We start from the raw sequence: 56486 nt of genomic DNA on the forward strand, positions 1-56486 counted from the left end.
CAAACTTTGCCTTGGCCATCGGGCCTCTCCTCAATTCTGTTTAGGTGTCCGGCCCGCCGGACGGGTTACGCGTTCAGGCTGGATAGCCCGTTAAACGCGCCTCATAGCCATCTGCGGCGCGGGTTTCAAGCTCGCAATTGCCAGTTCACTGCGGTCAGGTTTCCCGTCTTGCCCCGCCTGCAAAGCACGGATAAGCCGAAATCGACAAAATTCACGCAAGGACAATGACATGATCGATGACCTGACCCTGCACGCGGACCGTCTTGCTCGGACGCCTTTGAAGAAACTCGCCGATGCTCGCGCAACCTCAAGCAGGTTGAACGCCTGCGGCTGGTCTATCGATTTATCTCGCCAGTTTCTTGACGCCGAATCGACTGCCGCTCTTCAGCAATTTGGAGATTCATCAGGCTTGCAAGACGCGGCCGACAAAATGTTCGCCGGCGACATCGTCAATCCGTCGGAAAACCGCCCCGCTCTCCACTGGGCCCTCCGTGCGCAATCCTCTTTGTCGGGAGAGGCAGAATCTGTCCGCCAAAGCGTACTTCCCGCTCTGGCGTTCGCCAGGGATGTTGCGTCCGGAGCGGTCACCAGCTCCACCGGCGAGCGCTTCAACGCCGTCCTTCATATCGGCATTGGCGGATCTGATTTCGGACCACGCCTGATTGCGGACGCTTTCCAGGATCACGCATCGGATGAGATAGATCTGAGATTTTGCGCGAATGTCGACCCGTTCGATCTTGATCGTGCGATCGCCGGGCTCAACCCGGAGCGCACCCTCGTCATTGGCGTCTCAAAATCCTTCGGCACAGAGGAGACACTCTACAACCTCGCGCGCGCACGCAAATGGCTGGAAGCGACAATCGGCGACAAATCGCAACAACACCTTGCCTTGGTGACAGCAAATCCCGACCGGGCGAAGAATTGGCTTGATGGACGTGAAGCACATGTTTTCGACATGCCCCTGTCCGTCGGCGGCCGCTTCTCGCTCTGGTCCGCCGCCTCCCTCGCCTGCATGATCTATCTCGGCGCAGACGTATTCGAAGATATCCTGACGGGTGCCGCAGACATGGACGAACACGTCAGAACGACGTCAATGGCCCAGAATGCGGCGATGCAGCTCGCGCTTCTCGATTACTGGAACGCGACAATTCGCAAAGAGAAGATGCGCGTATTACTCGCCTATGCAAACCGGTTGCGCATGCTGCCGACGTATTTGCAGCAGCTCGAAATGGAATCGAACGGCAAATCGGTAGGACCGCACGGCGATGCTGTCTCAGGCGCAACGGCCCCAGCGCTCTGGGGCGGCGAAGGATCGGTCGGCCAGCATTCCTATCATCAGTGGCTCCATCAGGGCTCACAGGACGTCCCATGCGAGTTTATCCTCGCGCCCGATCGCAATCGCGATGCGGAAGGCGTTAAAGCGCTGACGGCTCACGCGCTGGCCCAAGCGGAAGTACTCGCGAATGGCCGAACGCTCGAAGAAGTGAAACAGGAAGAACCTGATCTGACCGACGAAGTCGCCCGACAGAAAGTCCATGCGGGCGGACGCGCCTCGACTTTCTTTGCACATAGCCAGTTCGAGCCCCAGGCATTTGGTTCCCTTGTCGCCCTTTACGAACATCGGACCTATTTCGCGGGTCACCTATGGGGCTTGAACCCTTTCGACCAATGGGGAGTTGAGCGTGGCAAGACCATGGCCTCTCGGCTGAAGCCTGCGGTCGCCGGTGAAGCGACGGCCGCGGACACAGTCACCAATTCGCTTATCGCAATGATCACGGGGAACTGACGCAATCCGGATTCTCCGTGAAACCTGTGTCGGTGAAACGCGACAAGTGTTGCTGGATAACGCGGACCGGCCAGTTGCGCTGAACCTTGAGCGCTGGTCAGACCAAGGTCAAAGATTGACGTTCGGCTTGCAAACAAACGGCAGAATACGTGCCCTCCGACCGGACCAGGGAGGCGCCTTCATCGAAACCGATACGGGCCCAGAGGCCTTCATGCGTCTCCCGAATGCACACCGCCTCACCGAAGGACAGGCCGTGCGTGTTACAATTGCCTCCGAAGCACGGGGAGACAAGCTGCCGCGAGCCGAACTGCTCAACGACAAAACACCAGCAAAGGGTCAATTGGTCTGGTCGAACGGAGCTACTAAAGACGTAGCTCCGGGAGATCCCATCGTCGCCGCGGCCTTCGATGAGGCACTCTCGAGCGCACTGACATTGCCGAGAGGCGGACGATTGCGCATAGAGCGCACTCACGCGCTGACTTCAGTCGATATCGACACAGCCGGTCGCCAGGGAACCGGAAGCGCCGCGAGCCGCGCACTTCAGATCAATCTCGAGGCATGCCGCGAATTGGCGCGACAGTTGAAACTTCGAAAACTCGGTGGACTTGTCGTGTTGGACTGTGTGGCCCCCCTAAATGCTGGCTCGCGTCAGAAGATAAAGGACGCGATGAAGTCAGAGCTGAGAGCAGCCGATTTAACTTCAAGTACCATACTGGCCCCGTCCCAACTCGGCTTGATGGAAATGTCTCTCCCTTGGCGCGAAACACCTATTTGCGACCGCCTTCAAAACAACAATGGCGACGCCTCAGACGAAACCTTGTGCCTTGAGGGCCTTAGAATACTTGAACAAGCGGCGACACAGAATCGCCTGGACAGGTACACCCTTGAGCTGCCTGAACGCGCTTATGATTGGCTGGAAAAAGTGGGTCGCCCCTTGAAAGACCTACTGGCCGATAAATACGGTCAAAGACTGACCATTCAGGGTTTCACTAAAAGCAAACCGAGTGTCTACAAAAGTCCATGAGCAAGCCGATCTCGCCTAAAGTTTCCAAGCCAAAATGCGCGCAGTGTCGCCGCAAACCGGTAGCAGCAGACTATCGACCGTTCTGTTCGAAGCGTTGTGCCGACATTGATCTGAACAAATGGCTCTCGGATGGATACGCTATTCCCGGGGCGCCCGCTGACATGGCGGATGACACGCCCGGACAAGAGATGTCAGAAGAAGACTGAAAACAGCATGGACAAGACCAAAAGCCTTCGTTAGATACCGCGCTTCCCCAGTGACCTGCCCGGGTAGCTCAGGGGTAGAGCAGCGGATTGAAAATCCGCGTGTCGGTGGTTCGATTCCGCCCCCGGGCACCATTTCCAGTGAAATCGCGTCTCCTTAAGCTGCCTGTTCTCCTGAATTGCTCCTCTGGGCAGATGCCTCCAGAACCCCGGGCTCATCCCAGGCACCTTCGGGTCGGATAATGAGGTACGGGTCCTCAAGCATCTGAAGTGCCTTAGGATGGCGTGGGATGAATATCTCGATCTCCCGATACTCATAATCGGAGAACCAGAATGGAGCTCGGCCATCTATCAAACGACACCTGAACGTCCGCGACCAGACTGGCCATAAGCGCGCTTGAATCTGGCCGATCATTCGTTCGTATCCCTTGCGGGCGACCAGCTCAAACGCCGTCGCGAGCAGTACACGCAGACCTGGTCGGCCGCGTTGGCAGGGCAACAATACGATGCGCTCAAGCTTTGCGAAGTCAGCAAACCATCTGATCCGCAAAGTTCCGACCGGCCGCCCCTTCGCCTTTAACAGGAAATGCGTGGCGCATAGATCGTTGCCGTCAAATTCTTCTTCATAAGGGCAGTCTTGCTCGGATAGGAAGACTGCGGCCCGAATGGCGCTAACCTGATGATATTCATCAAGCGTTCTGACCATCTCCGCCGTGTAAGACAGGTAGGCTTCCGGCGGCACGGGGCGCAGCAATACTTGCTCTCCGATCCGATTGCGCGCCCCAGTCACGAAGCCTGGTCCATCAGCGTTTGGAATGGCGGCTGCACGTATAAATCCGGAAGCCCGCCTTCAAATTTCTGAAAGCCCAGACTTTCCATCGACCGGCGACCGTCTGCCGTCGCGCCGCGCGCATATGCGGGAAATGCCCCGAACATTTCAACGCGCAGGACCGCGGAAACGGTCATGATCTTCTTTCGTGCCTCGTACGTCTTGCCCGCATAAACACCGACGTAAAACGCCGAAACACACCGTCCCATGTTGGCCAAGTGCGCCTTCAGGGGTTTCGCAGGATTGTATGAACCGTCTCGCACAGCGCTTTCTCCTGCCTCTGTCAGGGGCAGTGTGAGAAAAACTCCGTCGACAGGATCACCAGTGACCCAAGCCGTCATTCCCGTCCAATTGTTCATATCCGCGATAGAATCAACGGAGGCCAGCTTCCCGTCGATTAGTTCTTCAGCCATCGCTACGGCCTGGTCGAGCTCGCTGCGTGTGGCCAATCTGAACCCGAAGTCGCCTGCTCGTCTCTCGAAGGCCAAAGGATCCACATCCGCAACCACCATTTTTCTAGTCTGCGTTGCATTCATGAAATTTCTCCATTAGATGGTTAATTTCCATGACACAGTTTCAGGCGGGCGACTTCGGCACAGAATGAAACGGGGGCTTTCACACACGATAGGCGGTGAAGCGCCGTTCGATCAGTTCGATTGGGACAGGCTGCGTGTGTTCAGGGCTGTGGCCAAAACGGGCAGCATGAGCGCCGCTGCAATCGTGTTGGGCGGCTCATTGCCGACCATCAGCCGACGGGTGACCGATCTTGAAGCTGCGCTCCAGGCGGAACTGTTCCAACGGAACCATACCGGCGTAGACCTCACCGATGCCGGCCGAACATTGTTACGTCACGCGGATCTAATGGCTGACACAATTCATGCTGCCCAAATAGAGGTCGGCTCTGTGGCAAACGACGTCGGACGTGCAATCCACCTCGTCTGCAATGAACCACTGGCTCAATACTGGATTGTGCCGCGACTTGCAGAGTTTCAACTACTCAATCCCGAACTCACAATAGATGTTTCAATCAGCAACTCATCGTTAGAATCGCAGGACTCGGCCTGGGACATTTCGATCCAGACGTATCGCCCCAGAAACCCGGACCAGATTTCACGCCGGATAGGCCGCTCCCACTTTGCGGCATTCGTTTCGTCCGACTGGAAATTATCGAACGGGACTCCCGCATCGGTTTCCGACTTAACCCAAGCGCACGCGCTCGTGCATGCGTCCTACGCCTCCCAACTGGAACAATCCCGTACACTGTTCCCGGGTCTGGATATGATGCGCCGTATGAACAGCATGGAAGCGATGATCTCGTTCTGTAGCGCTGGAGTATCCCCCGCCATTCTTCCAACGCATATCATACATCGGTATCCTGACGTCATTGCCTGCCCCATCCCCGGTCTTCCCGCCCTGGATATTTGGCTCACACAGTCTCCGCGTTTGCGAAGAGTGAAAAGCGCCGATGGGTTTCTTGATTGGCTTGTGGGGCTGTTCTCACCAACAGAAAGTGATTGGTTCCGGCAATTGAATGTCACATTGAATTTAGGCTAGGCAACGAGGCCTTGCTGTCTCGCCGCCCGTTCACGAAGCACCATTGGCGTTCCAAACAATTGCCGGTTAACGCCGATACGTTTGAACCAATAGTGTAGCCCGACTAAATCCGTGAACCCCATACCACCATGCACCTCAGTTGACGTGCGCGCGATAAATGTCGCCACGTCAGACATGTGCGCCTTCGCGAGATATGCCATGGTGATCGCCTCGTCGTCGTTCTCGTCAATTGCGTGCGCGGCATGCCAAAGCAAGGCACGACATGGTTCGAGCTTCGCCGCCATTTCGGCGCACAGATGCTTGACGGCCTGAAACGATCCGATCACACGGCCGAACTGTTCACGCTCAGATGCATACACCACGGCCTTGTCCAGCATCGCTTGAGCAGCGCCGAGCGTGTCCGAAGCGATCAATACAGATGCAACCGCAAACACTTGTTCGACGTCAGCAGTCTTTGCGTCCGGATCGGCGCCCGCGACAGCCACCTCAAAGAATTCACGTGTCCGGTCAATAGTTTTAACAACGCTTGTCTCGTCAGGCGCGCCACAATGAATCGCATCATCCGAATAGAACAGAAGATGCGTTGCATCGCGTACATTAATAGCCATGAGCGATTTCCCGGTTACCGACGTGCCACTAACCTGTATACCGGAGGAGTCCCGGCGGGAAACAACATCGTTCAAAACCAAACCAAATTTGGCAGCACCGGACGCTATATTACCAGCAAGTTCCGAACCGCTCGCGCCAAAAGCATAAGCCGCTACCGTGTTTGCCAGAAATCTAGACGGCACAAGTCCGTACCCGAAACACTCTTGAACAAGAATGGCGTCAAGAACCCCGAGTCCTGAACCGCCCTCTGGTTCAGGAACCAGCAATCCATCCAAACCCAACGCGGCGATCTTTTCGTCCAGAACATTCTGAGCGCCGCTCTCTTGGTCCGCAATTGCGCGAATTGTATCCAGGGAGGCCTCATCAGCAACAAAACGCCGGATAGTTTCCTGAAGCATCACCTGATCTTCTGAGAGTCCAAACTCCATAGCTTTATCCTCTCACCAATTTTGGTTCACGCGGCATTCCAAGACCGCGCTCAGAAATAATATTCTTCTGTATCTGGGCTGTGCCCCCACCGATGATCAGTCCGAGGTCGTACATGTATCTCCATTGCCAGCTTCCGCCTGCACGAAGATGCTCACCCTCCTCATAGAGCACGCCAAGTTCCCCCAACGCATCGATCGCCAGCCCCGCGATCTGATGATTGAGTTCACAACCTTGCAGCTTAACAATCAGCCCCGCAATTCCTGCGGACTCTCTTTTTAGGCGACTGGTCATGATACGTAGCCCATTGGCTTGCATGGCGTAGACTTCAGCCTGCAACGCCATCAATCGATCCCTCAGTACTGGATTGTCGATCAAGCGCTCTCCGTTGAAGATTTCCGACTTCATCAGTTCGACCAGTTCAACAAAGCGAGCTTTCGTCGCGTTGGGGTCCCCCAACATGCCCCGTTCATGGGTCAGCGTAGCATTGGCGACCTGCCAGCCCTTATTGACCTCGAACACCACTCCGCTTTTCGGCACGCGCACATCTGTGAAGAAAACCTCGTTGAAATTGGCAGCACCCGTCATGTCTACGAGCGGACGAACTTCGATACCCGGAATATCCATCGGGAAAAGAATGTAGGTTATGCCGTGATGTTTTTTCGCTTCAGGATCGGTTCGCACCAAACAGAAAATCATGTCGGCCTGTCGTGCGGTAGACGTCCATATCTTTTGGCCGTTGATGACAAAGTCATCGCCATCTTCCACCGCACTTGTTCGCAGCGCAGCCAGATCCGATCCTGCTCCGGGTTCGGAATATCCCTGACACCAGATCAGTTCTCCCTTCAGCGTTCGCTCTATATAGGCTGCTTTCTGCTCCGGCGTACCGAGTTCCAGCAAGGTAGGAACCAACATGGATATTCCTTGTCCGGCAAGCGGTCTTGGCAAACCGGATCGCGCAAACTCTTCAGCAATGATGCGTGACTTCAGAATATCCGGTTCAGCGCCGTACCCCCCATACTCAGTTGGTATTGTCCTCGCCGTGAGCCCTTCCTTTATCAGGAAGGCCTGCCAGGCGAGTCGTTTCGGATGCTTCAGTCCCTTGTCGTTCGGTCCGGGCGCAAGGTGGGCATTGGTTTTGAGCGTTTCCGCGACATGGTCACGAAATTCGGCATATTCGGGGCTAAGTGTCAGGTCCATGAAACAAGTCTCGAACGACTTCCCCAAGGTCCGGCAACACCAAAATTGAACTGAGTCTTGCACACCGTAGCGTAAAGCTGGCTAGCTGAGTTTCATCAAAGGAGGACACTCAATGCCCGTCGAATACAAGAAACAAGGCAATGTCGCGATCATCACGATGAACCGCCCGGAAGCGCGCAACGCAATCAATGGCGAAATGGCCAGCACAATGGAAGCCGCCATTGACCAGATGGAAGCGGATCCGGAGGTTTGGGTGGGCATTCTCACCGCTGTCGGCAAGGCATTCTGTGCAGGCGCAGACCTGAAGGAGATTTCTGCAGGTAATGGCGCAGCGCTCTCCACGAAGAAGGGTGGTTTCGCTGGCATCGCGCGTCGTGAACGCACAAAGCCGCTAATTGCAGCAATCACCGGTTCAGCGCTCGCTGGCGGTACCGAAATCGCCTTGTCCTGCGACATGATTGTATGCGCCGACGATACAAACTTCGGCCTTCCCGAAGTGAAACGGTCGCTCGTTGCAGGTGCCGGTGGTCTGTTTCGGCTGCCCCGCGCAATCGGAAGGGCTGTTGCACTCGAAGCGATCTTGACGGGTGATCCACTTCCGTCTCAACGCGCATATGAGCTTGGTATGGTCAACAAGGTCGTGCCAGAAGCTGACGTGATGAAAGAAGCAGAGGCACTGGCTGCCAGGATCACAGCGAACGCGCCTCTTGCGGTGTCTGCAAGCCGCGCCGTTGCTATGGACGCTACCAGCAAGAGCGATGATGAACTCTGGAAGGACAGCGGCAAGGCGTTTGCCAGCATCGTTGGCACAGAAGACTTCAAGGAAGGCCCCAAGGCCTTTATCGAAAAGCGTGCACCCGTCTGGAAGGGGCGTTAGTCAAGTATTCTCCGCATTGTTGAGCCACCGGACTGCGCCACGCCCCGCTGCGCGTCCGGTGGCAAGACATGCCGTGAGCAAATAGCCCCCGGTTGGCGCGTCCCAGTCCAGCATCTCGCCGGCGAAAAACCGTCCGGGACGATGTTTCAGCATGAAGTGGTCATCCAGCGCCTCAAAGGATATTCCGCCATCCGTCGATATGGCTTCATCCAGAGGAAAAAGGCCGATGACCGGCACGGGCAAGTGCTTAATCAGACGGGCAAGTTGATCTGGAGCTTCAGCCGCTTCCAGCCCACCGAATTCGAAAAGCAATGCCCGCTTCACTCCGGCCAGGTTCAGCGTCTTGCGAAGATGGTTGGACAGGGACTGTTTGCCTCGCGGCCTTGAAAGGCGGTGTCGAACGTCTTCAGCAGAAACATCTGGCAGAAGATCAAGATGGATCGTGGCTTCGCATGCGCGCTCTAGCGCATCGCGAACGCTGAGAGACAGGGTGAACACAGCCCCGCTTTCCATACCACGCGAGGTAATCACGAACTCCTCCCGGCTTGATTGGTCTTCGAAGCGCACGGCTACATTCTTGACGGGCGCGCCCGCAAATTCGGCTTGCATCCTGTCCGACCAATTGATCCTCAGGCCGCAATTCGACGGGCGGAAGGGCGATACAGGAACGCCCAGTGTTTCAAATGCCGGAAGCCACGAACCGTCTGACCCCAGCCGTTTCCAACTTGCTCCACCCAGCGAGAAAATCTGGGCACGACACGGGATACTCCTTTGCCCGTCCGGCGTGAGGAAGATAAGTTCGCCGGACTCTTCCCACCCGATCCAATGATGACGGGTATGCAGTTCCACACCTTTGCTTTCCAGACGTGCCAGCCACGCCCTGAGCAGGGGTGACGCTTTCATCTGTTCTGGAAAAACGCGCCCGGTCGGACCGGTCAGCGGCTGAACACCCAGCTGTGCCATCCAGTCCTGAATTCTGGATGGGCCAAAGTCCGTGACGGCCTGCAAGAGGCGCTGGGGTGCGTTCGGATAGACTGCCGCAAGGTCTGCATCGCTGGCGACATGGGTGATGTTCAGTCCACTCTTGCCGGCCATCAGGAATTTCCTGGCCGGGCTGGGCATGGCCTCGAACACAGCAACGCGGCGCCCCGCATCCGCGATCATTTCCGCCGCCATGAGTCCGGCAGGTCCCGCGCCAATCACAGCCGCATCGAGCGGGGCGTCAATCGTCACGATCGACCCGGGCCTTGCCGCGCCCCAGGGCCAGCGCCTTGATCGCGCCACGGAACGTCTGCACCTCCTGGCGTGTCCAGTCGGCCCGGATCAGCGCGGCGCGCAGATTGTCCTTCATCAGCGGCGTCTTTTCGGGCGGGAAGAAGTACCCCGCGCGCGCCAGTTCGTCCTCGAAATGCTCAAACATGCGGTAGAGTTCATCGCGTGGAGCCGGTTCGCCCAGTTTCGCCTTGTCTTGAGAAATCACCCGGTCCGCATCCTCGCGACGCTTGCCCCATTCAGCGCAGAAAACGCAAACGGCCTGGGCGAGGTTCAGGCTCTTGAAGTCCGGGTCCACCGGATAGGTCATAAGAAAGTCCGACACAGCCACCGCATCATTCGGGAGGCCGGACTTCTCCGCCCCGAACATGATGGCGGACTGGCCGGCGCCGAGACGCTCGAACGCGGCGTCAGCGGCGTCGGCAGCGTCGCCCACGCGCTTTTCGATTCCCCTCAGACGCGCCGTGGCGGCGGCCAACCACATGATGCCCTCCAGCGCATCCGGGAGGTTCTCGAAAACCTGCACTGTGACACCGGCCTCGAACGCGCCAGCGGACATCGTGTCGGCCGCTGGGTTCGGCCAGCCGTCCCGCGGCGTGACGAGGCGCAAATCTGTAAGACCGAAATTGCGCATGACGCGCGCGGCGGCACCGATATTCTCGCCAAGCTGCGGCGAATGAAGAATAATTGCAGGATTTGACATGCAGCCTCCAGTGCCCATTCAGCCCTGGAACGTCAACAAGCATCGCTGCCCTTACCGGGCCATCTATTCGCAAGTTAGTCGAACGAGGCGAATTTGATTTGGGAGTGTTGTATAGGATGGCTCCATGAACTTCTGAGTTTTGCCGTCAATCGTGATCAGCTCGGCCCCACCCCACTCGTGGCCTTGGCTTTTGGCATGGATGTACAGAATCGAAGCTCGATCAAATTCCGAATGGGACCCAAGCTTAACACCTTTGCGCTCGCCGGGATCCAGCGCAATCACGAAGGGAGACGCCCGTTGAAAGTTTGGAGTCTGCAATGCGTATTCGATCTCCACCGCCTCCTGACACCCATTTTCGACATGAAACCTTATCATCCCGGCATTAATTGCAGCCTCGACCGTTCCCACTTCTGGAACATCAGGCGACTTCGACAGATCCGAAGACGGTGGAAGTGAAGCGGATTGTCCGGATGCCCCATCTTGCGCGGCACCGGGAATTCGTTCGAACGTGTCGGGGTTCATGAAATCAGGTACGCCGCCTGATTTTGCCTGCCGCGCCGGATCGGAATCGCGTGGCGAAGAAACGAACGGAACGAAGCCACCCCCTACCTTGGGCAGAGGGGCGCCTGGAACATACTCATTTTGATACAGCATGCTGCCAAGGCGTGCGGAGTCGCAATCTGGAACCTTATAGACACAGTAGGCGATCAGACCGATCCCGCCGACTTTTTTCATGGCATCCGTGCGGTTTTCCCATTTCGACATGATGCGACCAGCAGGCACCCATTTGGAAAAGCCGTCATCTTCCTGCACCTTTACCCGGTTGCCCGCTCGATCAATATCGATGATCAGCACCGGCGAGTTTGTGACCATGCCTTCCAGATATACTTTCTCGTATAGACTCAGATCATCAATCGGATAGCCAGACGCCGATAAACCAATCCCAAGCCACAGACTTAGTCCTGCAAACAGAAATCTTGAAATCACCATCCCGGCGTCCCCCATCCGTCGGTCGATCAAACACTTTTTGGCTGAATGACAGCTGAACCGCCGAAGTGCCAAACCGCTCTTTTGACGCGGGCCAAACACCTGCTATAGCCGAGCCCAAACCGTTTGAATGGCAAAGGAAGCATGCACATGGCGAAAATCAAGGTCAAAAACCCGATCGTCGAGATGGACGGGGATGAGATGACCCGGATCATCTGGCAGATGATCAAGGACAAACTGATTCACCCTTATCTCGATGTCGACCTGAAATATTACGACCTGTCGATCCAGAAGCGCGACGAAACGGATGACCAGATCACCGTCGATGCGGCCAATGCAACGAAGCAGTACGGCGTCGCTGTCAAATGTGCGACGATCACGCCGGACGAAGCTCGCGTTGAGGAATTCGATCTGAAGAAGATGTGGCGCTCGCCAAACGGCACGATCCGCAACATTCTGGGCGGCGTCGTCTTCCGCGAGCCGATCGTGATTTCCAACGTGCCGCGCCTCGTACCCGGCTGGACGCAGCCGGTGGTCGTTGGCCGTCACGCCTTCGGCGACCAGTACAAGGCGACAGACTTCCTTGTGCCGGGCAAGGGCAAGCTGACCATGAAATGGGAAGCATCCGACGGCTCCGACTCCAAGGAATTTGAGGTCTTCGACTTCCCATCCTCCGGTATTGCCATGGGCATGTACAATCTGGACGAGTCGATCCGCGACTTTGCCCGCGCCAGCATGAACTATGGACTGCAGCGCAAATGGCCGGTTTACCTATCGACAAAGAACACAATCCTGAAAGCCTATGATGGCCGCTTCAAGGACATCTTCCAGGAAGTGTTCGACAATGAGTTCGCTGACAAGTTCGCCGAATTCGGCGGCACCTATGAGCACCGCCTCATCGACGACATGGTTGCGGCAGCCATGAAGTGGTCCGGCGGATATGTCTGGGCTTGTAAGAACTATGACGGCGACGTGCAGTCCGACACGGTCGCTCAGGGCTATGGTTCGCTTGGTCTGATGACGTCCGTTCTGATGACGCCGGATGGCAACACGGTGGAAGCTGAAGCTGCACACGGCACGGTGACGCGTCACTACCGTAACCACCAGAAGGGCGAAGCGACGTCGACCAACTCCATTGCCTCCATGTTCGCCTGGACGCGTGGTCTCGACCACCGTGGCCGCATGGACGACACGCCGGATGTACGTGCGTTCGCTCAGAAGCTGGAAGAGACCATCATCAAGACGGTTGAGAACGGCCAGATGACCAAGGACCTCGCCCTGCTCGTCGGCCCGGACCAGGAATGGCTGACGACCGAAGGCTTCATCGAAGCGGTGGACAAGAACTTCCAGGAAGCCATGTCCAAATCCTGATCCCTGCAGGACCAGATTAAAGTTGAGCCCCGCAGGAAACTGCGGGGCTTTTTCGTTGTCAGAAAAGGTGTTTCAGCACGAACCATGCACCGAAGACAACACCCAACAATGGTATGAGCGCGATCAACCAGACAGGCCGCGCCTTGACGTTTCCCAGGCCGTCTTTCTTGTCGTCCATCAAGCCTCTCCAAGAAGCTGGCGCACATGATCCTCAAGGTCCAATTGCCGCAAACGCTTGAGCCGTTCTGTCAACAAGATGCGCCAGAGCCGCTGATAGGCAACTTCCAGGTCATCATTCACAATCACATAGTCATATCGCCGCCAGTGCATGATTTCGCGCTTGGCGTCTTCCATTCGGCGCGCAACGATCTCAGGCGTCGAACCGGGACGCGCGGCCAGCCTTTGCTCCAGCGCACTGATACTCGGCGGTAGAATGAAAACCGATACGACGTCGTTCGGCATCTGGTCGTGCAATGCGTCAGCGCCCTGCCAGTCCACATCAAACAAGACGTCTTCGCCTGCTTCCAGTTTGGCGACGGTATCTGCCTTTGGCGTCCCGTAATACTTGTCGAAGACGTGAGCCCATTCAAGGAATTCGCGGCGCTCAATCATGTCGTGGAACTGATCTACGGACCGGAAGTGATAGTCCTTCCCATCCACCTCTCCTGGCCGTGGCGGTCTGGTCGTCGCGGAGACAGACAGGTTCACATCTTCAAATTCGTCAATCAGCTTCCTTGCCAGCGTGGTCTTCCCCGCACCTGACGGGCTCGACAGAACCAGCATCAGCCCTCGGCGTTTGCCGCTATCTTTTGGATGTCCACTATTCGACATTGGCTGCCTGCTCCTTGAACTGGTCAATTGTTCCTTTGAGGCTGAGTCCAGCATTCGTCAAATCGAGGCTGATCGATTTCGAGCACAGCGTATTCGCCTCACGGTTCAGTTCCTGTGCGAGAAAGTCGAGTTTCCGACCAACCGGTGAACCGGCACTCATCAACTCCCGGGCTGACTGGAAATGGGCCTGCAATCTGTCCAGTTCTTCGCGAACGTCAGCTTTCGCCGCCGTAAGCGCAAGTTCGGCAGCCAACCTGTCGGGGTCGATCTTTTGTTCGGCACCCAGTTCTTCCAATTGCTTAGAGAGTCGAGCCTTCAGAAGCGCCGGCTGTTCAGCTGCAAGCGAGATCGCAGAATCCGTGACAGCAGACATTTCCTCGACCAGTTCACCCAGCATCGACGCCAAAGACACACCTTCGGCATGCCGCGCGACTTCCAGTTCCTTGATCACCTGCTCTGCCGATTTGAGCAGCAAAGACATGGCCCCTTCATCCGCGGCCACATCTCGCAAGCTCGTAGATCCGGTTTCCACCACACCCTTCATCGTCATAAGCGTCGCAATCGCTTCACTCGACAGCGCTCCGCCATGAGCGCGCTCTGCGGCGTCTTTCAGCGACGACAGCAGTGCCTCATCGATAACGGCACCGCCTGCCTGATCACTCAATTCAATTCGCAAGGACACCTGTAAGGATCCGCGATTGAACGCCTTGCTTGCGATAGCTTTGACAGCTCTATCCAGGCCGTCAAATCCTGGAGGCGTGTTTACCCGGACATCCAGTCCACGCCCGTTCACGCTTTTGGCTTCCCAGGCCCAGCCCCCCCAATCGGCTTCGCCCGCCACTCGGGCAAAGCCGGTCATTCCCGACAATACGCTCATTCCCCAGCGCGCTCCCTCTGAATCTCTTCCCGCTCATATTTTCGATACGCCGCGACGTTTCGATTGTGTTCGGCGAGCGTCTTGGCAAACAAATGCCCACCCTTGCCATCTGCCACAAAGAATATGTGGCCCGTCTCATCCGGATTGAGGACCGCAGCAATTGCCTCACGTCCCGGATTGCAGATTGGCGTCTTTGGCAGTCCATCTATTTGGTAGGTGTTCCAGTCTGTCTTGCGGTCAATTTCTGAGCGATAGAGCGTGCGCCGCTGGCCACGCTTGTTGTAGAGCGGCTCGCCTTTTGAGATGCCATAAATGATTGTTGGATCACTCTCCAACCGCATCCCGCGCTTGAGCCTCGTAACAAACAGGCCCGCAATCTTTGCGCGCTCTCCAAAAACGCCAGTTTCTTTCTCGACAATGGATGCAAGAATTACTGCGTCCTCCGGGCTCGCAACCGGTAGATCCTCGGCCCTGCCGGCCCAAAGCTCTTCCAGTACTGCAGATTGTGCCTTCTGCACGCGTTCAACCAGCTGCATTCGCGTCGTGCCGCGCTGGAAAAGATAGGTGTCTGGCAGCAATGAGCCCTCAGGCACCTCTGTCTCAGGCATCGCGCCGGTCAAAATGGGATCTGCCTCAATGATCTTGAGCAATTGCGCAGTCGTTCGACCTTCCGGCAATGTGATTTTGTGCAACACAGATTTGCCTTCGATCAGCACGTCCATGACTGAGGCGATGCTTGCCTGAGGCTCAAGTATGAATTCGCCGGTCTTGATGGCGAGTTCGGTACCGTCCAGTCGCGCTTTAAGCCTGATCAGCCGATCATCGCTGACTATGCCTTCCTGTTCCAATCGTACCGCGACGCTAGAAAGGGTTTCGCCTGGCTCAACGACAAAGACATGTTCTTGTGTCGACGGCCCGGCTTTCGTGATTTCATTCTGAAACCAGAGCCAGCCACCCCCCAGGGCGGCACCGCCCACAAACAGGAGCAACACCAGCAACGAAAGCAGTGCTTTGACAAATTTCATGAACGCCTCGCGAATCCTGACTGTGCCAGCCTATATGCCAACCCCAGCCCGGAGAAACGGGCTTACTGAACTTCCTTGAGAACCAGCGAAGCGTTCGTCCCACCAAATCCGAAACTATTGGACATGGCGGCGCGTACGCGTCCCTTCTTCGCCTTATGCGGGATAAGGTCGAGTACTGTTTCGAAGCTCGGATTGTCGAGGTTCAAGGTGGGCGGCATGACCTGATCGCGAATAGCAAGCGCGCAGAACGCCGTCTCGATCGCGCCAGCAGCGCCCAGCAAATGCCCAACCGCGGATTTCGTGGAAGACATGGACATGTTCTTGGCGTGATCGCCAAAGGCGCGTTCGACTGCGCCCGCCTCTCCCTCGTCGCCCTTGGGCGTCGACGTACCGTGTGCATTCACATAATCGATTTCAGTCGGGTCGATCCCGGAATTCTTCAGCGCCATCTTCATGGCCCGATATCCGCCTTCCGCACCTTCGGCCGGGGCCGTGATGTGATAGGCGTCGCCGGTCAGGCCGTAGCCGGAGACTTCAGCGTAAATCTTCGCACCGCGCGCTTTGGCGTGCTCGTACTCTTCGAGCACCACTACGGCAGCGCCTTCGCCCATGACAAAGCCATCGCGATCCTTGTCATAAGGCCGCGAAGCCTTTTCAGGCGTATCATTAAAATTCGTGGACATGGCTTTTGCCGCGCAGAAGCCAGCAATTCCAATTCGCCCGATCACCGCCTCGGAACCACCTGCGACCATGACATCGGCGTCGCCGAACTTGATCAGTCTCGCAGAGTCACCAATGGCGTGAGCGCCTGTCGCGCAAGCCGTCACCACAGAATGGTTCGGCCCTTTGAATTTGTGCCGGATAGATACTTGGCCGGAAGCCAGATTGATCAGGGCAGAGGGGATGAAGAACGGGCTCACCTTGCGCGGCCCGTTCTCGTGAAGCGTGATTGCTGTGCTGTAGATCGACTCAAGGCCACCAATACCGGATCCGATCAAAACGCCCGTGCGCTCCTGACCTTCATCATCCTCAGGTTTCCAAGCCGCATCTTCAACAGCCTCATCAGCTGCAGCAATAGCGTAAAGAATAAACTCGTCGATCCGGCGTATCTCCTTCGGAGACAGGTATTTATCCGGATCAAACGCGTTGGGGTCCCCCTCGCCGCCACCGCGACCTGTTACCCACGGAACCTGAAACGCAATCTTGCACGGCATGTCTTCTGGATCGAACGTATCAATACGCCCTGCTCCAGACTTGCCATCAATCAGGCGTTCCCAAGTTGCCTCGCGACCATTGGCCAACGGCGAGACAATCCCGATTCCGGTAATAACAACGCGGCGGTCTGACATAGAGTACCCGAAACTTAGATGTGAGCCTTGATGTGCGTTACCGCATCACCAACCGTGCGGATGGATTCCTGCACGTCATCCGGAATTTCGATGTTGAACTCTTCCTCGAAGGCCATGACCAGTTCGACCAGGTCCAGCGAGTCAGCGCCCAGATCATCGATGAAGCTTGCGCTTTCGACGACTTTGTCACCATCCACGTCGAGATTATCGACAACAATTTTTTTAACGCGTTCTAGAACGTCAGACATGAGTACCTCTCTGAAAATGCCTGAGGACTGGCCCAGATTCGAACCATTGTGTTGCGCCTAGCATACACTTGGGACGAGCGCCAAGTCCTATGAGTGGAGCTTGCTGTTGTGAAATCAGATCATTGCCATGCCACCATTCACATGGATCGTCTGTCCCGTGACGTAGGCGGCTTGATCTGACGCGAGATAAACGGCGGCGGCAGCGATGTCAGAGCCCTGCCCCAACCGACCTGCTGGAATTTGGCCCAGGAGCGCCTCTTTCTGCTTTTCCGGCAACACATCCGTCATAGGGGATTCGATAAATCCCGGTGCGATTGTGTTGGCAGTAATGCCGCGACTGGCAACTTCCTGCGCGAGCGATTTGGTAAATCCGATCATCCCGGCCTTGGACGCGCAATAATTGGATTGCCCCGGGTTTCCGGTCACACCTACAATTGACGTGATCCCGATAATCCGACCATGACGGCGCTTCATCATGCCTCGCACACAACTCTTGGTGAGCCGGAAATAGCTGCCCAGATTGACCGAAAGGACATCGTTCCAGTCATCATCTTTCATCTGCATCAGCAGCTTGTCGCGCGTTATGCCGGCGTTGGCGACCAGTATGTCGAGCGGCCCGATCGCTTCTTCCGTCTTCCCAACCAGCCCATCAACAGAATCAGCGTCTGAAAGATTACATGGAACAATGGCCGTCTCGCCCTTCAGCGTACCGGCGACCTCTTCCAGCACATTCTCGCGTGTGCCGGACAGCGCCACCTTCGCGCCTGCCTCTGACAATGCCTGAGCGATGGCCCGGCCGATGCCGCCTGATGCGCCGGTTACAAGGGCCGTACGCCCGGTCAGATCAAACATTCTACCTTATCCCTTCATTGCTTCTGCAAAGGCTTCCAGATCCTCTGGGGTGCCGAGCGTGAAACCATTCAGCGCCTTTTCAATGCGGCGCTGCATGACCGTCAGAACCTTGCCATTGCCTGCTTCGCCGGTTGCTTCAACTCCCTGAGCCACCATGAATTGCACACTTTCGGTCCAGCGCACACGTCCTGTGACCTGCGATATCAGGTTTTTACGAATAATTTCAGGGTCGTTCACTGCACTGGCAGACACATTTGCTACAAGCTCAGTCGCAGGGCTGGAAATCGCAACATCTGCAAGGGCTTCCGCCATTGCATCAGCGGCGGGTTGCATCAGCGAGCAATGGAACGGTGCTGAAACGTTCAGCAGCATCGCTTTTTTGACGCCATTGTCTTTCGCATGAGCGCAGGCCGCCTCCACCGCGTCCTTCCTGCCAGAAATGACCAACTGTCCGGGTGCATTGTCATTGGCGATGTCACACGCCCCCCCGGTTTCGCGTCCGGCTGCGCAAGCTGCTTCAGCCTGCTCGATGTCAACCCCGAGCAGCGCTGCCATTGCGCCTTCGCCCGGTTGAACTGCCGCCTGCATCGCGTTGCCACGAATGCGCAACAGTTTAGCCGTGTCAGACAAGCCAATCGAACCTGCCGCAGCCAACGCGGAATATTCACCGAGCGAGTGACCGGCAACATAGGCCGCATCTTTCGCCGACAGACCAAATTCACTCTCCAGCGCACGCGCCGCTGCAATACTATGGGCCATCAAGGCAGGTTGCGTATTCGCTGTCAGCGTCAACTCTTCAATATCTCCTGCCCACATCAGCTTTGACAGGTCCTGGCCAAGGGCTTCGTCTACCTCGGTAAACACGTCCCGCGCGGACTGAAACGCATCCGCCAGTGCCTTACCCATTCCGATTTCCTGGCTCCCTTGCCCAGGAAAGATCAGCGCAAACTTTTTCATGTCAGTATTCTCCAGATTGCGCCCGTGGTTAAAGGTGACCGCGAATGTAAGCAAGCGCTTGAAAAACAGGCGCAAATGCGCTTTACACCCGCCTTCACTCGCAGGCATGCGGCCCTTGGTAAACTGGAATGAGCCAGATGAAGGGGGGCCATCGCCAGGCAGTTTCCCGCTGTCCGGCGCCGCATGGCTCTACTATGGGACTGAAAATATGGCATTTTATGAGCATGTCGTGATCACACGGCCTGACATTTCGCCTGCTCAAGTCGAGACATTCGTCGAAGAACTGAGCGGCTTCCTCAAGGAAAAAGGCGCAAAAGTTGGCAAGACCGAGTACTGGGGTCTGCGCAACCTTGCCTATCCGATCAAGAAACAACGCAAGGGCCACTACTCCCTTCTGAACATCGACGGCCCTGCCGACGCGGTTCACGAGCTGGAGCGCCGCCTGCGCATCTCTGACGACGTCATGCGTTACATGACCATTCGCGTCGAAGAACTGAGCGAAGAGCCATCCCCGGTTCTTTCTCGCAAAGACCGCCGTCGCGACTAGGGAAGGACACTCGAAATGGCTCAGAAACTGAACATCACGAATATCCCTGCCCGCCGCCCGTTCGGTCGTCGCCGCAAGGTCGACCCGTTCACCGGTCAGAACGCGCAGGTCATCGACTACAAGGACGTGAAACTGCTGCAGCGCTACATCTCTGAAAAAGGGAAAATCGTGCCTAGCCGCATCACGGCCGTAAACCTCAAGAACCAGCGCAAGCTTGCTCAGGCGATTAAACGCGCCCGCATGCTGGCCCTGCTTCCGTTCGAAGTGAAGTAAGGAGACACCGACATGCAAGTGATCCTACTTGAACGTATCGAACGCCTCGGCACGATCGGCGACGAAGTCAACGTAAAGAACGGCTTCGCCCGTAACTTCCTGATCCCGCAAGGCAAGGCCCTGCTGGCCAATGATCGTAATCGCGCCCGCTTCGAAGCGGAACGTGAAGCCATTGAGACCCGCAACGCTGAAGCTCGCGCGAAAGCCGAGTCCGAAGGCAGCACGCTCGATGGCATGATCTTCACCCTGATCCGTCAGGCTGGCGACACGGGACAGCTCTACGGTTCGGTTACCGCACGCGACGTGGCCGATGCTGCTGAAGCTGCCGGCCACAAGATCCCGCGTTCTGGCGTTCGCCTGAACCGTCCGATCAAGGCTATCGGCATCTATGACGTTGCGATCCGCCTGCACGCGGAAGTGACCATCACAGTTCAGGCAAACGTTGCCCGCTCGACCGAAGAGGCTGAGCGTCAGGCTGCTGGCGAAGACATTGTTGCTTCCCTGCAGGCCGCCAACATGGAACTCGCTCAAGAGCAGGCAGGCGAACTCGCTGAAGCTGCTGCAGAGCGCGCAGAAGCTGGCGGCGAAGACGAAGAATAATCTTCAGCTTTCGCACAAAATTGAAGGCCGCAGCTTTTCACAGCTGCGGCCTTTTTTGTGGACGACGTGTGAATTGCGCAGTCAGCAGCGCAACAAGTCCGTGAATTCACCTCCCGGCTGAGGTAAAAGACTCGGATGCCACTTGATGACGCCCCCGCCGCCTCGATCACTCCACCACACAATTTGTCGGCTGAGGCAGCTGTGCTGGGCGCGATTCTGTTTGACAACAACGCGTATCAACGTGTTGCCGATATCCTCCGGCCGTCTGACTTCTATGCGCCTGCCCATCAGGAACTGTTCGACGTTTCAGCCACAATGATCCAGCAGGGCCGGATCGCTGACGGCGTCACTCTTCGAGAGCATTTCGAAAAGGCCGAAAAGCTCACAGAGATTGGTGGGGCCCTTTATCTCGAGCAATTGCTGGATTCCGCCGCATTCGGCCCTGAAGTTGGCGACTATGCGCGCATGATTCGCGACCTTGCGATGCGACGTACACTGGTCGGCATCGGCAGCGAACTCCAAGGCCGCGCGCTGAACCCGACGCCTGAAGAAAGCGGTGAGCGACAAATCGAACTCGCCGAACGTCAATTGTTCGATCTGGCAGAGCGTGGATCTTCGGGACGAGGCTTTAGTTCGTTTTCCGAAGCACTGACCGAGTCGCTGAAAAACGCCGAAGCCGCTTTCAAGCGCGAAGGAAAGATCGCGGGTATTCCAACCGTATTGCGCGATCTCGACGAAAAGCTTGGTGGATTGCATCGCTCAGACCTGATCATTCTGGCTGGTCGTCCGTCGATGGGAAAAACATCGCTGGCGACAAACATCGCCTACAACGCGGCGGCAGCCTATCGCGCTGAGGTGCAGGACGATGGCTCCAAGAAAACTGTCGACGGCGCTATTGTCGGGTTCTTCTCGCTGGAGATGTCGAACGAACAATTGGCGACACGGATCATCGCCGAACGCACCGGCATCACGACGCACCGCATTCGCCAAGGTGACTTGGACAAGAGCGACTTTGAGCGACTTCGCGAGGCAACGGAAGAACTGCAGAATTTGCCGCTTTACATCGACGACACGGGCGGCATCTCAATCAGCCAGTTGGCTGCGCGCGCGCGTCGCCTGCAACGGTCTGTCGGCCTGGACATGATTGTGATCGACTATTTGCAGCTGATCACCGTCACGAGCGGAAACTCAAACGCAAACCGCGTGCAGGAAATTACCCAGATCACAACATCCTTGAAGGCCCTCGCCAAGGATTTGAACGTTCCAATCATTGCGCTGTCACAGCTGTCTCGCGCCGTTGAGCAACGGGATGACAAACGTCCACAACTCTCAGACCTTCGGGAATCAGGCTCGATCGAGCAAGACGCCGACGTGGTTCTGTTCGTCTATCGGGAAGAGTATTATCTCTCCCGTACTGAGCCAGGCGCAGACCCGAATGATCCGGCGTCCAACGAAAAATGGAGCCAATGGCGCCAGCGGATGGACCAGGTTTACGGCAAAGCTGAAGTCATTATCGGCAAGCAGCGCCACGGCCCCATCGGCCGGGTCGAACTCGCCTTCGACTCGAATGTCACACGCTTTGGCGATCTGTCTCACGATCAGCAGGGATATGGCGCAGACTTCGAATAGTCTCAGAGCTCGGCGAGCCAACTCAGCAAACGTTCACTGACCTCCACTGGCCGCTCTTGCTGCGTCCAGTGTCCGCATCCATCGAGCAACTCCGCCCCTCTGAGATCGGCGAGGGCTTTCTTCATCGCGGCGATCATGTCTCCGGGAAACATCTTCAAGACAAGATCCTCAGTTCCGCCGATGTACAAGGAGGGCTGGGCGATGATCGGAGAAGAGGGATGAGCCGACAGATATGCATGGTCTCGGTGCCAATTGCGATATCGGTTAAGAGGCCCCCGGAATCCTGACTTGCGGAACTGGGCATCATAGTAGGCCACGTCTTCCTCCGATAACCACGGAAGCGGCATGTCCGGCTCCGGAAGGCGGTGAAGCAACGTGTCGCCGTGCTTCTTGTCGATGGGCCACGTCCCTGCTGGCGCGTCGCCCGAAATCGCATAATAGAATTTACGGATCGTCTCCGCCGGGTCCGCTTCGAGTTCGGCCTCAGGTGGCCCTTCGTCTTGGAAGTATATCTGATAAAAAAACAGTCCACGATCCGTGAACAAGGCACGTGCTGCGTCTATGAATACCACGTCGCCTGGCGGAATGTAGGGCACAGACAGACCCGCAACTGCCCTGAACTTTCCGGCGTGGAGGCGTGCGGTATTCCACGCGATCGGCGCGCCCCAATCGTGCCCTACCACAACAGCGGGATCATTCGGGGACAAAGCATCCACAAGACCTGCAATGTCGCCAGTCAGGCTCTCCATGTCGTAGGCTTCTACGGCATGGGGGCGGTCGGACTCTCCATAACCCCGAACATCGGGCGCTGCCACACGGTAGCCCGCTATCGACAGCGCCTCGATCTGGTGACGCCAAGAATACCAGCTTTCAGGAAAGCCGTGAACGAGAATGACGAGCGGCCCATCACCAGCGAGCGCAACGCGGAGCCGGACACCGTTGGTGTCTATCAGTCTCAGTTCTGGTGTCATCGCGACTCAATCCTTGTCGCCGATCCATTTGAATTCGGGCTCATTCCACCAAGGATAAAAATTCGGCATACCGTCGGACACCTTCACAGGATAGACCGGCTTTCGCTTCTCCAAGAAGCTCATCACACCCTCCTTTGCGTCTTCCGTCTTCCCTCGAGAGTAGATGGCAGCGGAGTCAACGATGTGAGCCTCCATCGGATGGCTGGCGCCGAGCATGCGCCACATCATCTGGCGTGTGAGAGACGTTGAGACAGCCGCAGTATTGTCGGCAATCTCACGTGCCATTGCGCGTGCGACATCCATCAATTCTGTCTGCGGATGAACTGAACGAACCAATCCGCCCTCCATCGCTTCCTGAGCGGGAAAGACGCGTCCAGAATAGCACCATTCAAGGGCCTGCGAAATTCCCACAAGACGCGGTAAGAACCAGCTGGACGCAGCCTCCGGGTTAATGCCCCGACGATTGAATACGAAGCCGAACCGGGCATTGTCGGCCGCGATCCGAATGTCCATCGGCAATTGCATCGTAACCCCGATGCCCACAGCCGCGCCATTGATGGCACCAATCACCGGTTTCAGGCTGTCGAAGATACGCAACGTCACACGCCCGCCGCCATCACGCTGGATGTCTACATCTTCGGTGCGGCCGGCCTCTCCATCTGCAGCCCGCTTGTCGTAATCAAATGTCTTGGCTCCTTCGGAAAGGTCCGCGCCAGCACAAAACGCTCGGTCTCCCGAACCCGTCACGATCACGGCGCGAACACTGTCATCCGCATCGGTGATGTCGAACGCCTCGATCAATTCGTACATCATTTTGCCCGTGAAAGCGTTCATCTTGTCGGGCCGGTTCAGGGTGAGCGTCGCGATTCCATCCTCGATGTCTAGAATGATCTGCTCAAATTGCTTCGGCTGCGCCATGGCTGGACTCCCTTTGCTGTTTTTCCGCGCCAAGCTGCCCGCGCCTCAGCATTCGTCAAGACTTACCCGGCGGCACACAGGGTTGCGCTTGACGGGACGCAAGGCTCAGCCGGATAGTCTCATCCATTCAGTTAAAGGGATTCCGAGATGAAACTCTCCAATTTGCTGGCCGGCACAGCCTGCGCGATTATAGTCCAGACAGCCTCGGCTGAGCAGATTTACCTGACCGCAGAGTATTTCGTGGATCCAGTTGCTGCCGAAACAATCGAGAATCCTGCTTTTCTGATTGAGGACGGCAAGGTCGTCGAACGAGGAAGCGCGAACGAATTGCGCAAACCCCGTGGCGCTGAGATAATCGATCTTGGCAATGCAACCCTGGTACCAGGGTTCATCGACATGCATACGCATCTGACATCGGATCCGGAGGACCCTGCCTACTATTCGCTGAGCTTTTCCGACGAACGTGATGCGATCACAGGCGTCAAGAATGCACGCAAAACCTTGTTGGCGGGCTTCACGACAGTCAGAAATGTTGGCGCCTCAAGCTATAGCGATGTTGCATTACGGGATGCGATCAATGAAGGCGACGTGCCGGGGCCACGAATGTTTGTGTCAGGGCCGCCCGTCGGCATTCTTGGCGGACATTGCTCAGACAACAATCTGCTGCCGTCAGAATACAATCTGGTCGGAGAGAACGTCGCGACCGGCCCTTGGGAGATGCGAGAAAAGGTTCGCCGAAATATCAAATACGGGGTGGATCTTATCAAGACGTGTTCCACCGGTGGCGTGTTTTCCAAAGGCACAAGTCTGGGCGCTGCCCAGGGCACCCTCGAGGAACTCGCCGCCGTCGCCGATGAAGCTCATGCACGTGGTTTAAAGGTCGCTTCCCATGCGCACGGCACGATTGGGATCAAAAACGCCATTCTGGCAGGTATCGATACTATCGAGCATGCCAGCATCCTCGACGAGAAAACGATTAAGCTCGCGAAGGACAACGGCACCTTCTTGTCCATGGATATCTACAATACAGAATACACGCTATCTGAGGGGGAAAAGAATGGCGTGCTTGAAGAATCCTTGGCCAAGGAACGCGCGATCTCGAAGATCCAGCGTGATAGCTTCACGGCGGCAGTGAAATCCGGGGTCAAGGTCGTATTCGGCTCTGACTCAGGCATTTATCCTCATGGCGACAATGGGCGACAATTCTCACGCATGGTGATGCTTGGCATGACGCCCATGCAAGCCTTGCAGGCAGGCACAAACCTGGCAGCGGAAGCGCTCGGACAGGAGGGAAAACTGGGCTGTGGTGATGTCGGGTGTTTTGCGAACTTTGTCGCCGTGAAAGCGGACCCGATGGAAGACATCTCCCTATTCGAGTCAGTCGACTTCGTCATGAAAGACGGAAAAGTCTACAAGCGCGACGGCAAACCAATTGCCGATGCATACTGACGCAGGCCCTTTCGCAACGCGACCAAGCCTGATTAGAAGAAGACGATCGCGGTTCGCAACGCTCGGCGTAAACCTAATATTTTACTCAACGGTCTGCTGATCGATGGAATTCAATCCCCTGCCCGCCGTCACCACCTTTGCGGCCCCTGTTTTTGTCGCTTCAGTCGCCTTGGAGTGGTGGGCGGTCAAATCAGGTCGCGCTCAGGGGCGATACGATACCAAAGATGCTGTGGCTTCGCTCGCTATGGGCCTCGGCAATGTCATCATCAATACGCTGACCGGTTCTGTCGCGATCTGGATGATGCTCGTGGCTTGGCCATTTCGTATCCTGACCTTGCCTTTCACGCTCTGGTCCGCCTTGGCAGGGTTCGTGCTCTACGACTTCATCTATTATTGGAAGCATCGCTTCGCGCACCGGGCGCGCTGGTGGTGGATGGAACATGTCACCCATCATTCCTCGACCAACTACAATTTGACGACGGCCCTGAGGCAGCCTTGGTTTGGCCCGTTCACTGGATTGATATGGATCGGTCTGCCAATGGTCGTCATAGGCTTCCACCCTTACGTCATTTTCTTTGTGGGCGGTCTGAACCTGCTTTACCAGTTCTGGATTCATACTGAGGCCATCGACAAAATGCCTCGGTGGTTCGAGGCGGTGTTCAACACACCGAGCCATCATAGAGTGCATCACGCCACCAATCCCCGCTATCTCGACACCAACTTTGCCGGCGTCTTCATTATCTGGGACAAGGCGTTTGGTACTTTCGTACCCGAGCTGGAAGATGAGAAGCCAATTTACGGAATCGTGAAGCCGCTCAACGATCACAACCCAATTGTCATCGCGTTCCATGAGTTTTTCGGTCTTTTGAAAGATTGCGCGTCTGATGGATGGCGGCCGCACCATTGGATCGGCCGACTGATCAATGCGCCTGGCTGGTCACCTGATGGCAACCACAATCGCTCAACCGAGCTTAAATTCGCATATCTGGAAGACAATCCAGACAAACGAGACTCGCCTGGCTTCCCGAAATAGCCCTAGCTGACGCGACGTTGCCGGTAGACGAACGTCCACGTCTGACTAGAAACTTCTCCTGAAAGTCGAACGCGCTCGACAGTAGCCGCGCCGATTCTGGAGGAAACCATGCATCCCTGTCACCACGCCAAAACCCATCCGGACAAGCCCGCCTATATCATGGCTCCATCTGGGAAAACCGTCACGTTCAAGGAATTGGACGAGCGGTCAAATCAGATCGCTCACGCGTTTCGCAATGCTGGCCTGAAGCCCGGCGACACGATCGCCTTGTTCGCAGAGAACTCAGCTCGCTACTTCGAAATCTGCTGGGCGGCGCAGCGCTCAGGCCTTTACTTCGTCTGCGTATCGTCCCGGCTCACCGCACCCGAGGTTCAGTATATTATTGAAGATTCCGGTAGCACTCTCTTGATCGCCAGCGCGGGCAAAGCCGACATTGCAGAACAGGTGAAGGAACTGACATCGTTAGGTCACTACTGGTGCATCGACGGAAATATCGACGGCTTTGATGGCCTGGAAGCACATCAGACGGCTTTTTCCACAACACCTATAGCCGACGAAATGGCCGGCACAGATATGCTGTATTCTTCCGGCACCACTGGCCGCCCAAAAGGCATTCGGCCGCCACTGGAACCAAACACCCCGATAGATGCAGACAATGTTCTCCTTCAGATCACCCGCGCACTTGCCGGGGCCGGGCCGGACAATGTCTATCTGTCGCCAGCACCGCTGTACCATGCTGCGCCGCTACGTTGGTGCATGACATTCACTCGCCTCGGCGCAACGCTGGTGGTGATGGAGAAATTTGATCCAGAAGCCTTCCTCGACTGCGTTCAGACTTACAAGGCCACGCACACGCAAATGGTGCCAACCATGTTCGTGAAACTGCTCAAACTGCCGGAAGATGTTCGCAATTCATATGATGTAAGCAGCCTGAAATTCGTCATCCACGCTGCCGCGCCTTGTCCGATCCCGGTCAAAGAGCAAATGATAGAGTGGTGGGGCCCTATCATCGACGAATACTATGCCGGGTCCGAAGGGAACGGCATGACATGGGCCAAGAGCGCGGAATGGCTGGAGCACAAAGGCACTGTTGGCCGCGCCATATTCGGCGAACTTCACATCTGCGATGAAAACGGCGACGAAGTGCCCGTTGGCGAAGAAGGCCAAGTATATTTCGGCGGCACAGCCCCGCCAAACTATCACAACGACCCGGAGAAGAACGCTTCCGCGCTCAATCCAAAGCATCCGGACTGGTCCTCTTTGGGAGACGTCGGAAAAGTCGACGACGATGGCTTCTTGTATCTGACGGACCGAAAGGCGTTCATGATCATCTCAGGGGGGGTGAATATCTATCCGCAGGAAGCAGAGAACGTCCTCATCACACATCCTAAAGTCGCCGATGTCGCCGTCATCGGTGTGCCGGATGAAGAGTTTGGCGAAGCTGTTAAGGCCATTGTGCAGCCAATGCCGGGAATTGCACCATCAGACGAGTTGGCCTCCGAACTACTGGAGTTCTGTCGCAGCGAGCTGTCCAAGATCAAATGTCCAAAATCTGTCGATTTCGATCTTGAGCTGCCACGCCACCCAACCGGAAAGCTCTACAAGCGGCTGATCCGCGATCGTTACTGGGGCAAGAAAGAAAGCCGGATCGTTTAAGGTTCGTGTGTGTGATTGGCGCCTTGCCCTTCCGTAAATCTTGCGGAATGGGCGATCCCGGTCCACAACATCTTCAAACCAATAGGAGGATTATATGGCGGACCCACGCACCATTGCTTACGATGATCTCGAATCGCTTGCCGGCCAGGAAGTTGGCGTGTCCGATTGGCATGTGATTGATCAGGATCGCGTCAACATGTTTGCTGAGGCGACCGGAGACCATCAGTGGATCCACGTCGACGTGGAGCGCGCCACCAAAGAGCTCGGTAGCCCGATCGCGCATGGCTTCCTGACATTGTCACTGCTGCCCATGCTGGGCTCTGAGGTGCTCCGCGTTTCCGGCACAACACGTGGCATCAATTATGGCTCTGACAAAGTTCGTTTCACGAACATGGTCCCCGTTGGCTCCAAGGTTCGTCTGCGTCAGAAATGCCTGTCTGTGGAACCGAAGGCGGGTGGCAAGCAAATGAAGATGGAAGCGACCGTGGAGATCGAAGGACAGGACCGTCCGGCACTCGTCGCTGAGTCTATCACAGTGCTGTACGGCTAGACCCGGCCCCAGAGATAAATACCAGGAAAAGACCGCCAGTTTGGCGGTCTTTTTTTGTTTGCCATTTGTCGCCATTGCAGAGTTGGCAATGGCGTGATCAGGCCGAACGCCTATATCATGGTCAGACGCGAATACGGAGCCTGTCATGACCAAGACCAGAATTGAGCGGTCCGACCGCGAATGGCGCGAAATGCTTACAGAAGAAGAATACCGAGTTGGTATTCGTGAAGGCACAGAACGCGCTTTTACGCCCGGCAATCATAATGATGAGAAGCGAGACGGCCTCTTTCATTGCAAGGGATGCGATACACCGCTTTGGTCGTCTGAACACAAATTCGACTCCGGCACGGGTTGGCCGAGTTTCTGGCAACCTGCCAGCGAGGGCGTCGTCGCAACCAAGACAGATTTCAAGATGATCTTGCCCCGCACCGAATGCCACTGCGCGATCTGTGGAATGCACCAAGGTCATGTCTTCAAGGATGGCCCGCCTCCAACAGGTGAGCGCTGGTGTATCAACGGCGTGGTGCTGGAATTCAGACCAGCCGAATAGCGCTGGACAATATCTGGCGCACCTGATCCTATTCGGGCAAATCATACCCCCGGAGATTCAATTATGCGCCTTTCCCTTCTAATGATTAGCGCTGCCGCAGTAGCGCTCAGCACCGGATGCACAATGACCGAAACTTCTTCCCAGAAAGCGCAAACCGCAGCACCAATACCTGAAAACTCGCCGGTGACCTCACAGCCTGCACCTCCAGTCGCGGCCCGTGTCGACCATGAGATCACACAAGTCGGTCGAACGCGAAATGATCCCTACAACTGGATGAAGGATGAGAATTGGCAAGAGGTGATGCGCGACCCTTCCGTGCTTCGCCAAGATATTCGAGACTATCTCGAAGCAGAAAACGCTTTCACCAAAGCGGCACTTGAAGACCCGACAACCGCATTGCGCGAAGAGTTGTTCAAGGAAATGAGAGGGCGCATCAAGGAGGATGACAGCTCTGTCCCCGAAATCGATGGTCCTTACGCCTACTATACCCGTTTCCGCGAAGGCGGCGAATATGCAATTATCGCGCGCAAGCCCGCAGACAAGGCATTTGACGACAGCGCAGAAGAAACGATCCTGCTCGATGGAGATGCACTGGCCGAGGGCAAGGAATACTTTTCATTTGGCGGTATAGACACCTCACCTGACCACACTCTGATTGCCTACGCGACAGATACTCAAGGAAGCGAATTCTACTCGATCCGCCTCAAGAACATCGAGTCAGGAGACGACCTTGGCGTCCATATAGACAACGCCTACGGTCCATTCGAGTGGTCGTCTGATGGAAAGCGCATTTTCTGGATCCATCGTGATGAGAATGCCCGGCCCGACTCCGTATGGCAGCGTGATCTCGAAACCGGCGAAGACACCCTGGTTTACCGCGAAGAAGATCCCGGAGTATTCCTGAGCATCAACAAGAGCACGAGTGAGGAAGTTATCTTCATCAGCGCTTCAAGCCATACGACGTCTGAAGTCTACTGGTTCCCAGTAGAAGAAGCCGATCCAGCCCCTCGTCTCATCGCCGCGCGCGAAACCGACAATGAGTACAATGTCGCCCACTGGGACGACCAATTCTACATTCTCACCAATCTGGATGGCGCTGTTGATTTCAAGCTGATGCGTGCACCCATGGAGTCGACGAGCAGGGATGATTGGGAGGAAGTTATTCCCCATCGGCCCGGAACGCTGCTTCTGGGCATGCAGCCACAGAAGGACTATTTAACCATTATTGAGCGCGAAAACGGTCTGCCTCGCATCGTCATTCATGCGCGCAAGGACGGCTCCAGTCATGAAATCAGTTTTGAAGAGGCAGCGTACTCACTCGGTCTGGATAGCGGCTATGATTTCGAAACGCCTGTTCTGAGATTCGAGTATTCGTCTCCAACTACTCCGGAACAGGTTTTCGATTATAATCTAGACACGCATGAACGAATTCTGCGGAAGACGCGGGAAGTGCCATCCGGCCACTCCCCGGATGAGTATATTGCAGAGCGCCTGATGGCACCGTCATGGGATGGCGTGGAAGTACCAATCACTCTGTTGCGACACAAGACAACTCCGGTGGATGGTTCTGCACCGATGCTTCTCTACGGATACGGCTCCTACGGAATCACCTACCCGGCAGACTTCCGCACAAGCCGCCTCAGCCTGGTCGATCGCGGAGTTGTCTACGCCATCGTTCACCCGCGAGGCAGCAAGGCGAAGGGTTACCAGTGGTATCTGGATGGAAAGCTTGAAAAGAAGCCGAACACATTCAAGGATTTCATTGCAGCCGGACACTATCTCGTTGAGCAGAATTACACGAGCAAGGGCAACATCGTCGCTTATGGCGGATCGGCAGGCGGCTTGTTGATGGGCGCCGTAGCAAACATGGATCCGGAACTGTTCGGCGGAATCATTGCGGCAGTGCCATTCGTGGACGTGGTAAACACCATGTCTGATGAGAGCCTGCCGCTAACCCCTCCGGAATGGCCGGAATGGGGCAATCCGCTTACATCTGCGGAAGACTACGATACGATCATGGCCTACAGCCCTTATGACAATGTCGCTGATCTGGCCTATCCGCCGATGTTGATCACGGGTGGGCTGTCCGATCCTCGCGTTACCTATTGGGAGCCGACGAAATGGGCGGCGCGACTGCGTCACGATGCTCCGAATGGCGGCCCTTACTTTCTGCGTATTGAAATGGAAGGCGGTCATGGCGGCGCTTCCGGGCGTTTTGAAGGCCTGAAAGATGTCGCACTGGACTACGCGTTTGCGCTCGCCGCGATGGGCAAGGTTGAGAGCGTAAAACTGCAGGACGAATAATCGCAATTCCGAACCGTCCGGTCCTTCTTCAGGATCGGACGGAAATGGTCGGAGCGATAGGATTCGAACCTACGACCCCTCGCCCCCCAGGCGAGTGCGCTACCGGGCTGCGCCACGCTCCGACTTCGGCGGCTTGTACCCAAGCCGCCTCTCTTCCGCAATGTCTTATGTGGGATCAGGCTGCGCGTTCTTGGCGAACGGCATCCAGACGAGCCTTCAGATCCGTAAGACCCACAAGCGTGTCTTGAAGCTTGTCATCTCGAACGTCTGCTGGGTCAGACCTGAATGCCTCTTCAACCGTTTTCTGAAGCTCTCTAGCCGGGCTTGTACCGAGTGTTGCTGCGCCAGATAGCACAGCTGCAACGCCTTGTTCTGCCAACAGCGATTTGGCTCCCTTCAAGGTCAGTCCCTTTTCGTGGACCAGGATCTGAATTGCTCTGAGCGCATCCAGATCCTGCGGACGGAACATACGTCGCCCGTCGGCACGTTTGATAGGGCGTACGTCTTTTGTGAATTTGGTTTCCCAATATCGGATGACATGTGTCTCCAGACCGAGTTCCCCTGCCGCTTCACCGATAGACCGGAACGCTTGAGCGGATTTATGGATACGGGCTCGGCTTGCCGACATGAGAGGTCCTTTCTGACTATTTATGATCCACCAATGATTTGAGCATTGGTGAAGGGCGGAACGTGACGACGCGGCGCGCGGCAATCACGGCTTCCTCCCCGGTTTTTGGGTTTCGGCCCTCCCGTGGTGCCTTCGAGCGCACCACGAAATTGCCAAAACGGGAGAGCTTCACCTCATCCTCTGTCTCCAGAGCAGAACCGATCAGTTCCAGGGTCCGATCCAGCAGATCGGACGATTCCTGACGCGTAACGCCAACTTCTCGTACGATCGCATCCGTGACTTCGGCCCGGGTGACGGTCTGATTGCTCATGGGGATTCTCCCGCTTTGGTTAATGAGTGAACGAATTTCGTTAACGGATCCCTAGCGGATCCGTTGCGTCAGTTCTTTGATAATGCTGATTTTTGATGATCAGGCTAGAGCCGGAATAGACTTGCGCCCCAGGAAAATCCCCCGCCCATCGCTTCTGACAGAATCAAGTCGCCGGGTTTGGCGCGACCGCTGCGGACTGCGTGATCAAGTGCCAGTGGAATAGATGCGGCAGACGTATTCGCATGTTGGTCGACCGTGATGACAACTTTTTCGTCATCGATGTTCATGCGCTTGGCAACGGCATCCAGAATGCGCTTGTTCGCCTGATGAGGCACGAACCAATCAATTTCTTCGGAGGACAGCCCGGTTTCATCCAGCACCGCCTGAATTGCCGATGAAATATTGGCAACTGCGTGCCGGAACACCTTGTTACCTTCCATACGCACATGCCCAATCGTCCCTGTAGAGCTCACTCCACCATCGACGTAGAGCAGATCTGACTTGGTTCCGTCAGTTCGGATGTGGTGGGTGATCACACCGGCATCTTCCGCGCCATCCCACTCTTCAGCTTGCAGCACCACAGCGCCGCCGCCATCACCGAACAGGACGCACGTGCCGCGGTCCGACCAATCGAGAATGCGCGTGAAGGTTTCCGCACCAATCACGAGAGCCGTGTTAAATAGCCCCTGCTTCAACATCGAGTCAGCAGTTGCCAGGGCAAAGAGAAAGCCTGAGCAAACAGCCTGCACATCGAAGGCTGCACCTTGTTCAATTCCAAGTTTCGCCTGAACCGCAGTGGCGGTTGCCGGAAAGGTTCGGTCTGGTGTCGTAGTCGCCAGCACGATCAGATCGACATCAGAGGCCTTCATTCCGGCCGCTTCAAGTGCCTGCTTCGCTGCGCCAACCGCAATATCTGATGTGACTTCGTCATCAGCGGCCACGTGACGACGGGTTATGCCAGTTCTCTCGATGATCCACTCATTGGTCGTATCGACCATTTGGGACATGTCATCGTTTGTCAGAACCTTGGCTGGCAGATAGCTGCCAGTTCCACGGATAAAGCTGCGCCGTGCCATGATCTACCTTTACATAAGACGCCTATTCGGCGGCTATACCCTTCTGCCGGATCTTGTTCAGATTGTGGGCGACCTCTTCCCGGAAGTGGCTATTCGCGAGATCAGCTGCAAGTTCACAAGCACGCGCAAACCCTTTTGCGTCTGTACCACCGTGGCTTTTCACGGAGACACCGCCAAGACCCAGCAACACACCACCATTTACATTGCTGGGGTTCATCTGTTCGCGCAGCTGCTTCAAGCCGCCAATGGCCAGTACCGCGCCAACCTTGGAAAGAATGTTTGATGTCAGCGCTTCGCGCACGCGAGTACCGAGCATCCGCGCAACGCCTTCGCCAGCCTTCAATGCGACATTGCCAGTAAAACCGTCAGTTACAATGACGTCCACTGTTCCAGTCGAAATGTCGTCGCCTTCGATGAAGCCATGATAATCAAGGTCCAGATCAGAGTTCCTCAGAAGCTCGTGCGCTTCACGGATCTCGTCGTGACCTTTCATCTCTTCGGAGCCAATATTCAGAATTCCGATCGTCGGTTTCTCAATTCCAAGAATGGCGCGTGCATAGGCCTCGCCCATGATCGCGAACGTTACCAATTGTGCCGCATCCGCCTCAAGATTTGCACCTACGTCCAAAACGACGCTGCGACCACGAAGCGTTGGCCAGGCTGCCGTCATGGCTGGCCTGTGAACGCCATCCATCTTGCGCAGGACAAGCATCGAAATGGCCATCAGCGCACCAGTATTACCCGCCGATACCGACGCATGGGCGCGGCCAGCTTTCACGTCCTCAATCGCATTCCACATCGAAGAGCCCTTGCCTCGACGTAGAGCCTGGCTGGGCTTCATATCGCTTGTAATGGCCAAGTCCGTATGAACGATCTCAATTCTTTCTGTTGCTTTCGAAAGCAATGAAGCGAGTTTGGTTTCATCGCCATGAAGACGCACGCGCGCATTGGGGCGAGCGGCAACAAACAACTCAGCACCCGCGACGGTTACGTCCGGGGCGTCGTCGCCCCCCATCGCATCAATTGCCAGAATCAAGCCGTCAGCCATAGGGCTATCACGCTCCGTGAGGTCACTTGGGTTACTTTGCGGTGTTTACGGCGCGCCTCGGGCATTGGCAACGCCGCTCATGTGCTGGAGGGCTCGTCGTCCGCAGGAAGTGCCCAATCGAAATCGCCCGCAAGGACAGTATCATCGTCAAGGGCATCCAAACGATGTCTGTTGTGTAACAAGTACAGCGCCAGAAGCCGTTCTCTTCCCGCCTCACTCAAAGCGTTTCGCTGGATGCAAGCAACTACCGCCCCCGTGGAATCTTCGCCGGAATTATAGACGGCCTCGGTAAGCGCCTTCCCAAGACCGTAATGAACTTCCGCAAGTTTGCGGACTTTGCGGGCAATAGAGGAATCGCCCACTCCGGTTTCCCGATAGGCCGCGTCGAACTGGTCCAACACTGTGGTATTGAGCCGTTCGGCAATTTTCCTCGCACGCGTCGTGTTGATTCGCCGGAGACGGCCGAGCACTAGCGTGGCGTGAACCGTAATCATCGCGGCACGGCCTTCAAAACTGTCTATCGCGGCCCCTTGTTCGTACAAATCTGGTCTCAGCGATGCCGCAGCCAAACTGGAATACAGCGAGTCTGAAGACTTTCGAATCTGTTTGCTGTCACTGTTCCAAAACTTGGGAAACGCCATCAAACCTGCACTCCTCCGCTTGCCAAGACGTGCTACCAACAGCTAGGTCTTTCGTGTCGAATTAACAGGAGTAGTCCTATGTCGCGATGCGCGATACTGGCACTGTCACTTGTGGCTCTGCCTCTTACAGCCTGCCTCACGCCCTCGCGTGACTATCATGGCTATGTGGCTGATGAGGCACAACCCCGGGAAATGAAACCTGGCGAAGACACTCGGTCGAGCGTTCTGGCGCAACTCGGCTCGCCTTCGACGACAAGCATTTTCGACGAGAACACCTGGATCTACATGTCCGAACTCCAGGAACGCGTCGCGTATTTGAACCCGAAGGTCAAATCTCGCAGTATCGTGGCCATCCGATTCGGAGAGGATGACGCGGTAGAGGAAGTGGTAGAATACGACGAGAATGCAGGCCAAATCGTCAATTACGCCTCTCGCGAAACACCCACACGGGGACGCGAACTCGGCTTCTGGGAGCAAATCTTCGGCACAATCGGAGCCGTTCAGCTGCCACGAACTGATGAGGCTACACCGGACAATCCAACTGGTCGCCGGTAGCCAATTCATTGCAGCTGGAATTCGCTCGGTCCAACCGAGATAGATCACCTTTGCCACGATTTAATAGAATCGAACTCGCGCAACGGAAGAATATACGTTAACATATTCGAGTTGTTGGCCGGATAGGCGCAGGAAATGCGGAAGATATTTCAAGCCGTCCGCCAGAATTGGCGTCGATGAATCGAGTGGGTCACCCCTCGTAGGCTTCGCCATTACAGCAGGAGGTTGGTGATGGTTTGGAGACTTCCCTTTTTGCGCAAGACGCTGAATTCACTTCAGCTGTCGAGTCGGAGTACGCCGACACTTCGCTCTAGAAATAACGACGCTCGTCACAAAGGTGAGGCGGCGAAGGACTTGGCACGGAAACGCCTCGATCAGGCAGACGCGTTTTCTGAATCCCGAAAACTGGATATATCTCAGCAGCTCGGCTGATTTCAGCTCGTCTGTTTGTCCTGATTGGATTTTTCTTTTAGCCGCAGCTCATCCAGCAAATCCAGAAGATGCTGAGGGCACGGCTCGTTGAGCACACTGGCGTATGCATCACGCAGTGCTGACCCAAGTTGGCGACCACGCTTCAAGTCCAGTTCGATAACGTCTGGCGAGTGTCTCGCGGCCTTTCCCATGTGTGACTCCCCCCGAAATCCCCTCGCATACCCGACCGCCCAATCCGATCAACCACGCTATTAAATAATTAGCACTGAAAAGGATTAATATGCGCTTACAATTCATCCTGTCCGAGAAAAATACATAAATATGTATCTCGAATATTCTACGGGACCGGAAGCCGTGCGAGCTTGGATTATGACTAGCTAACCTGCCGCCACGGAGCGGGTGGACATTCAATGCACGCATGTTGACTATATGAGAATGATCCATGGTCCCACTTCGCAAACATATATTTCGCAACGCCTCCGTCTTCATTATGCCGACTGGGGGAATGAAGGCGCGCCCCCCCTGATCCTGCTTCACGGCGGGCGAGACCATTGCCGCAGTTGGGACTGGACAGCTCAGGAATTGCGGCAGGACTGGCACGTTATCGCACCCGATCTTCGCGGACATGGTGACAGTGCCTGGTCTGCAGATGGAGAGTATTCTGCGCGCGCTTGCGTTTATGATTTCGCACAGCTGATCCATCAGAAGAAACTCGCGCCAGTGACAATCGTCGCGCACTCTTATGGCGGGAATATCGCACTCCGATATGCGGGCATTTACCCAGAAAATGTTCGCAAACTCGTCGCGATCGAAGGTCTCGGACCTTCACCCAAAATGCTGGAAGAACGCTTCGGACGACCAATCGACGAACGCATGCGCGAGTGGATCGAAGCAAAGCGCGGTATCGCTGGCCGAGTGCCAAAACGATACGCCAGCCTAGAAGACGCCTTTACGCGCATGAAAGAAGAAAACAGCTATCTGAATGACGAACAGGCACGCCATCTAACCGTCCACGGAATCAGCCAAAATGAAGATGGCACCTGGTCTTGGAAATTTGACAACTACTTCCGCACATTTCCACCATACGACATGGCGCATGCAGATCTTGAATACCTTTGGGGTCAGATCACCTGCCCTACGCTTCTGCTGTACGGCGAGAAAAGTTGGGCTTCGAATCCTGCGAAAGACGGGCGTCTCCAGAATTTCCGAAACGCTGAAGTCAAACTGTATCAAGATGCAGGACACTGGCTGCACCATGACAAATTTGACCAATTCATCTCGGACCTGAATTCCTTTTTGTAGATTCCTCTCCCTAGGACACAGGTGGCGCCGCAGGCTGACGGCGGTACACTCCCCCTTCTTAAAAAACAGGGGAAACGTCATGACTGATCCATTGCTGAACTTCACAGGTAAAGTTGCCCTTATAACCGGCGGAAGCCGAGGGCTTGGCTATCAGATGGCCATAGCTCTCGCTGAAAGAGGAGCCGACATCATCGTCGCGAGCCGCAAACTTGAAGCGTGCGAGGCGGCGGCGGACGATATCCGCAAATTGGGAAGGCGCGCTCTTGCTGTCGCCGCGCACTGCGGAAAATGGGACGAGATTGATCGTTTGGTTGAAACGGCATATACAGAATTTGGGCGTGTAGACATTCTGATCAACAATGCCGGAATGGGGCCTCGCATGGCTAGCCATGACGTGCCTGAAAACCTGTACGACAGTATACTGAATTTGAATTTGAAAGGCCCCTACCGCCTCGCAAGCGCCCTCGGTGAGCGCATGAAGTCACAAGGGTGCGGCAGTATCCTGAACATTTCGTCTGTTGCAGCACTTCAGCCCCTTGCCCAAGTCGTTCCTTACAGCGCCGCCAAGGCAGGGCTTAACGCCATGACCGTCGGCATGGCCAAAGAGTACGCCCCTGAAGTCCGGGTGAATTGTATTTGCGCCGGCCCTTTCCTGACGGATATAGCCGAAGCGTGGACAGAAGAGGCCCGTCAATCTGCCGATAACGCGCTAGGCAGACCAGGACGACCGGAGGAGATTGTGTCGGCGGCACTCTACCTTCTGAGCGATGCCGCAAGCTTCTCAACAGGCTCAATCATCACGGTCGACGGCGGAGTTTAATCTATCCCCAGCCCAAGTTCAGAGAGCACAATTTCTGTATGCTCACCAATTCTGGGAGCGGGTGAAATTTCTCTTTCTGGCTGACCGCGGAACACGACTGGAGGTTGGGTTTCCCAGTATCCGCCTTCAGTTGGGTGCTCACGTCTCTTGAAAAAGTTTGTGGCAATCAGATGAGGGTCCTTCTGGAGATCCGGAAAGTCATTCACACGAGCAGCCGGAATGTCAGCCTTTCCCAACTCATCCAGCCAATACTCAGTTGGCTGCTTTTCAAAATACTCCTGAACACGCTCCATCATATAGTCTTGGTTGAAGAACCGACCCTTGCGATCAGATATTCTTTCATCCTCCAGCTCGTGCGGCGCCCCCATGACATCAAACAGCTTGATCCACCGAGCATCCACATAAGGTGCGATCACAATCCAGCCATTTGACGTTTTGAGGGGCTGCCGTGATGGATCAACCTGCCGCTGATAAAGGAACGGTCCAACTGGTGGATCGAACTCCGCCTCGTAAAAATGCTCTTCCAGAAGGAAATGCGTGACGCACTCAAACATCGGAACTTCCACATGAACAGCTTCCCCTGTTCGATCACGATGGTGCAAGGCCGCCAGCGTCGCATACATTGCATGCATTCCGGATACCTTGTCAGCAAACGCTGTCGGGATGAACCGGGGGCGTTCATTCCCATCAACTTTGGGCAATAGCATCGTCGCGCCGGACAGGCCCTGGATCAGGTCGTCATAGGCTGGACGACCGGCGTACGGGCCATCAGACCCAAAGCCCAGACAGTGCACATAAACGATGTCAGGCTTGATGGCCTTTACCTCATCGAATGTCAGGCCGAGCCGGGCCACGGCGTCTGGCCGAATATTGTGAATGAATACGTCACTTTCACCGATGAGTCTCCGGATGGCCGCCTTCCCCTCATCTGATTTGAGGTCCCAGACGACAGACCTTTTTCCGCGATTTATGGTAAGGTGGCATGGCCCCATGTTCCGATTGTTGGCGGGCTTACCAACGTTTCGAAAGTCATCCCCCCCCTGCGGCTCCACTTTAACAACGTCTGCGCCAAGGTCTGCCAATGTCTGGGTGCAATATGGCCCGAATATCACGGTCGTCATATCAGCGATCTTGATATCTGACAGAATATTGGTGCCGGGCATTCACACTTCCTCCTACGCGTTCATTTCCACGGATCAGTCGTCCGCTATCGTCGCGGAGAATTAGAGAAGGTGTCGTTGGGACAGACAAGCGATCAAACGAAAAATCACGGGAGATTCAGCTGTTCTTGATCCCGCCATTTGAGGCTTTGAGCCAACGTTCGGTCCATCCTGCGAATACGCGGCATATCGAAAAATTTCTTGCCTTCGAAGACTATTGGTTAAGCTTGTAGTCAGGAGATGCACGGACAATCAAAATTATTATAGCGGGACGCCGCCACGCCCATGGAAGAGTTTCCGAGTCGGATACGTCATACAAATGACCGCTATGCAATCGATTGTATTTTTCTGTTGCAATCGATTGCAGTCGATGCCTATAAGGCAATATGCCGGATTACCGGATGAGATATCGACTGGTGAAAACACCAGCAGTGACAGGGAGGAAGAAGTCATGTCGATCACTCGCAATTCTCTTTTGTTGAGCGCCGGCGCCGTCGCGCTCGTTTATGGCGCGTCTGCGCAAGACGCTATTGAGGCCACCGAATCCGAGGCTCGTCAGGAAGTCGTGGTCGTGACCGGCGTGGTAAAATCTGGTGGTCAAAACCGATTGGACAGCTCTATCTCTGTCAGCAGTCTCGACCAGTCGGAACTCATGAAGACCGCGCCCCGGAGCACATCCGAAATATTCCGCGCCCTGCCCGGCATTCGCGCTGAAAGTTCAGCTGGAGGCGGCAATTCCAATATCGCGGTGCGCGGCATGCCACTGTCCACTGGCGGCGCTAAATATGTCAGCCTGCAGGAAGATGGCCTCCCAATCCTTCTATTTGGCGACTTCGACTTCGGCCCAGCAGACGGGTTCTACAAAGTTGACAGCACGCTCGATCGTGTAGAATCAGTCCGCGGCGGCACGGCCTCCACGCTGACCACGAATGGCCCCGGCGGCATCATCAATTTCATCTCAAAAACCGGTAGTACCGAAGGCGGATCAATCGCACTCAGCACAGGCCTCGATCATGACGACTATCGCGCCGATTTCGAGTATGGCGGCTCATTGTCTGACAGCCTGTATTTCCATGTCGGTGGCCACTGGCAGCAAGGTGGCGACTACCGCGATCTGGGGTTTGACGCAGTAAGTGGCGGCCAAATTCGCGCCAGTTTGACCAAGGAATTTGAAAGTGGCTTCATCAGGGTCAATACAAAATGGCTCGACAAGGCCGACGCCACCTACATGCCGCAGGCGGCAGGTCTGTCAGGCAATGAAGTCACTGACAGCATAGCCGGGCTTTCCGCCACCAATGACAGCCTTCATAGCCCCTTCATCCGCAATGGTCGCGATGTGGACGGCGAAAACACAGTCAACAACTACGATCTGGCTGATGGCATCCGCACCCAGCTCAAGTCATTGGGAGTACAGGCGAATTTTGATATCGGCGCAGGTATCAATCTGGACGCCAAGGCACGCTACCAAGACATCTCAGGATATTTCAATGCCCCCTTCACGCACGCTGTCAGCGACGCGGACACCCTGCTCGCCGGCACCTATGGGGGCGCGACAGCAAGCTTTTTCAACGGCCCCGGCACGGGCAATCCGGTCACGTCGGACACCTTGCTCGCTGCAACTGGCAATTCGCTGATCTCTGAAGTCGCCTATTTCAACACAGATCTCGACGATATGAGCAATTTCGCTAGCGAATTGCGTGCGTCGAAATCTCTGTCGCTGGACGGGTCAACACTTGACCTGACCGCAGGCTATTTCTTCATGAATCAGAAGTTCGTCCAGGATTGGCATTGGAATCGCTTCCTGACGTCAACAGATACCAATGCGTCGCTGATCGACATCGCTGGCTTCACTGACAACGGCATTCTGGGCTACAATCAAGCTTTCGGATGGACGGGCACCAACCGAAATTATGATCTCGAATACCAAGCGCGCGCGCCATTTGTTGCCGCAAACTGGGCACTGGACAATGGCCTGACGCTCGACGGATCCATCCGACTGGACACATTGGAGCAGACCGGCACCCGCACCGAAGGTGCACCCGGCGCATTTGATGTCGATGGTGACGGGGTCATTGATGCGCCGGAGACATCGGTCTCGCTCAATACCGGGCTCGGAGGCGTAGCGAACTTCGAAGTAGACCATACGTCTTTCACGCTTGGCGCAAACTACCTGATCTCGGAATCATTGTCGGTGTTCGGACGCTATAGCGAGGGAGCGGCCTTTAATGGCGAGCGTCAACTGTTTAATTCGCTCAACGCCGGCGGAGGGCTCGTCCCAGGTGGAGAAGAAACCTTTGTGGATGAAACCCAACAGTTCGAGGCAGGTCTGAAATGGCAGGAATCCGGCGACGCCGTTCCAGGCCAGCTCGATCTCTACGTCACCTATTTCAATGCTGAAACGAAGGAAGACAACTACGAGATCACAACGATGACCGCGCTGGGCAACACATATGTTTCCCAAGGCATCGAGACAGAACTCAACTATGCCTATGAAGGGTTCGACCTTAGCGGATCTGTCACGTTCACAGATGCAGAAATCGACGCGAGCGACACGGCACCGACAAATGTGGGCAACACGCCGCGCCGTCAAGCGGATTGGATATGGTCGTTGACGCCATCCTATACAATTGATGGCCTCGGCCGTATTGGCGTGAACTTCACCGGCACGACTGACACTTACGTCGATGACGATAACGTCTACGTCATGCCAGGTGCCACGGTGACAAATCTCTTCGCTGATTGGGACATCACCGACCAGGCAACGCTTTCCATTGGCGTCAACAATGTCTTTGACGAAGTGCTGTTCACTGAAGCAGAAAATGGACGCGTTTTCGACACGGACGGCAACGGAACACCCGACGTAATTGTAGCTCGCTCCATCAACGGAACTTCTGCGACCGCAACTTTGCGCTACAGATTCTGATCCACCCAGATCAGGAAGCTGCGTATCCCCCTGCGCAGCAAGGCCCGCCTACTCCCGCAGGCGGGCCTTTTATTTGCGCCACATGTCAGTACTGTATTGGCCTAACACTCAGCTGTTGAATCACACGCCAATTGAATTTGCATAAGTAATTTCTTGATTTATTCTGCGTATTCAAGTCAGTAACTGGCGTCGAATAGCTGCGCCAGGAACGCAACCATGGTCAGATGCGGCCAGCCAAACAAGACACAGCCAGTAGAAGGGAAGATAAGCCAAATGAATGATCACGTGGCAAAATCATCCAGAAAAATGACAATGGCTGAGTTGGCCAAGCTAGCCGATGTAGATGTTTCCACTGTCTCTCGCGCACTGAATGACAGCCCCTTGGTCAAGGAAGAGACCAAGAAGCAGATCATGAAGATTGCTGCAGAGACCGGCTATGCAGTTAACGCATCCGCTCGAAATCTGCGCCGACAATCGTCTGAAGCCTTGGGAATCGTGATTCCCCTTCGGCCGGAGTCCGGTCAGACGATCTCGGACCCGTTCTACCTGGAAATGGTCGGTGCGGTCAGCAAGGCCGCATCCGCCAACGGATATGATCTGATTGTCAGCATTCCGCGAGAAGACGAAACGATTGCTGAACGCCGTCTCCTACAAACTGGAAAAGCCGACGGTCTGATCGTGATCGGCCAGGCTGGCATGTCCAAGCGACTTGAACACATAGGCCCGCTTGCTTCGAAAATAGTCGTTTGGGGCGGACAGACCGGGCACACAAACTACACCCTCGTCGGGAGTGACAATGTGGATGGCGGTCGGCTTGCAGCTGATCACCTGATCTCGATTGGTCGATCACAGATACTTTTTCTTGGGCCCATCAATCTGCCAGAGGTAAAGTTGAGACACCAAGGATTCCTGGAAGCCCACGCGAAACATGGAAAGCACTGGGACACCAACTTATTGCTGGAGATTGAGTTTGGCGGCCGCAATGCCTTTGAAGCCGTGATCGCAATGCTGGATTCCGGCACCAAATTTGACGCCATCTTCGCCGCCTCAGACGTGCTCGCGATGGCTGCCCTGATGGCACTGACATCCCGCGGCATCCGCGTTCCTGAAGACGTCGCTGTGACGGGTTATGATAATATCAGCCAGGCCAGCACAACGACTCCTCCACTGACAACGATTGATCAGAATATTGAACAAGGTGGACGCATGATGGTGGAGAAACTGCTTGCGCAACTCTCAGGAGAATCCGTCAAATCGGAATTGACACCTACCCGCCTGATTGTTCGGGAATCCACTTCGGGCGAGGCACAGCCTACTCAGTAGAAAGATCTAATTCTGGCAGCTCTATTTGGCGGACCGGCGGGAAGCTCAATTGTGCATCTTCGCCTGCACGCTCCGTAAACGGCCCAACAATCGTCGCACTTCCATTCGTCAAATCATGGGAGAGCATGCTCGCACCAAACATGCAGTCCAGCCCGCCCAATACACTCCCGGATTTCGAGCAAGGTCGCCAAGAGCCATCCAGCGCACTTGAAAGATAAAGACGCTGCTGCATCTCAACTTCGCTATCCGGCTGCCCCTCATACATTCGATTGCATGCGGAGATCAAAAGCAACCAATTGTCCGTTTCGGCATCATAGTACAGCTTTGGCACCTCGGACTGACTGTACTCATGGGCATCCGGAAGAAGGATGGGGGGCATAAGGTCAGCGCTCACCTTTCCGCCCTCATCCCGATATATGACCGCACGCGCAATTGCAGGCACCGCGGGCCCGACCTTTGCTGACCAGAATGCGTTCAATTGTCCATCTTTGTCTCGCACCAAGAATGGATCTCGCCAGGCCATGATTGGCCCGCCCTCTTCCCCTGCGCTATCTCCAAGCCGATCACGTGGCCCGAGATAGAAACCCAACGCCGTGATCTTATCATAGTCGCGCATGGGGCAACTAATTGTCTGCACGCTTCCACTTTCGACTGTGCCATCAGACTGGCACTTGCCTATGCATATCGTTTGGAGAAAAGCACGGTCGTCAGCGACATCTCGGATGCCGGTATATCCGAACAGCACGTTACCGTCAGTGTTCTGGAGAACGGACCCGCTCCATACGTTATGGGCGTCTGCACCATCTGGTGCACTTCCCGGCTCGATTGCGACCCCACAATCAGTCCACGTAGCCCCCGCATCCAATGAACTGAAATGGCGCACATGAAAGCTGTGATCGTTGCGCCGCGACGGTTGAATATTGCCTCCATCGAGGCTCCGCCTACTCAACGCAAGGCAATACAAATGCAACGCACCATCCTCGGTTTTCTCTGTCCAGGAATCCCATAGCCACAGATCGGGATGACGAATTCCGCCGACGAACGGCGTTTCGCTTGGCGCTGGTATGGGAGCGGTACGACGAACCATAAAATTTCCTAAGTGTACTCGTGTTGATCAGCCGCTTCGAGAGCAGATGCAGCTGGATTTGCGACCCAATTAATCAGCCCCATGACAAACAAGAGGCCTGCAAAGGCCGTGGCCAGAATAAATCCAATTCTCATATCGCCATTGCCGAACTGATCGCTCACAACTGCCATTAGCAACGGCGCAAAAGCTGCGGATGCTGCCGTGAAGAACAAGATCAGGCCCGCAACAGCGCCATGATCACTTTTTGGGAAGCAACTGATGCCTTTTGAATTCAACGTTGGATAAATCATCGACATGAAAAGTCCCGACAACGGAAGAAGGAAAACCGCTGCCGTTTTTCCGAGAAGCGCACTCGCAAGAAAGCAGCCGAAGATAATTGCCGTGAAAGCCAGCATTACCAATTTCCAGTCAACGAACCGCAACACAATTGCTCCCATGAACCGACCGATCGCGCGGAGTACGAAGAAGATCATCACCGAATAGGCCGCAAATCCCATCGCCCACTCTGTTCCCGTGAACCCTTCAAGAAAGGTCGGTAGCCATACAAATATCGCCACCTCGCAAGCGACGTAGAGCGCTATCGCAAGTGAAAATCCGAGCGCGTGCACATTCCCCAAAAGCGATAGTGTATGCCCAATCGAGGCTGGCGTTTCTTTTTCGCCAGACATGGGCGGATATTCTGTCACCAGTGCCGCAACAACCATTAAACCACATAGGCATGCCGCAATCATGTAGAGCCACGTCCAGGACAGTCCCTGCGATGTGAGCCACACGACAAGTAGCGGACCGATGATTGCGCCTACACCGAAAAACCCTTCAACAGCATTCATTCGTGCCGTGTGATCTTGCGTCGAACCGGCCAGATCGCCAATCAACGCCAATGCTGATGTTTTGAATACACCGATCGCCAGTCCCGAGATGAAGAGCAATGCGAAGTACAACTGAAAACTCTGACCAGACATAAAGAGCGCACTGGCAACACCATACAGGGCCAGTCCGCCAATAATTGTGGACTTCCTCCCGAACCGATCCGCAAGAAAGCCAAGGCCGATACCGCTCGCGGCAATAGCGACCATCGTTGCCCAATGGAAAGCACTCGCCTCGGTGTTGGTGAGGTTCATATCCACGCGCGCGATCTTGATAATTTCGCCAACTGCGTCCGTGGTCATCGCAAACATGAAGAACATCGCATAGGTAAGCGCCGACACCAGATGGCTACCGGTCCGTCGCGACTGCTGCGATTCCTGTACACTTTTATGCATCTTGTCGTTTCCTCTCCATCTGTGGTATTAAATAATACAATCGATTGCAATACATAAATCCGGTCTTTCTTGTTGTACCGGCGGAGGCGATATCATGGGAGGCAAATTCTATCGCGGCGGTATCGACGCCGGTGGCACCACATTCAAATGTGGCGTCGCTGACGAAGAAGGTGTGTTGGTTCAGCAATGCCGAGTCCGCGTCACCTCTCCAACAGAGACAATTTCGCAATGCCTTGAGTTCTTTCGCCCGCTCTACGAATCTGAGCGCTTGAGGTCCTTTGGCATAGCCAGCTTCGGCCCAATCGACGTTGACCTCAGTTCGCCTGATTATGGCACCATCTTGTCTACGCCCAAGCCTGCATGGTCACATACAAACCTGCGAGCCGCCTTTGAAAAAACCATCGGCCTCCCCGTAGCAGTAGATGTTGACGTAAACGGCGCGCTGCTCGCTGAGCGCACACTGGGCGCAGCGAAAGGAACGAAATCTGCCGTGTACGTCACGGTTGGCACTGGCATTGGAGCAAGCATCTTTGCGAACGGATCCTTTCTGGGACGCCCAGTGCACCCAGAGTTCGGGCATATACCTCTTCGGCGAAATGAGCAGGACAAGTCGTTTGATTGCCTTTGCCCCTTCCATTCCGACTGTCTGGAGGGAATGATTTCAGCGAAGGCGGTTGGCGCACGCGTTGGCGAACCTTCTCTTCTGACAGAAGATGACCCTGTTTGGGAGATCGCCGCAGACTATCTGGCTCAAGCGTGTCGGAGCCTGTATTTGACCGCTCGGCCAGAGCGGATCATACTTGGCGGCGGCCTGCTGCTTGCGCCTCACCTGATTGGCCGAATACGTCATGCATTTTATGATCAAATGGGCGGGTATCTCAGCATGGGCTGGAACGCAACTGTGGATCTAATCACCACGCCTGATCTAGGCGATAATGCCGGGTTGATGGGTGCCATCCTTTTGGGACAGGTTGATCGCTCGCAGCATTTTGCTCTGCTCGCATAGTGCGCCCTACGCGCAAGGCTTAAGAACAACCCACACGAGTTCTTCAAAAGCGCTGCCGTCTCATGGTGCGAAACCCCGTGCCTTGCTCAAATAGTCACATCTTTTCTCGCAACCTTTCCGAGTGAAATGTGTTGCAGTGGTCAAAGCTTGAACTTTGCTTCGACCATATAATGAGGAATACCGTGTCCAGATTAGTCGTGTACTCCAATAGACTTCCATTGGGACAAACCGCATCTGGCGGCCTGGTTGTCGCACTGCAGAAGACCATGGAGAGCCAAGGTGGCGTATGGATTGGCACCAAGCTCGATGAGTCCATCTCCGATCATTTCTTGAAAGAGTATGATGGCGGAAAGTTTGATCGCCACGCACTTCATCTGCAGCCGAGCGAGTACAATGACTACTATCTGGGATACGCGAACTCGGTCCTGTGGCCATTGTTTCATGGACGCACAGACCTACTGGACGTTGCTCACGGCCAACTAGCGGCTTACGCCAGTGTGAACCAAAAATTGGCTGAAGCAACGAGACACTTGATTACAGACGACGATACGATCTGGATTCACGATTATCACTTCATCCCACTGGCATCAGAATTAAGAAAATTGGGCGTCCAAAACCCGATCGGGTTCTTTCTGCACACGCCTTTCCCGACTACAAGCGATGTGCACGCCCTCACTCACAAACGCAACCTGTTGGACTGGTTGTCTGCTTATGACCTTGTAGGTCTACAAACCCAGCGCGATGTGTCAGCAATGATTGAAGTCTGTAGAACAGTATTCGGCGGACAGATGCTTTCAGACGGTCGCATAAGATGCCAAGGTCGGGATATCTGGCCGGCCAGTTTCCCCATAGGTATTGAGGCCGAGAATTTTCGGCGAACAGCAGAAGCCCAGAAACCCCTGGCGCCCCAAATCGCATCAGGGCAAAGACTGCTTATCGGCGTCGATAGACTGGATTATTCAAAAGGCCTGCCTCACAAGTTTCGCGGTTTCCAACGCTACCTTGAGGATAGAGCATCAAGCGATTCACCGCTAACCTTGCTTCAAATTGCGTCACCAACGCGAGAAGATGTTGAGGCGTACCAGGAGGTTCGCCGAGAACTGGAACAAATTACCGGCCAGGTAAACGGCAGGTTTGCTGAGCTGGGTTACATTCCAATTCAATACATTCATCGATCAGTGCCCAGGGACTATCTAGCCGGCCTTTATCGCCGAGCCGATATTGCATTGGTGACCCCCCTCATCGACGGGATGAATCTTGTGGCGAAAGAGTACATTGCTGCTCAGGATCCAGCAGATCCTGGCGTTCTGATCCTCTCAGAAGCCGCTGGGGCTGCTGAGCAGCTGAAAGTTGGCGCGCTGATGGTGAACCCCTTCGACCCCGGGTCTGTCTCAGAAGCGATTCAAAGTGCTGCAAGCATGAGCCGTGAAGAACGAATTGAGCGCCATCAGTCGCAATGGAACGAAATCGCACGACACGATGTGCATTGGTGGACTGGAACATTCCTCAACAGTCTGAAGAGAAACGCTGCGCAGAGAATTGAACACGATTCAATCCTCCGGTTGGCGTGACCTTCAAGTTAGTCGGGCTCTTCGTCGACACGTTCAATCTGAGTGGGTACCGGGCCGAGGGCAATCGGATCTCCATCTCCCTTAAAGTGACTTACTGCGTCCTCCTTCTCGGGTTCGGCTGGCCCCTCACCGGGCAACATTTGCTCGCGCCGACGCTTGGCTGCGTGATCTATTTGACTGGCCTCGCTAGGTGTTGTTCGCGGATGGGCTGCGGTTTCCAGAGTCTTCCGGGTCATCATGTTCACCTCTTTAAAACTCATCAACTCTCCGAACCGCTCAAGGTTTCATCGGATCAGACGCAGCCTCTAGTCGGAAGAAAAATTTCCTCTTGTTCGGTTCGCGAATGCGACAAGCGACAACATGACTGGCACTTCAACAAGCACTCCAACCACAGTCGCCAACGCAGCGCCGGAGTTCAAACCGAACAGACTGATCGCTACCGCCACCGCAAGTTCAAAGAAATTTGAAGTCCCGATCAGAGCACAAGGAGCGGCAATATTGTGTGGCACCTTCCAGGCCCAGGCAGCTCCGTAGGCAAGCGCAAAAATTGCATATGATTGGATCAGGATTGGTACAGAAATCAGAACAATGATCAGTGGATCAGACAGAATCACGCGGCCCTGGAACCCAAAAAGCAAAATGACTGTGCCGAGCAACCCAATAATGGAAAGCGGCTTCATATGTGACAGAAAGCGATGCAGGTGCGGTTCTCCCCCGCGACCCAATAGAAACGAACGCAACGCCACACCAGCTGCGAGCGGCAGCAGGACGTACAGTCCTACAGATAGTATCAGCGTCTCCCACGGAACACTCAATTCAGTCACACCAAGAAGAACGGCAACAATTGGCGCAAAAGCGAATACCATAATGGCGTCATTCACGCTGACTTGAACCAATGTGTAGTTTGGATCTCCACGCGTAAGCTGGGACCACACGAATACCATTGCTGTACACGGAGCCGCACCCAACAGTATCAATCCGGCAATGTATTGGTTGGCGTTTTCCGCAGGGATAAGATCTGCAAACACGTATCGGAAGAACAAAACGCCCAGCGCGGCCATGCTGAAGGGCTTTACGAACCAATTTACGATCAAGGTTATCATCAAGCCCTTCGGCTTCTTGCCAACGTCCTTCAATGTGGAGAAATCGACACCCATCATCATTGGTAGAACCATCGCCCAGATCAGCACGGCTACTGGAAAATTGACGTTTGCATACTCGAACGACGCCAAGTCCCGAAATATACCGGGAAGCATCTGCCCCAATCCTATGCCCAGGGCGATCGCAGCAGCGACCCACAGCGACAGGTACCGTTCAAATTTTCCCATCGAGGTCTCCTACCAATCGGCACTCTTGCCAGATCCAGCGGGACACCAAGACAAATGCGCTCCGCCAGCTTCGGATCGCACATAGTACGGCAAGATCATTATTTCAACGTTTATTGAAATATCAAATCAGCATTTGACGACGCTGATATTGGATAGTGACCCGCAGACTTCGGGCCGTCCTCGACAACAATTCTCGACAAGAACCGACAATAGTTCACTGACGTTTTCGAACTCTGCGCGATAGATCATATGTCGACCATCACGCGCGACGCTTACGAGACCGGAGCTGACCAGGATATTCATGTGCCCCGACAATTTGTTAGGCGCGACATCCAACTCTCTCGCGATAGCGCCCGCTTGGAGCCCCTCCGGTCCCGCCTCCATCAAAGCACGAAATGCCAATAGTCGCGTTTCCTGTCCGAGCGCAGACAATTGCTTAAGCGTGGGGGCGAGATCTGTCATGCGAACAAATGTAGTCGCTGCCGGGTAAATGTATAGCTCTGGAAAGAACGGCGAAGACGATGCTGCAGCCGCCACATCCTCTCACCTCAACGATCTCCGACAGTTGCCATTCCTTCGTCCCTGATACGAGACAAACCGCCAAACACCTCCCCGCGATGGCAAATCCTAATTGCGAGTAATTTTCATTTGCAAAAAAAGCGCAGCGGAGGTATTCGGGCCGCCTAGTTGCGACTGAGTTGCATTTTCTACTTCTATGGAGGGGTCCATGAACCACACTATTCGCAAGAACACCCTACTAGGCGCCACCGCTATCGTCACAGCCATCGCGTTCAGCACGCCTGCATTGGCGCAGGATGCATCAGGTTCCGATGACGCCGAATTCCTTGGAACGCTAACTCTTGGGGAGAGTAAGCGCGAAGTCCAAGCTGATACGGCGACGCCCGTTACGGTAATCGATCAAGAGGAAATAGATGACAGGCAAGCGAGTACGGTGGCGGAGTTGATCGATTCTGTTCCCGGCGTATCTCTCGTGAACGGATCCACGCCAGTTGGCTCAGGCATCAACATCAGGGGTTTCGGCGCGAACGGCACATACGGCACCGACCAGAAAGTTGCCATTCAAATTGACGGTGCGAGTGTCGGGTCGGAAGAACTATATCGTGTTGGCACTCAATTGTTTACCGATCCATACCTCTACAAGAGCGTTGAAGTCATTCGGGGAACGGTCGGCAGCTTTGAATATGGATCCGGCATCATTGGCGGCGTTGTACGCCTTGAAACCATTGATGCGTCAGATCTGACAGGTGGTGAACCAGGCTTCGCGCTTCGCCAGACACTCGGCGGCGCAACGAACATGGATGGCTTCAACTCTTCAACAACACTCGCAATTCAGCCAACCGAAAATTTCGAAGTACTGGCAAACTATTCCTGGCGTGAACAACACAACCAAGAAGATGGTCACGACCGCGTCATCGAGAATAGTGAATTTGAGCTGCCGTCCTACCTCGTGAAAGCGCGCTACTCCGCCGGAGACCACAGTGTCACAGCCAGCTACACAAACACAGAGACGACCGAACGCGACAAGCCGTACGACTCTTTTGGAACCACCGGTGGATCATTCGGTAACGTCGATCGAGACACGACGTCAGAAACCATCGCACTGAAATACAACTACAACCCTCTCACGAACGACCTGATCAATCTCGACGTAATCTACTCATACGCAAATCAAGAAATCGATCAGACCTGCATCGTTGGCAGCGGGCCATTCGGGTGTTTCGCGACAGTTGATTCAGACCACCAGTATGAAACCTCAAAGTTAACGGTGAAGAACTCTGCCTTCATTGAGGCGGGGGTCCTTACGCACGACATTCGCGCTGGCCTCGAGTACATTTTGAAAGAACGTCTGGATGCCAGCTCTGCTCCAGGAGGCGAAGACAACAGATACGCATTCTTTGTTGTGGACAATATCGAGTTCGGCGGGGGTTGGAGCTTTACTCCGGCACTTCGCTTCGAGACTTCAGAAGTGGAAGGCGTTCTCGATGACGGCAGCAATGCGAGCTATGATAATGATGCGCTCATGGGTGGCGCTTCGCTCCGCTATGAGTTCGACAATGGCATCGCTCTGTTCGGCAGCTATGCGTACACAGAAAGCCTTCCAATCCTCGACGATCTTGAGAACGAAACCTATATGACCCAGCCTGAAATAGGAGAAACGGTCGAAATCGGTGGCTCATATGATCGTATCGGCGTGTTTGGCCGCGATGACTCGCTATCTATCAAAGCCAATTTTTACCGGACCGATCTTGAAGACAATACATCCTATTCCGGCGTCGATTCCGTTGAACTGTCCGGCCTGGAATTGGAAGGGTCATACGCTCGACGCGACGGCACTTACGTCGATGTCAACGCCAACATCATTGATGGTGAGCAAACCAACACGACCGGCACAAAGTCTGACTGGCGAAACCTCACTGCTGACAGCATGCGCGTGACACTTGGCAAGAGATTCTCGCCGCTCGCTGACCTGTCCACGGAGTTTGTTGCAGCCGCGGACGATGAGATTAATGATCGCCCCGGCTATGTCACGGTCAATCTGCGCGCCACAATCACGCCACAGGAAGGCGTTCTGGAAGGCACCTCATTCCGCTTCGGAATCGAGAATGCACTGGACATGAACTACATGCCAGCGCTCGCCACCCGGACCGCTGCGGGACGCAATATCAAATTCACGGTGTCAAAATCCTTCTAGAAGGAGCTCCGACCTTCTAGTCCGTGGAAAGGCAAGCACCGAGCGCACTGTTGCTCGGTGCTTGCAGCCATCGGCAGACGACATCGACCATCGAATTATGATATTTTCGAACCGTGAACGGACATACTTATGCTCACCATGTTTCAATCCCTTTATCAGGTCGGCGGCCCCGTCCTCGTACTAATCATCGCAATATCGACGTTTACTCTGGCGTTAATAGTTTACAAGTATTGGCAGTTTCGCTCTGACAAAATCGGACAGTTGAAAGCTATCAAGTCCGCTCTGTCCTCGTTGAATCGTGGTGATGTCAGAGAGGTCTACACGCTTTTATCCGGGTCAAGCCATTGGCTCGCTCAACTCCTGATCGACGCGATCCCGCTAAGGGATCGCGAGGGCCTGATTCCTCGCTTGGAAACGGAAGCCGAGCAGTCTCTGCAGCCGTATGAAAGTGGCTTTCGAATTCTGGACACAATCGCTCAACTTGCACCTCTGCTTGGACTGTTGGGAACGGTTCTGGGCATGATTGAGGCATTTCAGGCGCTTCAAACCGCCGGCTCTCAAGTTGATCCGGCCGCCCTTGCTGGCGGCATTTGGGTCGCACTGCTCACAACGGCCGCTGGTCTTTCCGTCGCCATGCCGACATCGATCGCGCTCTCATGGTTCGAAGCTCAAATTGATCGTGAACGCGCAATGGCAGAGCATGCTTTTACCGTCTTAGTCACTCCTACATCGGAAGAGCCCACCAGCACCAAACTGGAGTAACTGAACCATGGCATTAAAACGGGTTCGCCGACGCCGTCGCGCTTCAATCACCTCTCTTATAGATGTGATATTCTTGTTGTTGTTGTTCTTCATGCTGGCATCCACTTTCTCGGAATTCTCCGAAGTTGAAATTTCCTCAGCGAAATCCCATGGCGGTGTCGATAGCGATCCTCATGTGATCAAACTACTGGTTACTAGTAATGGCGTCGACCTGTACGGAAAAACTATTCATGTCGAAAATCTATCCACTGAGCTTCAAGATCTTATCAGACCAGAGAGCAGTTCCATTGTAGCGGTAGGCGTTACCGAACAAGCGACTACGCAGAACCTGATTGATGCTTTGTCCCTCATTCGAACATTCGAAAACTTTGAGATCGTCGTCGAGGAGCCCTCATGAAGCGTCTTCGTCAAAAGCCTCAGCGCGATCCTGTGATCTCGTTGATCAACATTGTATTCCTTATTCTGATTTTTTTCATGGTGGCTGGTTCTCTGTCGTCACCGCCAGATCCGTCTATAAAGTTTGTTCAGACGCAAAACCTTGAATGTTGCGTCCCGCCGAATGCTATTTCAGTAGATGAGTTTGGACATTTCACCCAGTCTGGCGGTGTGATCACGATTGATAAACTTGTTGCGGAACACCGCGACCAAAGTGAGCCTCTAAGATTGCTGCCGGATAGAGAGTTACCCGCAAAGCGGCTGCTTCAACGGATCAAACAGCTTCGCGTGAGAGGCCTGACCGATATCATCATCGTTACCGAGGATACGAGTAAGTGATTCAGAAGAATATTCTGCGTTTTTCCGCTGCGCTTTCAGCTGCGACCGCAACACATTTGACTGTGTTGGCTTATACGATGTCCCAGCCCTTGTCCGGGCCGGCATTGATTGCTGGCAACTCTTTCAGCGTGGAACTGGGCTCCATCGCCGAAACGACCCCAAGTTCGGATCCAAAGCCTACAAAGCAGGCTCCGGCGGAACCAGAACCACAGCCTGCACCCATCAAACCGGATTCTACTCCCGCGCCAAACCCAAACAAAGAAACCGCCCCCCTGCTCCCGGATACGACACTTCTTCCGGAGCCACCTCCAACAATAGAGCAAGAGCCTGTCGTCGAAACTAAGGCCGCACCCGAACAAGAGGATGACAGCAGCAATCTGGTTTCAGACCCCGCGCATCTGGATTCATCAAAGGACCTCGATCAGGCTGTATCGGCGGACACCGGCTCGGAAAAATCCAGTGATGCTGAAAACGCCACGACGGAAACCGAGACCACCCCCGCGGGCGAAGCGCCAAGTGACACTCTGAACGATGCGAATTCAGGTGCGCCTGGCAACGCTGCAGAGTCAAATTACAAGGGCCTGGTGATGCAGCATCTATCACGTCAAAGGCGCCCTCGCGCCTCTAGTCCGGGATCGGCATTCGTCGAGTTTCGTATCAGCCCACGTGGCGCGGTGAAAAGCATCAGGATTTCAAGAAGTTCTGGCTCGTCACGCTTTGATAGAGAGGCAATCATTGTCGTGAAAAAGGCGGCTCCTTATCCGAAGCCACCCTTTGGTGTGAACACCATGTTCACTGTTGAAATTGCAGGCACCTAAACATCTTCCACCTAATCCGATAACGGTCGTTCTTGACTATCGACGTTCAGAAACAGTCAGATAGCACTATCCCGTCTTACCAAAAGTGATGGCGATGGCGCCCAGCTCTTCTCCAGCTTCGAGCTTCTCTGCTATAGCTTGATCGGATAGCGTAAAGCTCAAGCGCTCGTGCTGATGTCCCCCATGCTCGCGCGCAGCTTCCAGGTGCAATGTGTACTCACCTTCCGGCACCGGTTCACCATCGTCATTCAGACCATCCCACTTCATGGTATATTCACCGGGACGACGTGTCGGTCCTGACACTGCATCAACAAGACTTCCCGCTTTGCGGCCAAAGCGCCTGTGCCAGTAATAATTCTCTTCCATCCAGCGCGCCTCTTCACCGGCCAGCATGAGGATTCTAACCAAATTGCGTTCGGCATCCGCAATCCAAACCGCAACATATGGGCGCTCGTAGTCGGCAACGTTGTGTTCGGGTATCTCAAAACTCACCGCGAACTCTGTGCCGTCCGGCCATACGGCCCCGACTTCGTCACTTCTAGCATTCTGCAATAGCAAGCCGGACCAGCCAGATGTCGCGTGGTGTCGCCCGTCTGAGGATATGATCTCTGCTTCCACGCCAGGCTTGGACTCTATAAATTCAAGACCACCCTTCAGTTCCATGACCATCAACGCAGTCGCGATTGCGTCGGCTTCGATCGCCGAAGCAGCGTAAACGCTTGCCGACTTGATGTGAGATACTGGCCAACCGTCAGCTGGCGAAATGATGTGTCCAAATTCTTGACCATTGATTTCAAGACTTCGCGGACTTTGCGCACTTGTCGCCACCGCGCCACCAGTGAGTTTTAACATCGTTCCATGCGCACTAGCACCGTCCGCCAGCTCGGACTCAGACGTTACAGCGACTTTCCATTGCCCTCCATCGTCAGAACCCTTGCCCCAAACGCGTATGTCGCCTCCAATATTGAGAAGTAGGCCTTCTGCGCTTGGCGCAGCCGCTCGACCAACTTCAACAGCTGAATCCAATATGTATCCCTTGGCCAATGCATCCATGTTGAATTGAACAATGTCGGGACGCTGGATAGTCGCTCGACCCTCGTCAATCTCTACATCCGCTCGCCGTATTTCGCCCGCTTTAATTCGCAGTTCGGGTCGCTGCGGAAGCGTCTGACTTTTAGCAGCAACTGACCATTCATTGACCAATTCGCCGACACGACAACTCAGAGCCTGATCTGTCTCCACCCGATAAGCTTCACAGCTATTCCAAACTTCCAAGAGGTCCGTCGAAACACGTTGTTCATGTGTCGCGTTCAGTCGCCGTAGTTCGGATTCCTGGTACAAGCTGAACACGGAATTAAGTCGTTCGATTTCTTCAAGTATCGCTGTCTCGACTCGAGTTGCCTCACTTTGCGTCGGCGCCACTACCACCAGATCAAAAGACGTTCCCAGCACGTAGTCGTGATGACTCTTGAACGTATCAGCATGAG

57 protein-coding genes and 2 tRNA genes (1 of these 59 running past the window's edge) are annotated in these 56486 nt (G+C 55.0%); 29 read left to right on the top strand and 30 right to left on the bottom strand.

The features are described 5' to 3' along the window. The first annotated feature begins 229 nt into the window (after positions 1-229). The 4 genes from pgi to HY36_RS09970 all read left to right on the top strand — a co-directional run bounded on the left by pgi (position 230) and on the right by HY36_RS09970 (position 3148). Positions 230-1786 (top strand): glucose-6-phosphate isomerase, encoded by a 1557-nt coding sequence (pgi, locus tag HY36_RS09955; protein ID WP_035552048.1) that lies wholly within the window; start codon positions 230-232, stop codon positions 1784-1786. Between the two features lie 211 nt (positions 1787-1997). Further along, positions 1998-2810, top strand: a complete 813-nt coding sequence (locus HY36_RS09960; RefSeq protein WP_155841851.1) for a ribonuclease E/G — start codon at positions 1998-2000, stop codon at positions 2808-2810. Next, positions 2807-3016: a DNA gyrase inhibitor YacG gene (locus HY36_RS09965; RefSeq protein WP_035552053.1), complete on the top strand. Its 210-nt coding sequence runs from the start codon at positions 2807-2809 to the stop codon at positions 3014-3016. The genes HY36_RS09960 and HY36_RS09965 overlap by 4 nt, the downstream gene beginning before the upstream one ends. Positions 3017-3073: 57 nt before the next feature. Next, positions 3074-3148: transfer RNA gene (locus tag HY36_RS09970), tRNA-Phe, on the top strand. Between the two features lie 22 nt (positions 3149-3170). On the opposite strand, the gene HY36_RS09975 is transcribed toward HY36_RS09970, so the two are convergent. Both HY36_RS09975 and HY36_RS09980 read right to left on the bottom strand, forming a co-directional pair. Beyond that, entirely contained in the window at positions 3171-3803 is a 633-nt protein-coding gene (locus tag HY36_RS09975; protein WP_241764185.1) for a GNAT family N-acetyltransferase, read from the bottom strand. Next, complete coding sequence (locus tag HY36_RS09980) at positions 3800-4378, bottom strand: hypothetical protein (RefSeq protein ID WP_155841852.1); 579 nt, start codon at positions 4376-4378, stop codon at positions 3800-3802. The genes HY36_RS09975 and HY36_RS09980 overlap by 4 nt, the downstream gene beginning before the upstream one ends. 64 nt (positions 4379-4442) lie before the next feature. On the opposite strand from HY36_RS09980, the gene HY36_RS09985 reads away from it, so the two are divergent. Further along, a complete protein-coding gene (locus tag HY36_RS09985) occupies positions 4443-5396 on the top strand; it encodes a LysR family transcriptional regulator (protein ID WP_035552057.1) in 954 nt (317 codons plus the stop codon). Here HY36_RS09985 and HY36_RS09990 read toward each other — a convergent pair. Then, on the bottom strand, positions 5393-6433 hold the full coding sequence (locus HY36_RS09990) for an acyl-CoA dehydrogenase family protein (protein ID WP_035552060.1): 1041 nt from the start codon (positions 6431-6433) through the stop codon (positions 5393-5395). The two genes, HY36_RS09985 and HY36_RS09990, sit on opposite strands and share 4 nt — an antisense overlap. Positions 6434-6437: 4 nt before the next feature. Then, positions 6438-7631 (bottom strand): acyl-CoA dehydrogenase family protein, encoded by a 1194-nt coding sequence (locus HY36_RS09995; protein ID WP_035552063.1) that lies wholly within the window; start codon positions 7629-7631, stop codon positions 6438-6440. A gap of 112 nt (positions 7632-7743) precedes the next feature. Between HY36_RS09995 and HY36_RS10000 the strand changes: the two genes are divergently transcribed. Further along, positions 7744-8508: a crotonase/enoyl-CoA hydratase family protein gene (locus HY36_RS10000; protein WP_035552064.1), complete on the top strand. Its 765-nt coding sequence runs from the start codon at positions 7744-7746 to the stop codon at positions 8506-8508. Here the strand turns inward: HY36_RS10000 and HY36_RS10005 are convergent, their stop codons facing one another. The 3 genes from HY36_RS10005 to HY36_RS10015 form a co-directional block, all read right to left on the bottom strand. Next, complete coding sequence (locus HY36_RS10005; protein ID WP_035552066.1) at positions 8509-9741, bottom strand: TIGR03862 family flavoprotein; 1233 nt, start codon at positions 9739-9741, stop codon at positions 8509-8511. It lies immediately after the preceding gene. Next, positions 9731-10483: an RNA methyltransferase gene (locus HY36_RS10010; RefSeq protein ID WP_035552068.1), complete on the bottom strand. Its 753-nt coding sequence runs from the start codon at positions 10481-10483 to the stop codon at positions 9731-9733. Before HY36_RS10010 ends, HY36_RS10005 begins: the two co-directional genes overlap by 11 nt. A gap of 63 nt (positions 10484-10546) precedes the next feature. Then, the gene (locus tag HY36_RS10015; RefSeq protein WP_162175981.1) at positions 10547-11572 is read right to left on the bottom strand and encodes a hypothetical protein; all 1026 of its coding nucleotides are present in this window, start codon (positions 11570-11572) and stop codon (positions 10547-10549) included. Positions 11573-11620: 48 nt separating this feature from the next. Here HY36_RS10015 and HY36_RS10020 point away from each other — a divergent pair, with 48 nt between their 5' ends. Beyond that, the gene (locus HY36_RS10020) at positions 11621-12841 is read left to right on the top strand and encodes an NADP-dependent isocitrate dehydrogenase (RefSeq protein ID WP_035552073.1); all 1221 of its coding nucleotides are present in this window, start codon (positions 11621-11623) and stop codon (positions 12839-12841) included. A gap of 177 nt (positions 12842-13018) precedes the next feature. Here the strand turns inward: HY36_RS10020 and gmk are convergent, their stop codons facing one another. From gmk to fabD, 7 genes are all read right to left on the bottom strand, one after another. Next, entirely contained in the window at positions 13019-13672 is a 654-nt protein-coding gene (gmk, locus tag HY36_RS10025) for a guanylate kinase (RefSeq protein ID WP_035552075.1), read from the bottom strand. After that, positions 13662-14549: a YicC/YloC family endoribonuclease gene (locus HY36_RS10030; protein ID WP_035552077.1), complete on the bottom strand. Its 888-nt coding sequence runs from the start codon at positions 14547-14549 to the stop codon at positions 13662-13664. The genes gmk and HY36_RS10030 overlap by 11 nt, the downstream gene beginning before the upstream one ends. Then, a complete protein-coding gene (gene mltG / locus HY36_RS10035) occupies positions 14546-15574 on the bottom strand; it encodes an endolytic transglycosylase MltG (protein WP_035552080.1) in 1029 nt (342 codons plus the stop codon). The genes HY36_RS10030 and mltG overlap by 4 nt, the downstream gene beginning before the upstream one ends. A gap of 62 nt (positions 15575-15636) precedes the next feature. Further along, complete coding sequence (gene fabF, locus HY36_RS10040) at positions 15637-16923, bottom strand: beta-ketoacyl-ACP synthase II (RefSeq protein WP_035552083.1); 1287 nt, start codon at positions 16921-16923, stop codon at positions 15637-15639. A gap of 14 nt (positions 16924-16937) precedes the next feature. Next, positions 16938-17171, bottom strand: a complete 234-nt coding sequence (locus HY36_RS10045; RefSeq protein WP_027839729.1) for an acyl carrier protein — start codon at positions 17169-17171, stop codon at positions 16938-16940. Positions 17172-17285: 114 nt separating this feature from the next. Beyond that, entirely contained in the window at positions 17286-18023 is a 738-nt protein-coding gene (gene fabG, locus HY36_RS10050; protein WP_035552085.1) for a 3-oxoacyl-[acyl-carrier-protein] reductase, read from the bottom strand. A 6-nt stretch (positions 18024-18029) separates the two neighbouring features. Further along, the gene (fabD, locus tag HY36_RS10055) at positions 18030-18980 is read right to left on the bottom strand and encodes an ACP S-malonyltransferase (RefSeq protein WP_035552520.1); all 951 of its coding nucleotides are present in this window, start codon (positions 18978-18980) and stop codon (positions 18030-18032) included. A gap of 208 nt (positions 18981-19188) precedes the next feature. Here fabD and rpsF point away from each other — a divergent pair, with 208 nt between their 5' ends. From rpsF to HY36_RS10075, 4 genes are all read left to right on the top strand, one after another. Continuing rightward, a complete protein-coding gene (gene rpsF, locus HY36_RS10060) occupies positions 19189-19527 on the top strand; it encodes a 30S ribosomal protein S6 (protein WP_035552524.1) in 339 nt (112 codons plus the stop codon). A gap of 15 nt (positions 19528-19542) precedes the next feature. Then, entirely contained in the window at positions 19543-19800 is a 258-nt protein-coding gene (gene rpsR / locus HY36_RS10065) for a 30S ribosomal protein S18 (RefSeq protein ID WP_027839724.1), read from the top strand. A gap of 12 nt (positions 19801-19812) precedes the next feature. Continuing rightward, positions 19813-20400 carry a 50S ribosomal protein L9 gene (gene rplI / locus HY36_RS10070; RefSeq protein ID WP_035552087.1) on the top strand — a complete coding sequence of 196 codons (588 nt, stop codon included), beginning with the start codon at positions 19813-19815 and terminating at the stop codon, positions 20398-20400. Between the two features lie 135 nt (positions 20401-20535). Beyond that, complete coding sequence (locus tag HY36_RS10075) at positions 20536-22029, top strand: replicative DNA helicase (protein WP_035552090.1); 1494 nt, start codon at positions 20536-20538, stop codon at positions 22027-22029. A gap of 2 nt (positions 22030-22031) precedes the next feature. On the opposite strand, the gene HY36_RS10080 is transcribed toward HY36_RS10075, so the two are convergent. Both HY36_RS10080 and HY36_RS10085 read right to left on the bottom strand, forming a co-directional pair. Further along, the gene (locus tag HY36_RS10080) at positions 22032-23000 is read right to left on the bottom strand and encodes an alpha/beta fold hydrolase (RefSeq protein WP_035552093.1); all 969 of its coding nucleotides are present in this window, start codon (positions 22998-23000) and stop codon (positions 22032-22034) included. Between the two features lie 6 nt (positions 23001-23006). Next, complete coding sequence (locus tag HY36_RS10085; RefSeq protein WP_035552095.1) at positions 23007-23918, bottom strand: crotonase/enoyl-CoA hydratase family protein; 912 nt, start codon at positions 23916-23918, stop codon at positions 23007-23009. Between the two features lie 147 nt (positions 23919-24065). On the opposite strand from HY36_RS10085, the gene HY36_RS10090 reads away from it, so the two are divergent. From HY36_RS10090 to HY36_RS10115, 6 genes are all read left to right on the top strand, one after another. Then, on the top strand, positions 24066-25367 hold the full coding sequence (locus HY36_RS10090; protein ID WP_035552097.1) for a metal-dependent hydrolase family protein: 1302 nt from the start codon (positions 24066-24068) through the stop codon (positions 25365-25367). 103 nt (positions 25368-25470) lie between these two features. Then, a complete protein-coding gene (locus tag HY36_RS10095; protein WP_035552101.1) occupies positions 25471-26400 on the top strand; it encodes a sterol desaturase family protein in 930 nt (309 codons plus the stop codon). A 108-nt stretch (positions 26401-26508) separates the two neighbouring features. After that, a complete protein-coding gene (locus HY36_RS10100; RefSeq protein ID WP_035552104.1) occupies positions 26509-28056 on the top strand; it encodes an acyl-CoA synthetase in 1548 nt (515 codons plus the stop codon). A gap of 94 nt (positions 28057-28150) precedes the next feature. Continuing rightward, a complete protein-coding gene (locus tag HY36_RS10105) occupies positions 28151-28606 on the top strand; it encodes a MaoC family dehydratase (protein ID WP_035552106.1) in 456 nt (151 codons plus the stop codon). 145 nt (positions 28607-28751) lie between these two features. Then, a complete protein-coding gene (gene msrB / locus HY36_RS10110) occupies positions 28752-29156 on the top strand; it encodes a peptide-methionine (R)-S-oxide reductase MsrB (RefSeq protein WP_035552109.1) in 405 nt (134 codons plus the stop codon). Between the two features lie 123 nt (positions 29157-29279). Next, complete coding sequence (locus HY36_RS10115; RefSeq protein WP_241764187.1) at positions 29280-31460, top strand: S9 family peptidase; 2181 nt, start codon at positions 29280-29282, stop codon at positions 31458-31460. A 45-nt stretch (positions 31461-31505) separates the two neighbouring features. Here HY36_RS10115 and HY36_RS10120 read toward each other — a convergent pair. The 6 genes from HY36_RS10120 to HY36_RS10145 all read right to left on the bottom strand — a co-directional run bounded on the left by HY36_RS10120 (position 31506) and on the right by HY36_RS10145 (position 35163). After that, positions 31506-31582, bottom strand: a tRNA-Pro gene (locus HY36_RS10120). A 53-nt stretch (positions 31583-31635) separates the two neighbouring features. After that, the gene (locus HY36_RS10125; RefSeq protein WP_051602684.1) at positions 31636-32088 is read right to left on the bottom strand and encodes a MerR family transcriptional regulator; all 453 of its coding nucleotides are present in this window, start codon (positions 32086-32088) and stop codon (positions 31636-31638) included. Positions 32089-32104: 16 nt separating this feature from the next. Next, the gene (locus tag HY36_RS10130; RefSeq protein WP_035552112.1) at positions 32105-32398 is read right to left on the bottom strand and encodes an integration host factor subunit alpha; all 294 of its coding nucleotides are present in this window, start codon (positions 32396-32398) and stop codon (positions 32105-32107) included. A gap of 104 nt (positions 32399-32502) precedes the next feature. Next, complete coding sequence (locus HY36_RS10135) at positions 32503-33474, bottom strand: beta-ketoacyl-ACP synthase III (RefSeq protein ID WP_035552115.1); 972 nt, start codon at positions 33472-33474, stop codon at positions 32503-32505. A 22-nt stretch (positions 33475-33496) separates the two neighbouring features. Continuing rightward, positions 33497-34522 (bottom strand): phosphate acyltransferase PlsX, encoded by a 1026-nt coding sequence (gene plsX, locus HY36_RS10140; RefSeq protein ID WP_081806141.1) that lies wholly within the window; start codon positions 34520-34522, stop codon positions 33497-33499. 77 nt (positions 34523-34599) lie between these two features. After that, positions 34600-35163, bottom strand: a complete 564-nt coding sequence (locus HY36_RS10145) for a ubiquinol-cytochrome C chaperone family protein (RefSeq protein ID WP_035552117.1) — start codon at positions 35161-35163, stop codon at positions 34600-34602. Positions 35164-35241: 78 nt separating this feature from the next. Here HY36_RS10145 and HY36_RS10150 point away from each other — a divergent pair, with 78 nt between their 5' ends. Then, complete coding sequence (locus HY36_RS10150) at positions 35242-35718, top strand: outer membrane protein assembly factor BamE (protein ID WP_035552119.1); 477 nt, start codon at positions 35242-35244, stop codon at positions 35716-35718. A 434-nt stretch (positions 35719-36152) separates the two neighbouring features. On the opposite strand, the gene HY36_RS10160 is transcribed toward HY36_RS10150, so the two are convergent. Then, positions 36153-36341 (bottom strand): NepR family anti-sigma factor, encoded by a 189-nt coding sequence (locus tag HY36_RS10160; RefSeq protein ID WP_035552125.1) that lies wholly within the window; start codon positions 36339-36341, stop codon positions 36153-36155. A gap of 244 nt (positions 36342-36585) precedes the next feature. Between HY36_RS10160 and HY36_RS10165 the strand changes: the two genes are divergently transcribed. After that, complete coding sequence (locus HY36_RS10165; RefSeq protein ID WP_081806142.1) at positions 36586-37452, top strand: alpha/beta fold hydrolase; 867 nt, start codon at positions 36586-36588, stop codon at positions 37450-37452. A 79-nt stretch (positions 37453-37531) separates the two neighbouring features. Continuing rightward, positions 37532-38272 carry an SDR family NAD(P)-dependent oxidoreductase gene (locus HY36_RS10170; protein ID WP_035552130.1) on the top strand — a complete coding sequence of 247 codons (741 nt, stop codon included), beginning with the start codon at positions 37532-37534 and terminating at the stop codon, positions 38270-38272. Here HY36_RS10170 and HY36_RS10175 read toward each other — a convergent pair. Next, the gene (locus HY36_RS10175) at positions 38269-39435 is read right to left on the bottom strand and encodes a CaiB/BaiF CoA transferase family protein (RefSeq protein WP_035552132.1); all 1167 of its coding nucleotides are present in this window, start codon (positions 39433-39435) and stop codon (positions 38269-38271) included. The genes HY36_RS10170 and HY36_RS10175 overlap by 4 nt on opposite strands. A 448-nt stretch (positions 39436-39883) precedes the next feature. Here HY36_RS10175 and HY36_RS10180 point away from each other — a divergent pair, with 448 nt between their 5' ends. Together HY36_RS10180 and HY36_RS10185 are read left to right on the top strand one after the other, a co-directional pair. Further along, entirely contained in the window at positions 39884-42355 is a 2472-nt protein-coding gene (locus tag HY36_RS10180; protein WP_035552135.1) for a TonB-dependent siderophore receptor, read from the top strand. 312 nt (positions 42356-42667) lie between these two features. Then, positions 42668-43678 carry a LacI family DNA-binding transcriptional regulator gene (locus HY36_RS10185; protein ID WP_051602727.1) on the top strand — a complete coding sequence of 337 codons (1011 nt, stop codon included), beginning with the start codon at positions 42668-42670 and terminating at the stop codon, positions 43676-43678. Here HY36_RS10185 and HY36_RS10190 read toward each other — a convergent pair. Together HY36_RS10190 and HY36_RS10195 are read right to left on the bottom strand one after the other, a co-directional pair. After that, a complete protein-coding gene (locus HY36_RS10190) occupies positions 43668-44294 on the bottom strand; it encodes a hypothetical protein (RefSeq protein WP_035552139.1) in 627 nt (208 codons plus the stop codon). The genes HY36_RS10185 and HY36_RS10190 overlap by 11 nt on opposite strands. Before the next feature lie 479 nt (positions 44295-44773). Then, a complete protein-coding gene (locus HY36_RS10195) occupies positions 44774-46027 on the bottom strand; it encodes an MFS transporter (protein WP_051602685.1) in 1254 nt (417 codons plus the stop codon). 94 nt (positions 46028-46121) lie between these two features. Between HY36_RS10195 and HY36_RS10200 the strand changes: the two genes are divergently transcribed. Together HY36_RS10200 and HY36_RS10205 are read left to right on the top strand one after the other, a co-directional pair. Then, positions 46122-47033, top strand: coding sequence for an ROK family protein (locus HY36_RS10200; RefSeq protein WP_035552141.1), 912 nt, complete (start codon positions 46122-46124; stop codon positions 47031-47033). Between the two features lie 218 nt (positions 47034-47251). Beyond that, positions 47252-48604, top strand: coding sequence for an alpha,alpha-trehalose-phosphate synthase (UDP-forming) (locus HY36_RS10205; RefSeq protein WP_206741182.1), 1353 nt, complete (start codon positions 47252-47254; stop codon positions 48602-48604). An 8-nt stretch (positions 48605-48612) separates the two neighbouring features. On the opposite strand, the gene HY36_RS10210 is transcribed toward HY36_RS10205, so the two are convergent. The 3 genes from HY36_RS10210 to HY36_RS10220 form a co-directional block, all read right to left on the bottom strand. Continuing rightward, complete coding sequence (locus HY36_RS10210; protein ID WP_035552142.1) at positions 48613-48864, bottom strand: hypothetical protein; 252 nt, start codon at positions 48862-48864, stop codon at positions 48613-48615. Between the two features lie 45 nt (positions 48865-48909). Beyond that, positions 48910-49932, bottom strand: a complete 1023-nt coding sequence (gene arsB / locus HY36_RS10215) for an ACR3 family arsenite efflux transporter (RefSeq protein WP_035552145.1) — start codon at positions 49930-49932, stop codon at positions 48910-48912. Between the two features lie 126 nt (positions 49933-50058). Then, complete coding sequence (locus HY36_RS10220; protein WP_241764188.1) at positions 50059-50469, bottom strand: ArsR/SmtB family transcription factor; 411 nt, start codon at positions 50467-50469, stop codon at positions 50059-50061. 190 nt (positions 50470-50659) lie between these two features. Between HY36_RS10220 and HY36_RS10225 the strand changes: the two genes are divergently transcribed. From HY36_RS10225 to HY36_RS10245, 5 genes are all read left to right on the top strand, one after another. Next, positions 50660-52645, top strand: coding sequence for a TonB-dependent receptor domain-containing protein (locus HY36_RS10225; protein WP_081806143.1), 1986 nt, complete (start codon positions 50660-50662; stop codon positions 52643-52645). A 138-nt stretch (positions 52646-52783) separates the two neighbouring features. Further along, positions 52784-53407, top strand: coding sequence for a MotA/TolQ/ExbB proton channel family protein (locus HY36_RS10230; RefSeq protein ID WP_241764189.1), 624 nt, complete (start codon positions 52784-52786; stop codon positions 53405-53407). 7 nt (positions 53408-53414) lie between these two features. Then, positions 53415-53804 (top strand): biopolymer transporter ExbD, encoded by a 390-nt coding sequence (locus HY36_RS10235; RefSeq protein WP_051602687.1) that lies wholly within the window; start codon positions 53415-53417, stop codon positions 53802-53804. After that, positions 53801-54181: an ExbD/TolR family protein gene (locus HY36_RS10240; protein ID WP_035552153.1), complete on the top strand. Its 381-nt coding sequence runs from the start codon at positions 53801-53803 to the stop codon at positions 54179-54181. The genes HY36_RS10235 and HY36_RS10240 overlap by 4 nt, the downstream gene beginning before the upstream one ends. 104 nt (positions 54182-54285) lie before the next feature. After that, positions 54286-54999 carry an energy transducer TonB family protein gene (locus HY36_RS10245; protein ID WP_162175982.1) on the top strand — a complete coding sequence of 238 codons (714 nt, stop codon included), beginning with the start codon at positions 54286-54288 and terminating at the stop codon, positions 54997-54999. Between the two features lie 66 nt (positions 55000-55065). Here HY36_RS10245 and HY36_RS10250 read toward each other — a convergent pair whose 3' ends face one another. Continuing rightward, a protein-coding gene (locus tag HY36_RS10250) for a DUF2271 domain-containing protein (protein WP_035552158.1) crosses the window boundary here: on the bottom strand, positions 55066-56486 show its 3' portion. It continues 67 nt past the right edge of the window; 1421 of the gene's 1488 nt are visible here — the last part of the coding sequence; the start codon falls outside the window, past its right edge; it ends in the stop codon at positions 55066-55068.

This window comes from Hyphomonas atlantica corrig., assembly GCF_000682715.1.
GTDB lineage: Bacteria > Pseudomonadota > Alphaproteobacteria > Caulobacterales > Hyphomonadaceae > Hyphomonas > Hyphomonas atlantica.

What these genes read in the sequence shown, in the direction of transcription:
- HY36_RS10010 (WP_035552068.1), bottom strand. Translation starts at nt 10,483, where the DNA reads ATGTCAAATCCTGCAATTATTCTTCATTCGCCGCAGCTTGGCGAGAAT.
- rpsR (WP_027839724.1), top strand. Translation starts at nt 19,543, where the DNA reads ATGGCTCAGAAACTGAACATCACGAATATCCCTGCCCGCCGCCCGTTC.
- HY36_RS10145 (WP_035552117.1), bottom strand. Translation starts at nt 35,163, where the DNA reads ATGGCGTTTCCCAAGTTTTGGAACAGTGACAGCAAACAGATTCGAAAG.
- HY36_RS10230 (WP_241764189.1), top strand. Translation starts at nt 52,784, where the DNA reads ATGTTTCAATCCCTTTATCAGGTCGGCGGCCCCGTCCTCGTACTAATC.
- HY36_RS10130 (WP_035552112.1), bottom strand. Translation starts at nt 32,398, where the DNA reads ATGAGCAATCAGACCGTCACCCGGGCCGAAGTCACGGATGCGATCGTA.
- HY36_RS09965 (WP_035552053.1), top strand. Translation starts at nt 2,807, where the DNA reads ATGAGCAAGCCGATCTCGCCTAAAGTTTCCAAGCCAAAATGCGCGCAG.
- HY36_RS09995 (WP_035552063.1), bottom strand. Translation starts at nt 7,631, where the DNA reads ATGGACCTGACACTTAGCCCCGAATATGCCGAATTTCGTGACCATGTC.
- HY36_RS10095 (WP_035552101.1), top strand. Translation starts at nt 25,471, where the DNA reads ATGGAATTCAATCCCCTGCCCGCCGTCACCACCTTTGCGGCCCCTGTT.
- HY36_RS10175 (WP_035552132.1), bottom strand. Translation starts at nt 39,435, where the DNA reads ATGCCCGGCACCAATATTCTGTCAGATATCAAGATCGCTGATATGACG.
- HY36_RS10195 (WP_051602685.1), bottom strand. Translation starts at nt 46,027, where the DNA reads ATGCATAAAAGTGTACAGGAATCGCAGCAGTCGCGACGGACCGGTAGC.
- HY36_RS10105 (WP_035552106.1), top strand. Translation starts at nt 28,151, where the DNA reads ATGGCGGACCCACGCACCATTGCTTACGATGATCTCGAATCGCTTGCC.
- pgi (WP_035552048.1), top strand. Translation starts at nt 230, where the DNA reads ATGATCGATGACCTGACCCTGCACGCGGACCGTCTTGCTCGGACGCCT.
- HY36_RS10235 (WP_051602687.1), top strand. Translation starts at nt 53,415, where the DNA reads ATGGCATTAAAACGGGTTCGCCGACGCCGTCGCGCTTCAATCACCTCT.
- mltG (WP_035552080.1), bottom strand. Translation starts at nt 15,574, where the DNA reads ATGAAATTTGTCAAAGCACTGCTTTCGTTGCTGGTGTTGCTCCTGTTT.
- HY36_RS10000 (WP_035552064.1), top strand. Translation starts at nt 7,744, where the DNA reads ATGCCCGTCGAATACAAGAAACAAGGCAATGTCGCGATCATCACGATG.
- fabG (WP_035552085.1), bottom strand. Translation starts at nt 18,023, where the DNA reads ATGTTTGATCTGACCGGGCGTACGGCCCTTGTAACCGGCGCATCAGGC.
- HY36_RS10030 (WP_035552077.1), bottom strand. Translation starts at nt 14,549, where the DNA reads ATGAGCGTATTGTCGGGAATGACCGGCTTTGCCCGAGTGGCGGGCGAA.
- HY36_RS10190 (WP_035552139.1), bottom strand. Translation starts at nt 44,294, where the DNA reads ATGCGCGACTATGATAAGATCACGGCGTTGGGTTTCTATCTCGGGCCA.
- HY36_RS10210 (WP_035552142.1), bottom strand. Translation starts at nt 48,864, where the DNA reads ATGAGTTTTAAAGAGGTGAACATGATGACCCGGAAGACTCTGGAAACC.
- HY36_RS10115 (WP_241764187.1), top strand. Translation starts at nt 29,280, where the DNA reads ATGACCGAAACTTCTTCCCAGAAAGCGCAAACCGCAGCACCAATACCT.
- HY36_RS10125 (WP_051602684.1), bottom strand. Translation starts at nt 32,088, where the DNA reads ATGTCGGCAAGCCGAGCCCGTATCCATAAATCCGCTCAAGCGTTCCGG.
- HY36_RS10100 (WP_035552104.1), top strand. Translation starts at nt 26,509, where the DNA reads ATGCATCCCTGTCACCACGCCAAAACCCATCCGGACAAGCCCGCCTAT.
- HY36_RS10240 (WP_035552153.1), top strand. Translation starts at nt 53,801, where the DNA reads ATGAAGCGTCTTCGTCAAAAGCCTCAGCGCGATCCTGTGATCTCGTTG.
- gmk (WP_035552075.1), bottom strand. Translation starts at nt 13,672, where the DNA reads ATGTCGAATAGTGGACATCCAAAAGATAGCGGCAAACGCCGAGGGCTG.
- HY36_RS10080 (WP_035552093.1), bottom strand. Translation starts at nt 23,000, where the DNA reads ATGACACCAGAACTGAGACTGATAGACACCAACGGTGTCCGGCTCCGC.
- HY36_RS10085 (WP_035552095.1), bottom strand. Translation starts at nt 23,918, where the DNA reads ATGGCGCAGCCGAAGCAATTTGAGCAGATCATTCTAGACATCGAGGAT.
- fabF (WP_035552083.1), bottom strand. Translation starts at nt 16,923, where the DNA reads ATGTCAGACCGCCGCGTTGTTATTACCGGAATCGGGATTGTCTCGCCG.
- HY36_RS10075 (WP_035552090.1), top strand. Translation starts at nt 20,536, where the DNA reads ATGCCACTTGATGACGCCCCCGCCGCCTCGATCACTCCACCACACAAT.
- fabD (WP_035552520.1), bottom strand. Translation starts at nt 18,980, where the DNA reads ATGAAAAAGTTTGCGCTGATCTTTCCTGGGCAAGGGAGCCAGGAAATC.
- HY36_RS10165 (WP_081806142.1), top strand. Translation starts at nt 36,586, where the DNA reads ATGATCCATGGTCCCACTTCGCAAACATATATTTCGCAACGCCTCCGT.
- HY36_RS10200 (WP_035552141.1), top strand. Translation starts at nt 46,122, where the DNA reads ATGGGAGGCAAATTCTATCGCGGCGGTATCGACGCCGGTGGCACCACA.
- plsX (WP_081806141.1), bottom strand. Translation starts at nt 34,522, where the DNA reads ATGGCTGACGGCTTGATTCTGGCAATTGATGCGATGGGGGGCGACGAC.
- HY36_RS09980 (WP_155841852.1), bottom strand. Translation starts at nt 4,378, where the DNA reads ATGAATGCAACGCAGACTAGAAAAATGGTGGTTGCGGATGTGGATCCT.
- HY36_RS10150 (WP_035552119.1), top strand. Translation starts at nt 35,242, where the DNA reads ATGTCGCGATGCGCGATACTGGCACTGTCACTTGTGGCTCTGCCTCTT.
- HY36_RS10170 (WP_035552130.1), top strand. Translation starts at nt 37,532, where the DNA reads ATGACTGATCCATTGCTGAACTTCACAGGTAAAGTTGCCCTTATAACC.
- HY36_RS09990 (WP_035552060.1), bottom strand. Translation starts at nt 6,433, where the DNA reads ATGGAGTTTGGACTCTCAGAAGATCAGGTGATGCTTCAGGAAACTATC.
- HY36_RS10180 (WP_035552135.1), top strand. Translation starts at nt 39,884, where the DNA reads ATGTCGATCACTCGCAATTCTCTTTTGTTGAGCGCCGGCGCCGTCGCG.
- HY36_RS10185 (WP_051602727.1), top strand. Translation starts at nt 42,668, where the DNA reads ATGGCTGAGTTGGCCAAGCTAGCCGATGTAGATGTTTCCACTGTCTCT.
- HY36_RS10135 (WP_035552115.1), bottom strand. Translation starts at nt 33,474, where the DNA reads ATGGCACGGCGCAGCTTTATCCGTGGAACTGGCAGCTATCTGCCAGCC.
- HY36_RS09985 (WP_035552057.1), top strand. Translation starts at nt 4,443, where the DNA reads ATGAAACGGGGGCTTTCACACACGATAGGCGGTGAAGCGCCGTTCGAT.
- HY36_RS10045 (WP_027839729.1), bottom strand. Translation starts at nt 17,171, where the DNA reads ATGTCTGACGTTCTAGAACGCGTTAAAAAAATTGTTGTCGATAATCTC.
- rplI (WP_035552087.1), top strand. Translation starts at nt 19,813, where the DNA reads ATGCAAGTGATCCTACTTGAACGTATCGAACGCCTCGGCACGATCGGC.
- HY36_RS10160 (WP_035552125.1), bottom strand. Translation starts at nt 36,341, where the DNA reads ATGGGAAAGGCCGCGAGACACTCGCCAGACGTTATCGAACTGGACTTG.
- HY36_RS10090 (WP_035552097.1), top strand. Translation starts at nt 24,066, where the DNA reads ATGAAACTCTCCAATTTGCTGGCCGGCACAGCCTGCGCGATTATAGTC.
- msrB (WP_035552109.1), top strand. Translation starts at nt 28,752, where the DNA reads ATGACCAAGACCAGAATTGAGCGGTCCGACCGCGAATGGCGCGAAATG.
- HY36_RS09960 (WP_155841851.1), top strand. Translation starts at nt 1,998, where the DNA reads ATGCGTCTCCCGAATGCACACCGCCTCACCGAAGGACAGGCCGTGCGT.
- rpsF (WP_035552524.1), top strand. Translation starts at nt 19,189, where the DNA reads ATGGCATTTTATGAGCATGTCGTGATCACACGGCCTGACATTTCGCCT.
- HY36_RS10225 (WP_081806143.1), top strand. Translation starts at nt 50,660, where the DNA reads ATGAACCACACTATTCGCAAGAACACCCTACTAGGCGCCACCGCTATC.
- HY36_RS10020 (WP_035552073.1), top strand. Translation starts at nt 11,621, where the DNA reads ATGGCGAAAATCAAGGTCAAAAACCCGATCGTCGAGATGGACGGGGAT.
- arsB (WP_035552145.1), bottom strand. Translation starts at nt 49,932, where the DNA reads ATGGGAAAATTTGAACGGTACCTGTCGCTGTGGGTCGCTGCTGCGATC.